This is a genomic window from Pseudoalteromonas sp. KS88, from assembly GCF_004766475.1.
Classification (GTDB): Bacteria; Pseudomonadota; Gammaproteobacteria; order Enterobacterales; family Alteromonadaceae; genus Pseudoalteromonas.
This window is the reverse complement of the sequence record NZ_PYHV01000032.1, coordinates 1-57671: the sequence shown is the minus strand read 5'-3', so window position 1 is coordinate 57671 and position 57671 is coordinate 1. Positions and strand designations below refer to the sequence as shown.

47 protein-coding genes and 1 pseudogene (1 of these 48 running past the window's edge) are annotated in these 57671 nt (G+C 40.2%); 16 read left to right on the top strand and 32 right to left on the bottom strand.

Annotation, left to right across the window (positions count from 1 at the left end; genetic code table 11):
- The 3 genes from eda to C7Y70_RS18880 all read left to right on the top strand — a co-directional run.
- Positions 1 to 70, top strand: partial view of a bifunctional 4-hydroxy-2-oxoglutarate aldolase/2-dehydro-3-deoxy-phosphogluconate aldolase gene (gene eda / locus C7Y70_RS18890; protein ID WP_099294301.1) — the end only. 551 nt of this gene lie to the left of the window's left edge; the window shows 70 of its 621 coding nt (coding positions 552–621); its start codon lies beyond the left edge, outside the window; its stop codon occupies positions 68 to 70.
- Positions 71 to 87: 17 nt separating this feature from the next.
- Positions 88 to 1092, top strand: coding sequence for a type I glyceraldehyde-3-phosphate dehydrogenase (gap, locus tag C7Y70_RS18885; protein WP_135476490.1), 1005 nt, complete (start codon positions 88 to 90; stop codon positions 1090 to 1092).
- Between the two features lie 457 nt (positions 1093 to 1549).
- On the top strand, positions 1550 to 3304 hold the full coding sequence (locus C7Y70_RS18880; protein WP_135476488.1) for a hypothetical protein: 1755 nt from the start codon (positions 1550 to 1552) through the stop codon (positions 3302 to 3304).
- Between the two features lie 243 nt (positions 3305 to 3547).
- Here the strand turns inward: C7Y70_RS18880 and C7Y70_RS18875 are convergent, their stop codons facing one another.
- The 4 genes from C7Y70_RS18875 to C7Y70_RS18860 form a co-directional block, all read right to left on the bottom strand.
- The gene (locus tag C7Y70_RS18875; RefSeq protein ID WP_135476486.1) at positions 3548 to 4819 is read right to left on the bottom strand and encodes a leucine-rich repeat-containing protein kinase family protein; all 1272 of its coding nucleotides are present in this window, start codon (positions 4817 to 4819) and stop codon (positions 3548 to 3550) included.
- Positions 4820 to 4908: 89 nt separating this feature from the next.
- Positions 4909 to 5622, bottom strand: coding sequence for a YebC/PmpR family DNA-binding transcriptional regulator (locus tag C7Y70_RS18870; RefSeq protein WP_135476484.1), 714 nt, complete (start codon positions 5620 to 5622; stop codon positions 4909 to 4911).
- 194 nt (positions 5623 to 5816) lie between these two features.
- Positions 5817 to 7889, bottom strand: coding sequence for a M13 family metallopeptidase (locus tag C7Y70_RS18865; RefSeq protein WP_135476482.1), 2073 nt, complete (start codon positions 7887 to 7889; stop codon positions 5817 to 5819).
- A 137-nt stretch (positions 7890 to 8026) separates the two neighbouring features.
- Positions 8027 to 9817 (bottom strand): ABC transporter ATP-binding protein/permease, encoded by a 1791-nt coding sequence (locus C7Y70_RS18860; RefSeq protein WP_210114679.1) that lies wholly within the window; start codon positions 9815 to 9817, stop codon positions 8027 to 8029.
- Positions 9818 to 10003: 186 nt separating this feature from the next.
- On the opposite strand from C7Y70_RS18860, the gene C7Y70_RS18855 reads away from it, so the two are divergent.
- The 4 genes from C7Y70_RS18855 (at position 10004) to secF (ending at position 14713) form a co-directional block, all read left to right on the top strand.
- Positions 10004 to 11053 carry an NAD(P)-dependent alcohol dehydrogenase gene (locus tag C7Y70_RS18855; protein WP_135476480.1) on the top strand — a complete coding sequence of 350 codons (1050 nt, stop codon included), beginning with the start codon at positions 10004 to 10006 and terminating at the stop codon, positions 11051 to 11053.
- 331 nt (positions 11054 to 11384) lie between these two features.
- A complete protein-coding gene (locus C7Y70_RS18850; RefSeq protein WP_135476478.1) occupies positions 11385 to 11870 on the top strand; it encodes a hypothetical protein in 486 nt (161 codons plus the stop codon).
- Positions 11871 to 11963: 93 nt separating this feature from the next.
- On the top strand, positions 11964 to 13799 hold the full coding sequence (gene secD / locus C7Y70_RS18845) for a protein translocase subunit SecD (RefSeq protein ID WP_135476476.1): 1836 nt from the start codon (positions 11964 to 11966) through the stop codon (positions 13797 to 13799).
- A complete protein-coding gene (gene secF, locus C7Y70_RS18840) occupies positions 13796 to 14713 on the top strand; it encodes a protein translocase subunit SecF (protein WP_135476474.1) in 918 nt (305 codons plus the stop codon). The genes secD and secF overlap by 4 nt, the downstream gene beginning before the upstream one ends.
- Before the next feature lie 66 nt (positions 14714 to 14779).
- On the opposite strand, the gene ttcA is transcribed toward secF, so the two are convergent.
- From ttcA to ccoN, 11 genes are all read right to left on the bottom strand, one after another.
- Positions 14780 to 15688 (bottom strand): tRNA 2-thiocytidine(32) synthetase TtcA, encoded by a 909-nt coding sequence (gene ttcA, locus C7Y70_RS18835; RefSeq protein WP_135476472.1) that lies wholly within the window; start codon positions 15686 to 15688, stop codon positions 14780 to 14782.
- A 95-nt stretch (positions 15689 to 15783) separates the two neighbouring features.
- Positions 15784 to 16710 (bottom strand): universal stress protein UspE, encoded by a 927-nt coding sequence (gene uspE, locus C7Y70_RS18830; protein ID WP_099294276.1) that lies wholly within the window; start codon positions 16708 to 16710, stop codon positions 15784 to 15786.
- Between the two features lie 91 nt (positions 16711 to 16801).
- The gene (locus tag C7Y70_RS18825; RefSeq protein ID WP_099294274.1) at positions 16802 to 17533 is read right to left on the bottom strand and encodes an FNR family transcription factor; all 732 of its coding nucleotides are present in this window, start codon (positions 17531 to 17533) and stop codon (positions 16802 to 16804) included.
- Positions 17534 to 17567: 34 nt separating this feature from the next.
- The gene (locus C7Y70_RS18820; RefSeq protein ID WP_135476470.1) at positions 17568 to 18239 is read right to left on the bottom strand and encodes a sulfite exporter TauE/SafE family protein; all 672 of its coding nucleotides are present in this window, start codon (positions 18237 to 18239) and stop codon (positions 17568 to 17570) included.
- Positions 18232 to 18399: a cbb3-type cytochrome oxidase assembly protein CcoS gene (gene ccoS, locus C7Y70_RS18815; RefSeq protein ID WP_058559001.1), complete on the bottom strand. Its 168-nt coding sequence runs from the start codon at positions 18397 to 18399 to the stop codon at positions 18232 to 18234. The genes C7Y70_RS18820 and ccoS overlap by 8 nt, the downstream gene beginning before the upstream one ends.
- The gene (locus tag C7Y70_RS18810) at positions 18396 to 20771 is read right to left on the bottom strand and encodes a heavy metal translocating P-type ATPase (protein ID WP_135476468.1); all 2376 of its coding nucleotides are present in this window, start codon (positions 20769 to 20771) and stop codon (positions 18396 to 18398) included. Before C7Y70_RS18810 ends, ccoS begins: the two co-directional genes overlap by 4 nt.
- A gap of 10 nt (positions 20772 to 20781) precedes the next feature.
- Positions 20782 to 21273 (bottom strand): FixH family protein, encoded by a 492-nt coding sequence (locus C7Y70_RS18805; RefSeq protein WP_099294268.1) that lies wholly within the window; start codon positions 21271 to 21273, stop codon positions 20782 to 20784.
- A gap of 148 nt (positions 21274 to 21421) precedes the next feature.
- The gene (ccoP, locus tag C7Y70_RS18800) at positions 21422 to 22387 is read right to left on the bottom strand and encodes a cytochrome-c oxidase, cbb3-type subunit III (RefSeq protein ID WP_099294266.1); all 966 of its coding nucleotides are present in this window, start codon (positions 22385 to 22387) and stop codon (positions 21422 to 21424) included.
- The gene (locus C7Y70_RS18795; RefSeq protein WP_087534511.1) at positions 22384 to 22569 is read right to left on the bottom strand and encodes a cbb3-type cytochrome c oxidase subunit 3; all 186 of its coding nucleotides are present in this window, start codon (positions 22567 to 22569) and stop codon (positions 22384 to 22386) included. The genes ccoP and C7Y70_RS18795 overlap by 4 nt, the downstream gene beginning before the upstream one ends.
- Positions 22570 to 22575: 6 nt before the next feature.
- Positions 22576 to 23250: a cytochrome-c oxidase, cbb3-type subunit II gene (gene ccoO, locus C7Y70_RS18790; RefSeq protein WP_099294264.1), complete on the bottom strand. Its 675-nt coding sequence runs from the start codon at positions 23248 to 23250 to the stop codon at positions 22576 to 22578.
- Positions 23251 to 23262: 12 nt separating this feature from the next.
- Entirely contained in the window at positions 23263 to 24696 is a 1434-nt protein-coding gene (gene ccoN, locus C7Y70_RS18785) for a cytochrome-c oxidase, cbb3-type subunit I (protein ID WP_099294262.1), read from the bottom strand.
- Between the two features lie 341 nt (positions 24697 to 25037).
- Between ccoN and C7Y70_RS18780 the strand changes: the two genes are divergently transcribed.
- From C7Y70_RS18780 to C7Y70_RS18770, 3 genes are all read left to right on the top strand, one after another.
- A complete protein-coding gene (locus tag C7Y70_RS18780) occupies positions 25038 to 25460 on the top strand; it encodes a hypothetical protein (protein ID WP_135476466.1) in 423 nt (140 codons plus the stop codon).
- Between the two features lie 678 nt (positions 25461 to 26138).
- The gene (locus C7Y70_RS18775; protein ID WP_135476464.1) at positions 26139 to 28859 is read left to right on the top strand and encodes a TonB-dependent receptor; all 2721 of its coding nucleotides are present in this window, start codon (positions 26139 to 26141) and stop codon (positions 28857 to 28859) included.
- 112 nt (positions 28860 to 28971) lie between these two features.
- Positions 28972 to 30327 carry a hypothetical protein gene (locus C7Y70_RS18770; RefSeq protein WP_099294256.1) on the top strand — a complete coding sequence of 452 codons (1356 nt, stop codon included), beginning with the start codon at positions 28972 to 28974 and terminating at the stop codon, positions 30325 to 30327.
- An 80-nt stretch (positions 30328 to 30407) separates the two neighbouring features.
- Here the strand turns inward: C7Y70_RS18770 and C7Y70_RS18765 are convergent, their stop codons facing one another.
- The 8 genes from C7Y70_RS18765 to C7Y70_RS18730 all read right to left on the bottom strand — a co-directional run bounded on the left by C7Y70_RS18765 (position 30408) and on the right by C7Y70_RS18730 (position 42168).
- Complete coding sequence (locus C7Y70_RS18765; protein ID WP_099294254.1) at positions 30408 to 30659, bottom strand: DUF3862 domain-containing protein; 252 nt, start codon at positions 30657 to 30659, stop codon at positions 30408 to 30410.
- 13 nt (positions 30660 to 30672) lie between these two features.
- On the bottom strand, positions 30673 to 31509 hold the full coding sequence (locus tag C7Y70_RS18760) for a peptidoglycan binding protein CsiV (protein ID WP_099294240.1): 837 nt from the start codon (positions 31507 to 31509) through the stop codon (positions 30673 to 30675).
- Positions 31509 to 34982, bottom strand: coding sequence for a transcription-repair coupling factor (gene mfd / locus C7Y70_RS18755; protein ID WP_135476462.1), 3474 nt, complete (start codon positions 34980 to 34982; stop codon positions 31509 to 31511). The genes C7Y70_RS18760 and mfd overlap by 1 nt, the downstream gene beginning before the upstream one ends.
- 43 nt (positions 34983 to 35025) lie before the next feature.
- On the bottom strand, positions 35026 to 35919 hold the full coding sequence (locus tag C7Y70_RS18750) for a carbon-nitrogen hydrolase (protein WP_099294236.1): 894 nt from the start codon (positions 35917 to 35919) through the stop codon (positions 35026 to 35028).
- The gene (locus C7Y70_RS18745) at positions 35919 to 36971 is read right to left on the bottom strand and encodes an agmatine deiminase family protein (RefSeq protein WP_135476461.1); all 1053 of its coding nucleotides are present in this window, start codon (positions 36969 to 36971) and stop codon (positions 35919 to 35921) included. The genes C7Y70_RS18750 and C7Y70_RS18745 overlap by 1 nt, the downstream gene beginning before the upstream one ends.
- Before the next feature lie 70 nt (positions 36972 to 37041).
- Positions 37042 to 37659, bottom strand: a complete 618-nt coding sequence (locus C7Y70_RS18740) for a PilZ domain-containing protein (protein ID WP_135476501.1) — start codon at positions 37657 to 37659, stop codon at positions 37042 to 37044.
- A gap of 121 nt (positions 37660 to 37780) precedes the next feature.
- Positions 37781 to 40954 (bottom strand): multidrug efflux RND transporter permease subunit, encoded by a 3174-nt coding sequence (locus tag C7Y70_RS18735; protein WP_135476459.1) that lies wholly within the window; start codon positions 40952 to 40954, stop codon positions 37781 to 37783.
- 14 nt (positions 40955 to 40968) lie between these two features.
- Positions 40969 to 42168, bottom strand: coding sequence for an efflux RND transporter periplasmic adaptor subunit (locus C7Y70_RS18730; protein ID WP_135476457.1), 1200 nt, complete (start codon positions 42166 to 42168; stop codon positions 40969 to 40971).
- A gap of 153 nt (positions 42169 to 42321) precedes the next feature.
- Between C7Y70_RS18730 and C7Y70_RS18725 the strand changes: the two genes are divergently transcribed.
- Positions 42322 to 42987 carry a TetR/AcrR family transcriptional regulator gene (locus C7Y70_RS18725; RefSeq protein WP_343255096.1) on the top strand — a complete coding sequence of 222 codons (666 nt, stop codon included), beginning with the start codon at positions 42322 to 42324 and terminating at the stop codon, positions 42985 to 42987.
- A gap of 46 nt (positions 42988 to 43033) precedes the next feature.
- On the opposite strand, the gene C7Y70_RS18720 is transcribed toward C7Y70_RS18725, so the two are convergent.
- Positions 43034 to 43798 (bottom strand): haloacid dehalogenase type II, encoded by a 765-nt coding sequence (locus tag C7Y70_RS18720; RefSeq protein WP_135476456.1) that lies wholly within the window; start codon positions 43796 to 43798, stop codon positions 43034 to 43036.
- 160 nt (positions 43799 to 43958) lie between these two features.
- On the opposite strand from C7Y70_RS18720, the gene C7Y70_RS18715 reads away from it, so the two are divergent.
- From C7Y70_RS18715 to C7Y70_RS18700, 4 genes are all read left to right on the top strand, one after another.
- Positions 43959 to 44849 (top strand): LysR family transcriptional regulator, encoded by an 891-nt coding sequence (locus C7Y70_RS18715; protein WP_135476455.1) that lies wholly within the window; start codon positions 43959 to 43961, stop codon positions 44847 to 44849.
- Between the two features lie 116 nt (positions 44850 to 44965).
- Positions 44966 to 45520 carry an RNA polymerase sigma factor gene (locus C7Y70_RS18710; protein WP_099294222.1) on the top strand — a complete coding sequence of 185 codons (555 nt, stop codon included), beginning with the start codon at positions 44966 to 44968 and terminating at the stop codon, positions 45518 to 45520.
- The gene (locus tag C7Y70_RS18705; protein WP_135476454.1) at positions 45517 to 46584 is read left to right on the top strand and encodes a FecR domain-containing protein; all 1068 of its coding nucleotides are present in this window, start codon (positions 45517 to 45519) and stop codon (positions 46582 to 46584) included. Before C7Y70_RS18710 ends, C7Y70_RS18705 begins: the two co-directional genes overlap by 4 nt.
- Before the next feature lie 230 nt (positions 46585 to 46814).
- The gene (locus C7Y70_RS18700) at positions 46815 to 49634 is read left to right on the top strand and encodes a TonB-dependent receptor (protein WP_245321604.1); all 2820 of its coding nucleotides are present in this window, start codon (positions 46815 to 46817) and stop codon (positions 49632 to 49634) included.
- Positions 49635 to 49692: 58 nt separating this feature from the next.
- Here C7Y70_RS18700 and C7Y70_RS18695 read toward each other — a convergent pair whose 3' ends face one another.
- The 7 genes from C7Y70_RS18695 to C7Y70_RS18665 all read right to left on the bottom strand — a co-directional run bounded on the left by C7Y70_RS18695 (position 49693) and on the right by C7Y70_RS18665 (position 55995).
- A complete protein-coding gene (locus C7Y70_RS18695) occupies positions 49693 to 50088 on the bottom strand; it encodes a biopolymer transporter ExbD (protein ID WP_099294216.1) in 396 nt (131 codons plus the stop codon).
- Between the two features lie 214 nt (positions 50089 to 50302).
- Complete coding sequence (locus C7Y70_RS18690) at positions 50303 to 50749, bottom strand: PA2169 family four-helix-bundle protein (RefSeq protein ID WP_099294214.1); 447 nt, start codon at positions 50747 to 50749, stop codon at positions 50303 to 50305.
- A 171-nt stretch (positions 50750 to 50920) separates the two neighbouring features.
- Positions 50921 to 51859 (bottom strand): LysR family transcriptional regulator, encoded by a 939-nt coding sequence (locus C7Y70_RS18685; protein ID WP_099294212.1) that lies wholly within the window; start codon positions 51857 to 51859, stop codon positions 50921 to 50923.
- 15 nt (positions 51860 to 51874) lie between these two features.
- Positions 51875 to 53599, bottom strand: coding sequence for a bifunctional isocitrate dehydrogenase kinase/phosphatase (gene aceK / locus C7Y70_RS18680; protein WP_135476451.1), 1725 nt, complete (start codon positions 53597 to 53599; stop codon positions 51875 to 51877).
- An 85-nt stretch (positions 53600 to 53684) separates the two neighbouring features.
- On the bottom strand, positions 53685 to 54173 hold the full coding sequence (locus C7Y70_RS18675) for a DUF4124 domain-containing protein (protein ID WP_135476449.1): 489 nt from the start codon (positions 54171 to 54173) through the stop codon (positions 53685 to 53687).
- 98 nt (positions 54174 to 54271) lie between these two features.
- On the bottom strand, positions 54272 to 55777 hold the full coding sequence (locus tag C7Y70_RS18670; RefSeq protein WP_135476447.1) for a DUF3413 domain-containing protein: 1506 nt from the start codon (positions 55775 to 55777) through the stop codon (positions 54272 to 54274).
- 5 nt (positions 55778 to 55782) lie between these two features.
- The gene (locus tag C7Y70_RS18665) at positions 55783 to 55995 is read right to left on the bottom strand and encodes a DUF1414 domain-containing protein (RefSeq protein ID WP_099294204.1); all 213 of its coding nucleotides are present in this window, start codon (positions 55993 to 55995) and stop codon (positions 55783 to 55785) included.
- A gap of 62 nt (positions 55996 to 56057) precedes the next feature.
- Here C7Y70_RS18665 and yejK point away from each other — a divergent pair, with 62 nt between their 5' ends.
- The gene (gene yejK / locus C7Y70_RS18660) at positions 56058 to 57071 is read left to right on the top strand and encodes a nucleoid-associated protein YejK (protein WP_099294202.1); all 1014 of its coding nucleotides are present in this window, start codon (positions 56058 to 56060) and stop codon (positions 57069 to 57071) included.
- 176 nt (positions 57072 to 57247) lie between these two features.
- On the opposite strand, the pseudogene C7Y70_RS20550 reads toward yejK, so the two are convergent.
- Positions 57248 to 57671, bottom strand: a pseudogene (locus C7Y70_RS20550) (ribonuclease E); the annotation flags it as partial.

Below are 57671 nucleotides of genomic sequence, written 5' to 3'. Positions count from 1 at the left end.
AAAATTGATTGAAAATAAAGACTGGCAAGCCATTGAAACGCTTGCTCGCCAAGCAAGTGAAGTTAAATAATTAAAGGGGAATTTGAAATGATTAATGTAGCAATTAATGGCTATGGCCGTATCGGTCGCAACGTATTACGCGCACTTTATGAATCTGCACAAAATAACGAGATTAAAATTGTTGCAATTAACGATTTAGCACCGGCTAACGTTAACGCACATTTAACTCAATTTGACTCAGTGCATGGTCAATTTTCTCAAAAAGTAACACTTGCTGATAACACCATGTTGATTGGCGACGATGTTATTACCCTTACCCAAGAGCGCGATCCTGCTAACTTGCCTTGGAAAGAGCTTAATGTTGATATCGTATTAGAGTGTACTGGTTTTTTCACTAAGCGTGATGATGCCGCTAAGCACATTACTGCTGGCGCGAAAAAAGTAATTGTTTCTGCGCCTGGCACTGATTTAGATGCAACAGTAGTTCATGGTGTGAACAGCGATGTAATTAATGCAGATAGCAATATCATTTCAAATGCATCATGTACTACAAACTGTTTAGCACCAATTGCAAAAGCAATTAATGACACTGTAGGCATTGAACAAGGCAGCATGACAACTATCCATGCTTATACAAATGATCAAAACTTATCAGATGTATATCACCCTGATTTATACCGTGCACGTAGTGCAACGCAGTCTATGATCCCAACTAAAACGGGTGCAGCAAAAGCTGTAGGCTTAGTGTTACCTGAACTTGCAGGTAAGCTGGATGGTATGTCAGTACGTGTACCAACGATTAATGTATCGTTAGTTGATTTTACCTTTATCACTAAACGTGACACTACGGCTGCTGAAATCAATGAAGTGATGAAAGCCGCTGCAGAAGGTTCAATGAAAGAAATTTTAGAGTACAACGAGCTTCCGCTTGTTTCTATTGACTTTAATCACAATCCAGCGTCTTCAATTTTTGATTCAACACAAACCAAAGCTGAAGGTAAATTAGTTAAAGTGATGGCTTGGTATGATAATGAGTGGGGTTTCTCAAACCGCATGTTAGACCAAGTTAAAGCACTGGGTCAGTACTTATAAAAGTACCCGTAAAAGTTTAGCTTTATCCACCAAAGCCGCGATTTTCGCGGCTTTTTTCGTTTCATTGATTGGCCACAGAACCCTCAATACTGTGCATCTCACGATTGTCCCAATCCGCAATAATACTCAATCATTTTTAGGTATTAAACCTGACGCTAACGGCGTTAAAAATATTTTATTTAGAATAACTAAATGACGATATTTTTGCCTTGTTTTCGACAAGGTTTTCTTACCTCAAATAGATCTCTTAATTAAGCGAATTGGTATTAGATATTTTGGCTCAATGGGTTGATTGCTAATTCATCATTTTAACAATATTTTGTTTGCGTTTTGGGTTCAAATGATACATCTTAATGGTGCGAGTGATAATACGAATCGATTTAGATAAAACCTTAAAATAGCTGGGTTAAGTAAATCTATCACTTACATTAATAAATCAAATGAAAAGGATTTTATTGTGCAAATAAAGTTATTATTGGCAAGCTTATCTGCTTTCGCTATCAGTGGCTGTGGTGGCTCTTCGAGCGAGAGTAATGAACCTGCAGCGCCCATAAGTGCAGAACAAACATACACACTTAAGGTAATGCCTAGTGACTCTGTTGCCGGGCTTGAATTGTCATGGATGAATAATACGGCAACCCTAGTGGCAGGTAATGAACTTGATTTTACCGCCAAAGGAACATCATTTGTGCAGCCTGTGGTATCGAATATTCCTGATACGATGAATTGTGATTCAACATTAAGTAATACCACGTCTCTTGATTATACGTTATCAATTGAATGCGCTGCAGCAGCGGTGACTTTTGAATTAACAACACCGTACATATACCCCATTATTATTCGTTATGCACAGAGCGAACTCATCGTCGATAAGCGTACTGTTTCAACGGATGCCAGTATGGCAGGTGAAGTTGAAATAATGCAACTGGGAGGGCCTCAAATATGCGATGTTGAAAAGTTGTCAAATGTTAAATATGAGATTGCTTGCCACCCTTACATTACGGTTTCTGAAAATGAAAAAGTTTATTTACATTTTGGTGGGCAAGATAAACAGCTTTTGTTTGATAACCCAAATAAAGAACGGCTTTTAGCGTCTGAAAACATGTGGTTTGAAGAAAAAGTATGGTTTATTACTCAAAGTGATGCATCGGGCTTTAGACTGCAGTCAGTTTCATTTGATAATGGTCAGCTTGGCGATAGAGTAGTTTATGATATTACGCCTTCAAGTATCGCGCGCTCGGGTGATACTTTATTCGCTTTATCATCTTCCCCTATTGGTTTATATCGTTGGAAAAGTGGGGCATGGCAAATGGTGTCTAACCTGCTTGAAGAAACCAGCCTACAAAGTGGGTTTGTTACTAATAATAGCAACCTTTATCTTGCGGCTGAGGATAACGATGATCCAGCCTCTAAATCTTATATACAAATTATAAATGGCCAGGTGCGTGGCAAAAAAGCGATTAGTAATCAGATTAGCCAATTCAGCCATGCCCCATTATTTGATTATGATGATGTAACATTTAGTATCGGCTTTGGCCGTGATGATCAATTGATCATAAATGTGATGGACTCACTCTCAAGTGCGCGTGATGATGCAATATTCTCATTGGTGAACGTGAAAAATGCGACGATCTGGCAAAATAAAAACAACCAATTTTTATTTACTAATAATGACAGTGGCGTTGAGCAGTTTGAGTTTTCTCGTAATGACGTTCCAAGCACGATTGCCTTTGATATAAATCCACTCACTCAACTTTTACCTGATTGGATAGGGGGAGATCTAGATACACTGCTCGCAGGAGATTTTGTTGATACCGAGTCTGCTGAACATGGAGTGCTTAAATATTTAAGACATGGTGACAGTGAATTTTTTGAAGCTCAATTACAAACACGTTTAAATACGACTTACCCTATACGTGTTTATAATGAAACATGGCGAGAAGTGTCACGCTTTGCAAACAGTAACACAACAAAAATCACCCCCATTGTAAGTGAACAAGGGTTTATATTGGTTTACGTCGGTGCGACAGCGTCACCACAATCGCAAGGTCAATTGTGGGCTTTATCCGCTGGGCACGCGCTGTTAATAAAAGAGCAGGTGCTATGGGGGCAATACCTTAGCAAAAACTATCATTTTGAAGCTATATCACAGAGCCACCTGGTCGTTTTTAGTAAAGAAGAAAACGAAGCGTTCACGGTTGCCATTGATTAGCTCAAGGCGCATATCGTAAATTATCACGATAAATTTGAATAGCATTAAACACGGTTTATATACTGTAAACCGTGTTTAAACTTATACCAATCCGCAATAATACTTAATCATTTTGCGGGGCTAAACGTGTCGCTATCTGCGTTATAAAATTCTCATTTAGAACAACTAAATAACAAATTTTTTCCTAGCTATCAACACGTTTATCTATCCTCAAAGTAGATCACTTAATTAAGCGAATTGGTATTAAAGGGATTCAATAAGGGTCTGGAGCGATGGTCTTAAAGAGAAGTTCTCTGTCATACACTGTTGAGCTAATATATTTAAATGTTCGGTCTCTTCATTTTTGTTACATACACTGAGTAAATCATCAATTAAGCAGCCAATTGCGCGAACTTCAATGTATTGCATTTGTTGACGCTGGTAGTCTGTTAATGATGTCAGATCTGTTGCAGCGCCAAAATCACCAAATAAAACATTCGCCTCTTTATCTACCATAATATTATGAGCGTAAATGTCACCATGGCTTACATTATTAGCATGTAAATGAGCTACGGTTTTGGTCATTTGTTTAACGATAGACTTTATTGCAGTAATGCTAAATTGTGTATTCTGTGCGAAGGTATCGCGTGTGCAAGTATCCAACGTTGGGGGAAGGCCTAAGTTTTGATATTCTGCGCCAATAAGCTCCATGACAAGACCTAACTGTTCAGGGTTATCAATATACGCGAGCACTTTTATTAGGTTACTGTGTTGACCTGTTTGCAGACAACAATTAACTTCATCAAGTGGGTAACCATCACTGGTAATTGCGCCTTTAAATAACTTTACCGCCACATTTTTCTGCTGCCATTTTGCAAGGTGAATCATACCAGAAGCACCTTCTCCTATCTGGCTAATAAGCTCAAATTCATCAATGTTGATTTTTTTTAATGGTGCATTTTGTAAACATTGTGATTTATTAAAATCGTTTCCTGCAAATGCGACCCAAGTAAGCTTGGGCAATTCAAAAAGCCAATCATCTATGTGTGTCAGCTTGTTTGCAGATAAACGTATAAGCTCGAGTGCTTGGCAGTTCTTCATGCTTTGAGGCAGAGTCGTTAACTCATTACCCGCAAGCGCTAATTTACGCAGCTCTCTTAGTTCACCAAATGACTCTGGTAATTGCTCAATATGATTATCGGTTAAAATGAGCCATTGGATTGCGGCGGGTAAACTATTCTCAGCAAATTCGCTAATTTGATTGCCTTTAAATGCCACCATAATAAGGGCAGGGCACTGTGCTAATACTGGCGGAATATGCTTGAATTGATTAAACGACAGGAAGACGCGTTTAAGCTTTCTTAACGTTGCAAAGTTATCGGGTAAATTGTTCAAATTATTATTGGATAAGTCGAGCACTTCAAGTGTGTCGTGCAGAGTAAGAATCTCTTCTGGGAATGTGTCTAACTGTTCGACTAATTGTAAGCGTTTAGCCCCGATTAACTGGCCACTGCGAAGCTGTTCAAGGGTATGCAAAATGAAATTCCGTTTTAGTTTGTTAATATGGTAGTAAAAATAAAAAGGCCAAACTAAGTTGGCCTATTTTGAAGTCTTAATAAATATAATTAAAACTGTGCGTTATGGTATACGTTTTGTACATCATCACAATCTTCAAGCATGGCTAAAAAGCGCTCCATGATTTCTACATCTTCACCTTCAATAGGGGCTTCTACTTGTGGTACAAAGGCAATTAAGTCTTCGTCAAATTCACTAATACCCATTTCTTCAAGGGCAGTGCGTGTATTGTTATATTCAGTGTGAGGGGCAAACACAGTTACTTTGCCATCTTCTACTTCAACGTCAGTAACATCTACATCAGCCATCATAAGCGCTTCAAGTACAGCTTCGTCATCATCGCCATCAAATACGAAAATCGCAAGGTGATCGAATAAATGAGACACTGAATTTTGTGCGCCAATTTTAGCGTTTGCTTTGGTAAAACAGACACGTACATCGGCAAAGGTCCGTTTGTTGTTGTCAGTTAAACAATCAACAATAATCATGCAGTTACCTGGTCCATAGCCTTCGTAACGGGTTGCAGCGTAATCTTCACCGCCACCACCTTTTGCTTTGTCGATAGCACGTTCGATAACGTGGGCAGGTACTTGGTCTTTTTTGGCGCGTTCTATTAATCGGCGCAGTGCAAGGTTGCCGTCTGGATCAACGCCACCATTTTTAGCGCAGATATATATTTCTTTACCGTACTTTGAGTAAACTTTTGTTTTAGCACCCGCAGTTTTAGCCATTGAATCTTTTTTGTTTTGGTAAGCTCTTCCCATCTGCGTTTCGCCTTCATGTTTTTAAAAGTATAAATTTTGTAGTGCTGTATTCTAAAGGTTAATTTCGGGTAGGGCTAGTATGTATTCGTTGATTGAATTGGGGGCTTTAATAATCATAGGGTTGAATGCAGTAATATGTAAGCAAAAAATAACCCGCAATTGCGGGTTATCAGTCTTATATTTAGGTATATTGCTTACCAAATACGAACACGTTCTTCTTCAGGTAAATAAAGCTCATCACCTGGTTTTACATCAAACGCTTTGTACCATGCGTCGTGGTTACGTGGTGCTTGCGCTCTAAAGCGACCTGGAGCATGTGTACCGCCGCGAAGCTGGTTAAGCATGCTTTGTTCAGTACGTTTTTCTTTCCATACTTGTGCCCATGCTAGGAAGAAGCGTTGATCGCCAGTTACACCATCAATAACGGGGGCTTCTTTACCATTTAAGCTTAATTTGTATGCATGATAAGCCATAGCCAGTCCACCTACGTCACCAATGTTTTCACCTAGGCTATTACGGCCATTAACAAAGTTACCAGGGATTGGTTCGTATTTACTATATTGCGCTGCAAGTTGGTCGGCTTTAGCATCAAACGCTGCACGATCGGCATCGGTCCACCAATTACGTTGTACACCGTTTGCATCAGATTTTGAGCCTTGGTCATCAAAGCCATGACCCATTTCGTGACCAATTACCGCGCCAATACCGCCGTAGTTAACAGCAGGATCTGCATTTGGATCAAAAAATGGTGGTTGTAAAATCGCGGCTGGAAATACAATTTCGTTAAATGAGCTGTTGTAGTATGCGTTAACACGTTGTGGCGTCATGCCCCAGCGGTTACGGTCAGTTTTTTCAAGTTCTTTTGCTACACTGTCAGCTCTGAAAAATTCACGGGTATTTTTAATATTACCCATTAAGTCAGTTTTACTGATTGTTAAACCATCAAATGATTGCCATACATCAGGGTAACCAATTTTTGGTACGAATGCGGCTAGCTTAGCATGTGCATTTACTTTAGTTTCTTCGCCCATCCAATCTAAATTATCAATACGCTCGCCAAGTGCTGTACGCAGGTTTTCGACTAATTCAGACATTTGCTGTTTAGACGACTCTGGGAAGTAGCGTGCAACGTATACTTTACCAATTGCAAACCCTAACGAGTTAGTGCTCGACATTTGGCTAATAGCGCGCTTCCAACGTGGACGAGGCTCTTGTTGACCACTGAGTTCTTTACCGTAAAAGGCAAAGTTAGTATTGAATACTTCCTCAGATAATAATGACGCGTTACCACTTAGAGCGTGATACGTTAAATAGTCTTTCCATACCGCTAGGTCTTCTTGATTGATTAATTCAATCATGGCTTTAATCGGCTCAGGCTGTGACACATTAAGTTGTGGTACTTTGTATCCTGTTTGTGCAAAGTACAAATCCCAGTTAAAGTCTGGGTAGGCAGAGTTTAGGTCTTCGCGCTTGATTTGATTTAATGTAAGGTCGCGATTTCGACGTTTTTCACGTGGCCAATGACCTTGTGCAATTTTTGTCTCAAGTGCGAGGATTGCTTCTGCGCGTTGTGTGCTGTTGTCAACGCCTGCTAGTGTTAGCATTTCACTGATATGTGCTACATACGCAGCGCGTGTTTTTTCAAATCGCTCTGAATCTTCAAGGTAATAAGAACGATCCGGTAAACCTAGACCGCCAGCGCCTAAAGACATTTCATATTTATTAGGGTCAAGACGGTTGAACCACATGCCACCGCCAATCGGTGAATTGACACCAGATAACCATGACTGACCAAACAGTTTAGTTAAATCGTCAGTTGATGACACTGCGCTAATATCATTGAGTAAAGGCTTAATAGGGGCTAGGCCTAGTTTATTAAGCGTTTCGGTATCCATGTAGGCGTTGTAAAAATCGGCAATTAGCTGCTCTTCTGCGTTTAAATCATCACGTGCAGCAATTTCTTCAATAATAGCTTTAACACGCTCTTCACTACGCTCAGCCAAACCTGAAAATGCGCCATAGCGAGTTTTATCTGCTGGCATTTCATAGTTGTCATACCATGTACCACTGGCATACATAAAAAAGTCATCGCCAGGTTTAACGGCTTCATTACGTGCGGATAAATCAACACCAAATGAACCTAATTCTGCTTTTTGTGTACTTGCTACTGATTCAGTTGTTGTATCTTGTGTTTCGGTTTGCTCAGGCTTTGAACAACCAGTTAAAAATGTGGCAGCGAGTGTTGCTGCGATAAGCGTTTTTTTCATTTTATTGCCTTGAATATTATTTTTATCGGTATTTATCTGTTCTATCTTTAATTGTTATAGAGAACGTTGAGCTAAACAAACATTTTGAGGTGAATAACCTAATCGCTCGATAGAATTAGGTTAACATCAATTTACGTTTATGTGGACTCTGTTTGTTGTAATTGCCACATGCGTGAATATTCGCCCCCTAAATTCAACAATGTTTGGTGAGTACCTTGTTCTACTAATTGGCCATCTTTAAGCACAATAATTTTGTCAGCATCTGTAATAGTCGATAACCTGTGAGCAATGACTAAACTGGTGTGATTACTTGCCACTTCTCGCATTGCATTAAGTATTGCTTGCTCTGAATGAGAGTCTAGAGCCGAGGTCGCTTCGTCAAAAATTAAAATTGGTGATTGCTTTAAGATTGCCCGTGCGATTGCTATACGCTGTTTTTCACCACCTGAAACTTTTAACCCTCGCTCCCCAACAAGTGTTTGGTCACCTTTATCAAGGCTTTTAATAAAACCCTCTAGGTGTGCAAGCCTGATCGCGGTATCAATTTCGTCATCAGTGGCTGTTGGGCGTCCATACGCTATATTTTCACGAATACTCGAATTAAAAAGAACAGTGTCTTGCGGTACGATGGCAATAGCTTGGCGTAAACTTTCTAAGGTTATGTTGTTTATGGGTTGGTCATCAATTTTAATACTGCCACTTTGTATATCATAAAAACGATAAAGTAAGCGTGCGAGGGTGCTTTTACCGGCACCACTAGAGCCAACAACCGCGACTTTACTATTTGCTGAAATGTTAAAGCTTAAGTTATTAATGATGCTGCGATTTTTGTCATAGCCAAAAGAAACATTCTCAAATGAGATATCACCCTTTATTAAATTTAATGGTTTTGCGTCGGCTACGTCTTCTATTTTTGCTTTGCGTGTGAGTAATCCGAGCATATTTTCAAGATCTGTCAAAGCGCGGCGAATCTCGCGATACACAAAGCCCAAAAAGTTAAGCGGTAAGAATAGCTGAATCATGTATGCATTAATCATAACCAGCTCACCAATAGTAAGCTCACCTGTTACAACATCTGCGGCACCAAGCCACATAAGGGCTGTAATGGCGGCCGCAATGATCAATGCTTGACCTGAGTTTAAAGCAAGCAGAGATAATCGATTTTTCAGCCTCGCTTGTTCCCAGCTCGCTAAAAACGTATCGTAACTTTTAGCTTCATATTCTTCATTGTTAAAATATTTAACGGTTTCATAATTTAATAAACTATCAATTGCACGGCTATTACTGTTGTTATCGGCCTGATTCGCTTCACGAATAAAACGGTTGCGCCATTGAGTAACAATGACGGTGAATGCAATGTAACTTATGACGGCAATGAGGGTAACAAGTGCAAACCAAGGTGAAAAAACGGTGGCGAATATGACTGCAACAATCACTATTTCAAAAAGGGTTGGCACAATATTAAACATTAAAAACCGCATCAAAAAGCTGAGTCCGCGTGTGCCGCGCTCAATATCACGACTGATGCCACCGGTTTGTCTATCTAAATGAAAGCTTAGCTCCAGCGCGTGTAGATGCTTAAATACCTTTAAGCCAATATGGCGCATTGCATGCTCGGTTACTCGGCCAAATAGTGCATCACGAACTTCGCCAAAAAAGACGCCAGCAAAACGCAGTCCTCCATACAATAATAATAATGCAACAGGGACTATGAGTAGGGTTTGTAAGTTTCCGTCAACCGCATCAATGATTTCTTTGAGTGCCCAAGGCATTAGCAAAGTAGCGCCTTTGGCTGCGATAAGGGCTAAAAGCGCCAATACAACACGGCCCTTGAATGCCATAAGGTAGGGCCACAAGGTTTTAATACTTTGACTTAAATTCATGGCATCGTGATGTTTTATTGTTTCTTGTCTACTGGCACCGCGCATACTATTCCTGCTTTGACTTTAATTAAGATATTAAGGGTGTATTAAACTTTTTGGTGTAGCCTAGAGTATATACTTAAATGGTTATGACCATGCTTATTAATTCACAGCCAGGGCATTATACTACAATTTAACGTAACGCTTTGGTCTATAGAGTAAAACTTAGTTTATACAAAGAAAGGACAGCACATGAAAACTATTGGATATGCGGCACATGAAGCCAACACACCACTAAAACCTTATCACTTTGAAAGACGTGAGTTACGTGATGAAGATGTAGCAATTGAGATTCTTTATTGCGGTGTTTGCCATTCGGATCTTCATACAGTGAATAATGATTGGGGTGGCACGCGCTATCCAATATTACCCGGGCATGAAATTGTTGGGCGTGTCACTGAAATTGGTGACACAGTGAGTCAATATAAAGTTGGGGACACTGTAGCTGTTGGCTGTATGGTGGATAGTTGCTTAGAATGCGATCAATGCCACAAAGGAGAGGAACAGTTTTGTCGTGAAGGCATGGTTGGTACCTACTCAGGAAAAGATCGAGTCACTGGCGAAGAAACAAAAGGCGGCTATGCAAAGCATATCGTGGTGCGTGAAGAGTTTGTTTTAAGTGTACCTGAGTCATTAGATAAGGCAGCATGTGCGCCAATTTTATGTGCAGGCATTACAACCTATTCTCCACTTCGTACGTTTAATGTCGGCCCAGGTAGCAGAGTCGGGGTGATTGGTCTGGGTGGTTTAGGCCATATGGCGATTAAAATTGCAGCCGCAATGGGGGCACACGTTACGGCGATAAGCCGATCAGCCGATAAAAAAGACCAAGCACTCGAGTATGGCGCTAAAGACCTGCTTGTTTCTAAAGATGAAAAAGCAATGCAAGCGTATAACAATCAATTTGATGTAATCATCAATACGATTCCAGTAAAACACGACTTTACACCTTACCTTCCTTTATTAGACATTGATGGAACTCAGGTATTGGTAGGTCAGGTTGGTGAAATGGCTGAGTCTAATTCTGTGCCGTTATTATTAGGTCGTCGTCGCGTGGCGGGTTCATTAATCGGAGGAATTGCCCAAACGCAGGAAATCCTTGATTTTTGTGCTCTACATAATATTTTACCAAAAGTTGAAATGATTAAAATGGATGAGATTAATAACGCCTTTGAACGTTTGAAGGAAGGTGATTTATCTCATCGCTTTGTGATTGATATGTCATCTCTGGAAGTGGCTTAACGCTATTCTAAATCACTAAGTATGATCCATTATTTTAACTTTAGCCGCAGTTAATACTGCGGTTATATACCCAAACCACCCCAAGATACGAGTTTCAGTTGGAATTAAAAGTGATTTAGGTAAGGCATTGATTGCAAAAAATAGTGGTTCTATTGTTAAAATCAATAACGCAGTATAAGTCACTTTAAATCACCCCCTTTACATTGAGCCCCTGTGAAATGCTGAGTTCTGCATCTTGAGATGGCTTGGGTATAATTCAATATTCATCAAAGTATTGAAAATATAAAATTAACCTCCATATATGCCTATACTCTGATTAATAGAAAGCAATATGACTCACTTACGCTTTATTTTAAATACATTACTGCTTGTTGTTGCACTGTTAAGTGCGCAGGTTGCAAGTGGCGTGAGCGTAAACAAAACGGATTCAATTGCCTCTCTTTTGAGTATTAAATTAGAGCACAGCCAATTTATAGATAAAGCGCGAAGTGTTAATTTATCTGCTTTAACAACTGCCCCCTTAAAATATGATAAACATATTGATGAACAACCGAAGCAATCGGATTTTGAGTCTGTACAATTTCGTTTAGCTTTAAGTAACTCATCTTTATTTTTACATCAGGTCCAAGTCGAGCCTAACTACACCCCTATATTTGAGTTTTTTACACCAAGCTTGGCTCGTGAACTCTATTTAAAGCCTTTAGCGCCACCCATTACCCGCCCGTGGTATACCGCTTATGACGGTAAGAAAAATCGTTTAAGTGGTTGGAAAGACGCAAACCTCCTCTACCGAGCAGTCACTACCTACCATAGTTAATTTTTCCATTAATTTATTCCATTTCGAAAACTAAAAATTAATGTGCCTATATGGCATGAAGCCAGCGTACTTCGCTGGCTAAAGGAAACAATTATGTTAAAAAAACCAGTAAAAAAATCGCTTTTGCAGCGTTTCAAACTCAGTTATATGGCAATGTGTATCGCTTTGCTCTTACTTGCAGTGAGTGCTGCTCCCAATTTATACCCTACAACTTCTTGGTTGCATATTCAGGTGATAAATAATCAAACGATAGCGCACCCAATTACAACAAAAAGCCTTATTGAATACCTCAACCAACATAAGTTTGAGGTTGCTCAAGCAATTGAGCAAACGACAAGTGATGGCTTTGAACTTGAGCTTTTACTTGATAGCCCCGCTAAGAGTGCCAATGCACAACAATTACTTAAACATCAATTTACTCATCTAAGCAGTAAAATTGTTAGTCACCAAACCAGCCCACAGTGGTTACAAAGTTTAGGACTCGCACCAATAAAGTTGGGGTTAGATCTCAATGGTGGCGTACTGTTTGTGTTAGATGTTGACCTTGGCAAAGCTGAACAAGAGCAGATTGATAATGCATTTGAACAAACGAAAAAGCTGATCCGTGAGAATAAAGCGCGAGGTATGCGAGTACAAAAGAGCAGCGTAGGTTTTGAGCTTCACTCTCAAGATAAAGCGAATGCGTTAGCAATAGAAAAAGAAGTACTTAGCCATTTTGAATATTTACAAGCTGTTAGCCACAATCAAGGTCGTTTTATATCGGTATCGTTTAGCTTTAGTGAGCAAGGCTCAAATGAATTTGCACAGGGTGTAATGAGTCAAACATTGACCACGCTACGAGGCAGAATTGAGGAGTTGGGTATCACTGAGGCAGTTACGCAGCGCCAAGGAAAGCAACGGATCCGTATTGAGCTACCTGGAGTGCAAGATCCTAGCGAGGCAAAACGGATTATTGGCGCCACAGCGTCACTAGAGTTTTACCAGATCAAAGAAGTGGGAGGTAAAACATTTAATTTGCAAGATGGTGGCAAAATTAACTTAGATCCAGTGGCTATATTTTCAGGTGAGCACATCAATAATGCTCAATCTGGACGTGATGAGTGGGGTAAACCCCTTGTTCAATTAAGCCTAGATAGCCAAGGTGGCGAAGCAATGTCTGCGTTTTCTAAACGTAACATTGGGAAGCCTATGGCAACGGTATATTCTGAATACTATATAAATGAACAAGGTGAAACGGTTAAAAAAAGTGAAGTAATAAATGTAGCAAATATCCTTGGACATTTGAGTAGTCGCTTTAGTATTACCAATATGCAAAGCGCTCAAGCGGCGCAAGATTTAGCGCTATTACTACGTGCTGGCTCGTTGACTGCACCGGTCACTATTGTTCAAGAGCAAACGATAGGCCCAAGTTTAGGGGCTGATAACATATATAATGGCTTAGCTGCTTTAATGCTAGGTATGGGCGTGACACTGCTGTTTATGGCGTTGTGGTACCGACAATTAGGCATCATTGCCAATATTGCTTTATTACTAAACTTGACAGCATTGGTGGGTTTAATGTCGTTATTACCCGGTGTTGTCCTGACTCTTCCTGGTATTGCTGGGCTTGTCTTAACCATTGGTATGGCTGTTGATACAAATGTGATTATTTTTGAGCGAATAAAAGAGGAGCGGCTGAAGGGGCGGGCACCTTATCAGGCAATCGAGCAGGGTTATAATCAAGCATTTAGCACTATTTTTGATGCCAACATAACAACCATGATAACAGCCATTATTTTGTACAGCATAGGGTATGGGCCTATTAAAGGTTTTGCGATCACATTGGCGTTAGGTCTTATTACCAGTGTGTTTACTGGTGTATTTGTGGCAAAAGCTTTAAGCCAAACGCTCTATTTGAAACTGGCTAACAAACAAGGAGCCAATGTATGATTTTTCGTGATTATTTGTTAAAAAATGGGACACATATCCGTTATGTTGGGCTAATAATTTCAGTCTTATTTGTTTTGTTATCAGGTTTTAGTGTGGTGAATAAGGGGCTTAATATTGGCTTTGACTTTACTGGTGGGTATTTAACTGAGTTTACGACCACAGTTGCAGTGAGTGATAAGCAGATGCAGCAAAAAATAGCAGTAACAGGAACAAAAAACTATGTGTTAACGGCACAATCTGCGCAACACTTCCAAATAAAAGAAAGTGACGAGCAATCAGTGTGGTTACAAGTACTTAAGCAAGATCCCACGTTAGGTCTTGAGGTTATTTCGTCATCTTATTTAGGTAGCCAAGTAGGTGATGAGTTACTTGAACAGGGCGTTTTAGCCTTATTTACAGCGATGGTAGCGGTGATGCTTTATCTCGCTGTTCGTTTTGAGTGGCGCTTGGCAATTGGCGCGGTAGGTGCTCTATTTCACGATATAATAATTGTGCTGGGAATATTTTCATGGCTGCAGCTGGAATTTAATCTAACAGTATTGGCAAGCTTGCTCGCTATTATTGGCTATTCCCTTAATGACTCGATAATAGTTGGTGATAGAGTGCGTGAACTATTACGGCACGAGAACGCGGTGCAGCTAACAGTAAATAATGTTATTAATAATGCCATTAGCAGCACGTTAACGCGTACTTTAATTACCTCAGGCACGACTTTGGCCACTGTAGGTAGTGTTTGGCTTTTTGCCGGTGCGCCTTTGCAGGGGTTTTCAATCGCATTATTTGCAGGAATTGTTTTCGGTACTTTATCGTCAATCTGTATTGCGGTTACATTACCGCAGTTGTTGGGGCTAAGTGCAGAAAACTATAAAATAAAGTTAGATGAAAAAAGCCAAGCACTAATGGATATGCCATAAAACATCACGTTTAAGCTAAACAAAATGCCGCTAGAAAAGCGGCATTATTTAAACTTTCAACTTAAACTAACTTAAGTTGATGGTAACAACGTCAGCAGTCTCTTGTTCAGCAGCAGTTGCTGGTTGCTTTGGTATATCGGGTTTATCAAGTGCGATATCACCGCCATCAATGACTTCCCCCGTTTTTAACTGCTTAAAATCAAAAAACTCATTATCAGCCAAGTGAGAAGGCACCACGTTTTGCATGGCTGTAAAGATACTTTCAATGCGCCCTGGGTGTTCTTCATTCCACTTTGCAAGCATTGCTTTAGTGTGCTTACGTTGAAGGTTCTCTTGCGAGCCACACAAATTACATGGAATGATAGGGTAAGCTTGATGAATAGCGTATTGTTCAATATCTGCTTCTTTACAGTATGCCAATGGACGAATAACCATGTGTTCGCCATTATCACTCATCAGTTTGGCTGGCATGCTTTTGAGTTTACCACCGTAAAACATGTTTAAGAACAGGGTTTCTATCATATCATCGCGGTGGTGCCCAAGCGCAATTTTAGTTGCCCCAAGCTCGTTTGCTGTGCGATATAAAATGCCCCGACGCAATCGTGAACAAAGAGAGCAGGTTGTTTTACCTTCTGGAATGATATCAGTAACGATACTGTAGGTATCTTCTTCAACAATCTTGTATTCTACGTCTTGTGTATCTAGGTACTCAGGCAATACATGTTCTGGGAATCCAGGTTGTTTTTGATCTAGGTTGACAACAAAAAGGTCAAACTTGATAGGCGCAACACGCTGTAAATGTTTTAGCATTTCTAGAAGGGTATAGCTGTCTTTGCCCCCGGATAAGCAGACCATGATGCGATCACCTTCTTCAATCATATTGAAGTCCATCACTGCTTGACCAGTTTGGCGACGTAAGCGCTTTTGTAACTTATTGAAGTTAAATTGAGCTTTGGCTTGAACAGAATGCGACATTACGGCCCCTTGAGATACTATGCGTAAAAATAAGGGGCGTATTATATGTTATATGCTCAAGGGGAGCTATAGCAAAATTTACAAAGCAACACTAATTAATTTTTTACTAATGGGCTGACATAACCATCGGGTTTGAGTGCGAGCACATCACAGTTTAGGCTATCAATAACATGCTCTGCGGTGTTTCCTACTAACGCTGCGCTTAAACCAGTTCGACCCACTGTACCAATAACCACTAGCTCACTGTTTAAACGTGCCGCTACATCAGGAATGACGTCTTCGGGTAAGCCTTCTTCAATTGCACAATCTTGATGTGCTATTTGGTGTTTGCTTGCAAGTTCATGGGTGGATTCAACATGGTGCTTTTTCACCGATTCGTTGTAAACACTTGGATTAAACTCTGGTATTTCAATTGCTATATTTACTGGTGTTGCTGGATAGGCATTTACTAAACTTAGTTTTGCATTGGCAAGCTCACATAGAAATTGTGCATCTTTGATTATGCGATTATTTAGAGCGAGGTGTTGCTCGTTTTCACTGACTGAGTTCACAGCAGCAAGAATGTTTCCACGCTCTGGCCATGCGTGCTCTTTAACTAGCAATACGGGCGCTGGGCACTTACGAATTAAATGCCAGTCAGTTGGTGTGAAAATAACGGATTTGAGCGTGTCGTGCTGATGGGTGCCTTTTACAACCAAGTCAAAATTTTGCTCAATGACGGCATCTATAATTGCTTCGTAGGTACGATTGTGCCAGACGACTTGGCTTTTTATGTCAACCTCAGGATACTGCGCGAGGATATCATCGAGCCAAGCTTGGCGATCTTTTACAACTGCATTTCTCATTGCTTCACGTTCATCACTTGAAAGCATTGTGGTCATTTCATATGAAAAATCATAAATGCTCATAAAAGCAGTGATGCTTGCCCCCGATTTTTTTGCTAAATCGATTGAACGCGAGAGGCTATGTTGAGAATCAACAGTGGGGTCAATAACGGCAAGAATTTGTTGGATAGTATTCATGAGCTGCTCCTTTAACTACTTTTTATACAGTGTAACGTATAATTTGTGGAGTTAAAGGAGCAGCTGAGTAAGTTTTGTTTTAGATCAAGATTTATTTTGCGGAAATAGCAGCGGCATCGCGTAAACCATCATTATCAAGAATAGTTATAAACTTACCTTCAACTTTTATGAGAGCTGCTTTTTGGAATCGGCTCAATAAGCGACTAATCGTTTCTACTGTTAGTCCTAAATAATTGCCTATTTCGCCTCGTGTCATGGTAAATCTAAACTCTTTACGAGAAAAACCACGCTCACCAAATCGTTCAGATAAATTGTAGATAAAACTTGCTAAGCGTTCTTCTGCTGATTTTTTATTTAAAAGTAACAGCATTTCCTGATCATAATTAATTTCATTACTCATCAAACGCATTATTTGCTGGCGCAGTTTAGGTAACTTACCAGAGAGTTCATCTAACGTATCAAAAGGAATTTCACATACCATAGATGTTTCAAGCGCTTGAGAAAAACTCTGATGTTGCATTTTATTGATTGCATCAAAACCTACTAGGTCTCCGGCAAGGTGAAAGCCTGTTATTTGCTCATCTCCTTGCTCTGACAAGGTGTAAGATTTAAACGATCCTGAGCGAACAGCAAAAATAGCATTTAAAGGCGCACCTGACTCAAATAAAAAATCACCTTTATGTAAAGGTTTTTTGCGCTCAATGATTTCGTCAAGCTTATCCATTTCTTGGCCGTTGAGGGTAAAAGGCAAGCATAACTGGCTGATACTGCAGTCGTTACAGCTAATTGTACAATTGCTTTTTGCTTTGTTAGAAAAATCCATCAGTTAAATCCATTACAGTGCTTTTTTAGTTAGACTAATGCACTAATTTATCAGTTGCAATAATAAGTAAGTATATACCGTACCAAATAAGAATGCTGCCCATAGCGATTCTGGCCCATGGGTGGTTAAGTATTTTATGTATAAACTGGGCACCCATTCCCATGCTCAACATGGCAGGAAATGTCCCAAATGCAAAAAATAACATAACAAAGGCGCCTTCTAAAGCAGTTTGGCTTGTCATGGCCCATGTTAATGCTGAATAGACTAAACCACAAGGTAGCCATCCCCATAAAGCGCCATAGGCGAGTGCTTTTGGCAGCGAATTAACGGGCATAAGGTAGCGATTCAGTTTAACTAAATGTTGCCATACCAATGTTTTTCCAAGCGATTCAAGCCACTGTAAACTGGCTCCCAAACGCATAATATAGAGGCCAACCAGTAGCATAAATACGCCACTTAAAATGGCTAAAGTGAGCGAAAAAAAGTGGTTTTGGCTGGCAAAGTGACTACTTATGCCTGCCACCAATGCACCTGCGAGCATATAACTGCTAGCACGGCCCAAGTTGTAAGCAATAGTATAAGAAATAGGGCGGCGCTTATCTGTTGCCAATTGTAATGAACTTGCTATGCCTCCACACATTGCAATACAGTGGCCACTGCCGATCAGCCCCATAATAAATGCGCTAATGTAAAGAGGGTCAATCATTGCTTTTATTATGTTGCTCTTTATCGTCTTCAAACAAAATGCTATGGCCTTGTTTGTTTAAATCGGAGAACTGTTCTCCACGTACTGCCCAAAAGAATACGCCAATGGCGATAATGACAAACAAAATTGCAATCGGGATCAAAATATAAATTATGCTCATAGCTTTAATAACCTCAATGAATTACTGATCACAATAATTGAACTTGCAGACATCCCTATCACAGCCATCCAAGGAGCTACGAGCCCCAATGCTGCTAGTGGAAGAATAGAGCCGTTATAGATTAACGAAATCGCTAGATTCTGTTTAATTATACGACGTGTTTTTTTAGAAACAGTCATCAAATGTGAAATTGCAGACAAGTCGCTGTTTAGTAATACCACATCAGCCGTGTTTTTAGAAATATCAGCACCTGTTTCCATAGCAATAGATAAATGAGCGCTGTTGAACACTGGGCTATCGTTTACACCATCGCCCACCATCGCTACAACATCACCTTGGGCTGACCATTTTTCTACTTCACTTTGTTTGTCTTGTGGTAGACAGCCAGACTTGTAACTATCTAGGTTAAGTTTCTCAGCTATTTTCTTTCCTGCACTCGATGCATCACCCGTTAACATATGACAGGTTAAGTTTTGCTGATGCAAAGAAGCGATTAAACCTTTTGCATTAGACTTAATTTCGTCAATTAAGTAAAAATGGGCCACTGGTTGATGGTCGACATAAAAGGTGGCTTGAGCATTGCTTTTTTGTGTGTTGAACCAACCACTTTTACCGATGGCATAATGGTGCTGCTCATCTTCACCTGTGATGCCTTCACCGGGAACAATCGTAATATTAGTTAAATGGCGTAAGGCCGGAGTAAATTCATTGAAAGCTGATGCAATAGGGTGTTCAGAGTAGCTCTCTAATTGTGCCGCAAGCGATAGAATGTGCTCTTTTTGATATTGGCTATCAATAATGTCGATTTTTTCGAAGCTAAAACGCCCTTGTGTTAGCGTGCCTGTTTTATCAAACGCAATACGCGTTAGTTGTGGTAATGTTTCAAGCACATGGGATTGTTTTATGAGTACACCTTTACGTGTGAGTGTGGCAACAGCACACGTTAAAGCGGTAGGGATCGCTAGACTTAATGCACACGGACAGGTAGCAACAAGTACAGCAATGGTGATCCAAAAAGCATGTTCAGGGTCGATTTGATACCACCCAATAGCAGTTAAAGAAGCAAAAACTAACAAGCAGGCAACGAACCATTGCGCTACTTTGTCGGTTACTTCAACTAGTTTAGGCCTTGTAGCCAGTGCACTATGCTGTAGTTTTATTATTTGGTTTAAGAGTGTATTTTGGCCTAATTTATTAATGCGTATTTCAATCACGCCATCGTGATTAACGGTGCCTGCGAATACTTGGTGTTCAATATATTTATTAACAGGTAAGTGTTCACCTGTCATCATTGATTCGTCTACCGTTGTAGTACCTGCACACACAATTCCATCAGCAGGAATTGTTTCACCGGCTTTAACCAAGACACGGTCATCTAATTTTAGTTTTTTTGCTGCAATGATATGTTCTTTCCCGTGCTCATCAAGGGTGCGGGCAGTTAGCGGCAGAAGCTTTTGAAGATTAGCAGTGAACTCACTCGCTTTAAGGCGCGCCCTAAACTCTAAGTATTTTCCTAACAGCAGCAAAAATGTAAACATACAAATGGATTCAAAGTACACCTCGCCAACTTCCATTACTGTGGCATAACTACTTGCGGCATACGCACCAAAAATGGCTAAAGAAACAGGTAGATCCATGTTTAACTGTTTGGCTTTTAGCCCATTAATAGCATTTGTTAAAAATGGCAATGCACTGTATAAAATCACGGGAGACGCTAATACAAGGCTTATCCATCGAAAGTACTGTTCAAAATCATCTTCCATCCCAGAAAACATGCCGAAATACATGGCAAATGCAAACATCATTACTTGCATCGTCATTAAACCAGCAACACCAAGACGGCGAATATATGCTTTTGCCACGAGTTGTTTTTGACTTGCTTCGAGATCAGCTTGAAATGGGTAGGCTTTGTAGCCTATTTCAAGCAGGGACTTGATGATTTCGCTCAGTGGTAGGGCATCTTTGTGCCATTGTATCATGGCGCGATTTGTCGATGTATTCACATCAACTCGTTTCACGGCAGGCATATTGAGTAATTGCTTTTCAATTAGCCACGCACAGGCCGCGCACGTAATACCTTCAACGGTTAAAAGAACTTCGCTTACGTCATTGCTCTGCGAAATAAATTCTTCCTGAATATCTGGATTATCATAACTGGTAATAAATGCGAGCTGTTCAGGTACTAGTTGCTCAACTTTCCCTGCTCGAACTGTCCTAAATTTATAATAATCAGTCATACCTTGCGCAACAATTGTTTCAGCAACTGTTTGACATCCAATACAACACATAGGCTGAGCGCTACCGTCAATCTCGACGGTCGCACTAAACCCAGAGGGAACACTTTCAAGACAGTGAAAGCAATTATTAGCCATGATGATACAACTACTTATATTCAGGATTAATCGCGATACTTTGCTGGTTAGGCAAGGTAATGTTTTCTTTTAGCTTCCAACTTGCATCTGTTGGTTCAATAAATACGGTATAAGTCCCTTCACTATAAGGCTCAACTATCGCAGTAAATTCACCATTAGCATTAGGTGTTAAATGAACATTAAAATCATGCTCTCCAATAGTACGGTGGTAAAAAGAGACTTTTAAAGAGTGAATATTACTGGTGTCGCCTTTAGTGAACTTAAAGCTGATTTTGTCATGTTCAGCAGTTAGATTACCGTGTAAGTAAAGCGCTTTAGCTTTGTCAAACTTGCTTAGCTCTAAATTAATTGCTTTCCCTTTTTTATAGTAATCGTCAACAACCATGTCAGGTCCATTTCCGATAGCAGTGATAAACAACGATATACAACCAATAATGGCAACAAGAGGGAAAAAAATTAAAAACCAAGGCCAGAAATTTTTATACCAAGGAGTAGGGCTCATAAATACACTTCATTAGTTTGTGATGGGGACATTTTATAGGATTTGTTTTAAAAAGACTAAAAAAAAGCCTCCGAATGGAGGCTTTTTTGATCTCAATTAATGTATTGAAATAAAAGATGAAAGTTACAACATTTTATTAACGTTGTGATTATTTATCTTGCGATAAACTGTAAACATACGCTGTTAATAAGTGTACTTTTTCTTCACCTAAAATATCCTTCCATGCTGGCATAACACCTGCGCGGCCATTAAGCAGTGTTTCTTCAACAGCACGTTGAGAACCACCGTACAACCAAATATTGTCGGTTAAGTTAGGTGCACCAAACGGTAGGTTATGAGCAACAGACCCTTTACCATCAGCACCGTGACACGCCGCACACATTGCAAACTTGGCAGCACCCGCTTCAGCATCTTTTTGATTAACTGTACGACCAGATAAACTTAAAACGTGAGCGGTCATTTCTTTAACGCCTTGTTCACCCAAAGCTGCACCCCATGGTGGCATTGCTGCAACGCGACCGTATAGAAGTGTTTCTTTGATTTTGTCAGGCGTGCCGCCGTATAACCAATCGTTATCAGTTAGGTTAGGGAAGCCCATACCACCACGTGCATCTGAGCCGTGACATTGTGAACAGTTTTGTGCGTATAAACGCTGACCAATTTCTAGGGCTTTTTCGTCTGCGACAAGAGTTTCTATATCTTGTTTTGCAAAGCCTTCAAAGATAGGACCAAAACGCTCATCAGCTGCTTTATACTCTTGGTCAAGTTTTACATACTCACCATTAGCATGTGCTTCTTCAATTGCCTTTTTAGACTCAGCTAAAGAAGTAACACCTTGGTTCGAACTTGTCCATTTAGCTAAGCCTTCCCAGTTACCTAAACCTGGGTATGCTGCTAAATAATAGACTGACCATGCAAATGTTGCGAAAAACATGTAAGTCCACCACTTAGGTAGTGGATTGTTTAGCTCTTCAATGCCATCAAATTCATGCCCACAGCTTTCACCTTCCTTAACACCAGCGTAGTTTGTTAAGTTCCACACTAATAAGCCAAAGATGATAAGTAAGCATGCTAGGGTTAATACAATAACCCAAATACTCCAAAAGCTAGTCATTTCTCAGACCCCTTTTCCTCGTTAGAGAGTGTTTTGTTGTGTTTGCTCTCATCTTCAAAAATAGCATTTGCAGCGTCTTTAAAACGCGTTTTGCTACGTTTGCTGTATGCCCACACAACAATCACAATAAACAATACTAAAATTACCAGAGTTAATATGCCTCTGTATGTTCCGTAATCCATAATCAATTACTTCAAATGCGTGCCAAGCTGTTGCAGGTAGGCGATAAGGGCTTGCATTTCTGTCGCACCTTTACCGTCATTCATTGCATCAACTTTAGCAATATCAGCGATTAGTTCTTCATCACTACCGTAACCTAAACCAGGGTGAGCTGGGTTTTGTGGGTTGATAGCGAATGTATCACGGAAAATCTTTAGCTTTTTCAGAGTCAGGCTAGTATCAACGTGATTCTCAGCTAACCAAGGGTATCCTGGCATATTTGATTCAGGTACTACATCACGAGGATTAACTAAGTGAGCATAGTGCCAATCATCTGAATAACGTTTACCTACACGAGCTAAGTCTGGACCAGTACGCTTAGAACCCCATTGGAATGGGTGATCCCATACTGATTCACCTGCAACAGAATAGTGACCATAACGCTCAACTTCGTCACGGAATGGGCGAATCATTTGCGAGTGACAGTTGTAACAACCTTCACGAACGTAAATATCACGGCCTTCCATTTCAAGTGCGTTTAGTGGACGTAACCCATCAACAGGTTTCGTTGTATCGTCTTGGAACATTAGCGGAGTGATCTCAACCAATGCACCAAAACTGATAGCAAAAACAGTCAAGATAGCCATCAGGCCAATATTCTTTTCAACTATTTCATGTTTGTTTTGTGAATTATTATTGCTCATCATCTCGCTCCGTTATGCTAACTGTGCTTGCGCGTCTAATTTCAACGAATCATTTTTCGCTGTAATTGTACGGTAAACGTTATAAGCCATAACCAACATACCCGCTACGATGAATACACCGCCTAGGAAGCGCATAACATAGAAAGGATAAGATGCTTGTAGTGACTGAACAAAGCTGTACATCAATGTACCGTCAGAGTTAACTGCGCGCCACATTAGACCTTGCATTACACCTGAAATCCACATTGCTACGATGTAAAGTACAACACCCACGGTATGTAACCAGAAATGCGTATTTACAAGTTTCACACTGTACATACGACCTTGTGAGAACAATGCAGGAATAAGGTGATAAATAGCACCAATTGAAATCATAGCAACCCAACCGAGTGCACCAGAGTGAACGTGACCTACAGTCCAATCAGTGTAGTGAGATAATGCATTTACAGATTTAATTGCCATCATCGGTCCTTCAAAGGTAGACATACCGTAGAAAGAAAGTGAAACAACTAAGAAACGAAGTACAGGGTCAGTTCTAAGCTTATGCCATGCACCAGACAGGGTCATGATACCGTTGATCATACCACCCCAAGAAGGCACGAATAAGATAATAGACATCACCATACCTAAACTTTGCGTCCAATCTGGAAGTGCAGTGTAGTGTAAGTGGTGAGGACCAGCCCAAATATATAAAGAAACAAGCGCCCAAAAGTGAACAACTGATAAACGGTAAGAATAAACCGGACGACCCGCTTGTTTTGGTACAAAGTAATACATCATACCAAGGAAACCAGCAGTCAATAAGAAGCCTACAGCGTTGTGACCGTACCACCATTGAACCATTGCATCTACAGCGCCTGCATAGATTGAGTATGATTTAGTGAGTGATACTGGAACAGCCATACTGTTTACGATGTGCAATACTGCAACAGTAATAATGAAGCCGGCATAGAACCAGTTTGCAACATAGATATGTGATACTTTACGCTTCGCGATAGTTCCCATAAATACGACAGCGTAGGTTACCCATACAACCGCAATTAATATGTCGATTGGCCATTCAAGCTCTGCATATTCTTTAGAGCTAGTAATACCTAAAGGTAATGTGATAGCTGCAAGGACAATAACTAATTGCCAACCCCAAAAGGTAAAGGCGGCTAATTTGTCTGAAAGAAGGCGCGTTTGACAAGTACGTTGCACAACATAGTAAGATGTTGCGAAAAGTGCACTGGTACCAAATGCGAAAATAACTGCGTTCGTATGTAACGGACGAAGTCGAGAGTATGTTAACCATGGTGTATCAAAGTTAAGTGCTGGCCAAGCTAATTGGGCAGCAATCAGAACCCCAATACCCATGCCAACGATGCCCCAAATCACTGTCATAATAGCGAATTGGCGTACAACTTTATAGTTGTACTCAGTTTGTGATGCTACTGTTTGGCTCATTTTCTGGCTTCCGCTGCAATATATGCGTTTAGAAATGAATTACCCACTTTAAAAAAGTGGGGCCTACTATTACTCCACAAGTGTGTTACCTAAAACCTTCAATGCGTTGACTGCTTCAGAAAACAAACTCGAGAAACCCTTATTTTTGCGGGGGAAATGATAAAATTTTTGGCCTAAAAAAGATAGGTCAATTGCATAAAATTATGACATCAATCAATTTTTATCATGTTGTTGATTATTTTTTGACATACTTTTTAATCTTATGAGGGTAATTACCCTTCAGTTGTTGTCTTTTACCGATGTGCTTATTAGTATCTCTTGTCTATACAATAGGAGTTACGATGCAATTTAAAAAAAGATCACTGCTTTTAATTTCAGTTATTAGCCTGACTGCATGCAAGCCTCAAGAGACAAGTATAGAAGAGCAGGCAACAGTCGCAAGTTGCCTTTCAAATGAACCATGCATTTATGATCAACAAATAAAAGTGTGGTTATCAGAGTCGACAGTCTCGCCAGAAACGCCTTTTGATATAAACTTATCATTACCTGAAGGCTTGCAAGTTAAACGTGCCAAGCTTGAAGGTGTGACTATGTATATGGGATATATTCCTGTTTTTTTCGAATCAGTAGCAGGTAAATTTCGTGCGACTACTATGGTAGGCGTTTGTTCTGAAAAAAATATGGAATGGAAACTATCCATAGAGTTAAAAGATCAGCAAGGTAATAACTCCCAAATTTCTTATAATTTCATCGTCAAACAGTAGGGTCCGCCTAGGAGCGCTTTACTCTTTGTTGCCTACATGGATGGTGGTAAGGGGCGTGAGCGAGATGCGGTAGCTTTGCTCGATTTTAACTTAGCCCACTAGGTTACAAATCTCGCGCCGCGATTAAATCGCGCTTAGTTTGAACGAATTTTAATCCGCAAAGGTTAACAGACCCTAATCATTTATTGTTCCACCTCTTTATCTTCTGCGTACATTATTTAATTTAGCTATAAATTTAGTCTATTTTTAACCACTTACTCCACTGCGATGCTTATTTACTCACTGATTCTGCATAATTATGGTTAGTAATTAACAGTGAGTTTTACGGTTTCTATAAAACTGTGTGATCAAGATGTGAATTTTTCTAATTCAGGTATTTATAACCATTGATTACATTCGATTACAAACTCTGCTCATTTGATTTCATTCGTTTTTTTACTGTGGTTTGAATTACATATCTAATTGAAATTAAGTTGTTTTATCGTGTTAACAATGAAACATCAATTAACTTATGTACCCTTTAAAGGTCGGTGAAAATCAAGGTGTCTAAATTCTGCTCCCACATTCAGTTTTCGTTCAGTTAACTCAGCCTAAGTTGCCCCCGGCTGACTCGTCATTCTAACAATATCGAGCGGTATTACCTGATAAGGGTACTTTTTCCAACAAGTAGGGTTTAACATGAAAAAATCAATTCTTGGTTTAGCTGTTGTTTCAGCAATTCCTATGTTCTCAACAAGTGTTATTGCTGCAGACGAAGCAGCTCAGTCAATTGAAAAAATCCAAGTAACGGGTTCTCGCATTAAGCGTTCTGATATGGAAAACGCTAGCCCAGTTACACTTATTGGCGCTGATGATATCAAAGCAATGGGCGCTACGAGCATCGACAGCGTGCTTCAAAAAATGACTGCCACTGGCGGTGCGATGACTAACCCTGGCGTTAATAATGGTTCAGGTGGTAATGCACGAATCGACCTACGTGGTCTTGGTGCTAACCGTACATTAGTACTTGTAAATGGTCGTCGTATGATTGCATCAGGTACAGGTGCAGCATCAACTGTTGACTTGAATACAATCCCAGTTTCAATGATTAAATCGGTTGAAGTATTAAAAGATGGCGCGTCTGCTGTTTATGGTACTGATGCTGTTGCAGGTGTTGTGAACATCATCTTAAAAGATGATTTCGAAGGCTTGGACATGAATGTGAACTCTGCAATCACTGGTGAAGGTGATGCAACAGAAACGTCATTTGATTTCACAGTAGGTACTAGCTTCGACAAAGGTAATATCGTTGTTGGTATGCAATATACTGATCGTGGTGAAGCGTCTCAAGCTGACCGTGATTTCTCTAAGTGCCCAATTGCTGAAGGTGCGAACGGTTTAAACTGTAATGGCGGCTCTGTGTATTCAGAGGGTGGCCACATTTGGCAAGACAGTACAACAAAAGCGCTTGACGATGATGGTAAAGAAGTTAGCGTTGGTTTAGCACAAGGTGATAATGGTTTAAGTGGTTTAGGCGGCTTACACCCATTTACAGATGCTGACCGTTTTAACTTTGCACCTTCAAGCTACCTATATACGCCGATGGAGCGTTTAAACCTAACGGGTTTAGCTACATACGAAATCAGCGATGAAACGCGCGTGTTTACTGAATTTACTTATACTAAACGTTGGTCGCAACAGCAAATGGCGCCACAACCAGTGTGGTTCGGCTTTAAGTATGACAAGTCAATGGGCGATTCATTACTTGATCAAACTTACACAAGTAAAGTTGATGCAGACGGTGATGGTTATGCTGATAAAGATGCCGATGGTAAATACCTAACGCAAACTGCAAATTATAAATACGGCGATGATATTTTCTATGGCCGTCGCATGTCAGACACTGGCGCGCGTTATTTCGAACAATCAGTTGATACTGTTCGTGCTGTAATCGGTGCTGATGGTTATGCTGGCGATTATTTCTGGGATGTGTCTGCAAACTTTGGCCGTAACGATTCTGTCGACAAGTTAAGCAACCTTCACAATATGGGTGCTATTGGTGATAGCATCATGTACACAAACGATGAAAATGATGTAGTAGGAACATTTAATCCACTAGATCAAGCTGCATGGACAAGCGAAGACTTCCGTCGCAATGTTTACACCGAAGTTAACAATGGCGGCAGCCAGCTATTTATTTTAGCAGCGTCAGTATCGGGCGAAATGTTTGAACTACCTGCGGGCTATGCAGCATTTGCAGCAGGTATTGAGCGCCGTCAAGAAAAAGCGTGGTTTACGCCGGATTCATTGACAGCACAAGGTCTTGCAAATGACCCTATGGTTGAGCCAACAGCGGGTGGCTTTGATGTAAATGAAGCATATGTAGAGTTTGCTTTACCATTATTAGCTGATGCACCACTTGCACAAAACGTTGAATTAAGCGCTGCAATTCGTGCCTTTGATTACAGCACTTTTGGTTCAGACGAAACGTGGAAATTAGGCCTTACGTGGAAAGTAAACGACGAGTTAATGTTACGTAGTGTTGTTTCAACAGCATTCCGTGCACCGACAGTATCTGAGTTATATTCTGGTAATTCACCTTCTTTCGAACAAGTAGAGTTCCCAGGTGCACAGGACCAAGCAGAAGTGACAGTAGGTGGTAATAACCAATTAACGCCAGAAGAAGCGGATACTTTAACTGCTGGTATCGTATACGAGCCGCAGTGGTTTGAAGGCTTCAGCATGACGCTTGATTACTACGATATCGAAATCGAAAATGCGATTGCAACCGTTGATAATCAATACATTGTTGATCAGTGTTTAGTTGCCGCAAGTAATAAAGATTCTGCACTATGTAAATCAAGTAATGTAAAACTTGATTCAACAGGTCGTATTACTTTTAATAATCAATTACAAAATATTGGTTCAGAGAAAACTTCAGGTGTTGATTTAAACCTTAGCTACTCATTTGAAGCTGCAGGTCTTAACTGGAAGGCTGGTTTAGACACAACGTATCTTGACGAATATGTAGTTGAAGTAACTGGCGACCCAGTTGATTACGCAGGTGTTATCACATCTGGTACAGGTGGTTATGCTGAGTTTAAATCTAACCTAACAATTAATGTTGCTGGTGATAACTGGGATGCTCAGTATCAAGCGCGTTACATTGCAGGTATGGACAGCTACTCATGTATTGGTAAAGAAGATTCGTGCTACGCACCGACTACACCAACTGTGATTTATCATGATGTGAGTGGATCATACTTAGTTAATGATACAGTTTCATTAACAGCGGGTATTAACAACTTGTTTGATAAGCAACCGCCTTACTACACAGGTAATAACGATTCAAACACTGACCCGTACACATACGATGTACTTGGTCGTCGTTTCTTTGCTGGCGTGAATGTTAAATTCTAATCAGTAAAACCGTTTGACTCTGAAAAGGCCCAGTTTACTGGGTCTTTTTTATTGAACTAAATAAAATGTGACAGTAAACTAATGTATATAAATAATTCATTAGGAGAATTGATTGTTAAAACAGGATGAAAATTTATCCTTTATTATAGAACCCGAGCTAAGCCCGCGCTCAGAACAACGTATTGACTTGTATTTTTCTATTCCCAACGAAATGGGTATTAACCCGCAAACCCTCAGTGAAGAAGCGTATTTCAACAACCATTTTAAGTCTCATTTAGCTTATAACGCTAAAAATATTCACCTGCCTTTAGTACGAAGCCGCTTTGTGAGTAAAAATAAAGGTGAGCAACAAGATTACCGTCAAAACCTCAACCTTTATTGCTATCAAGTTAGGCTTGCGATAGATACCGATGTGAAAGATGCACTTAAAATAACAGACAAAGATGCTTTTTATATTCGCGCGACTGAATTAGCTGAGCAGAGTAAAGGGCTATTAAAAAAACTGCGCCGTTATACACCCGATAATGAAAAACTGGTGTCATTTTATACCAATGCAGATAATTATTTGAGCTGGCAAATTGAACAATCATTTTTAAAGTTACTCGACGAAGGTCCTAGAAGTAGTGATCATGCTAAAGAGCGCAGTGACTTATTGAACTTTTGCAAAGCAGAGCAAGCATACAGGCAAGAACATCAATATAACTCTGAATCTACCTTACAAGACGCCAACAGAATCACAAACAAGATGCGTTTATTGCAGCGACTTATTGAACACGGGGTTGTACTTAATCGTCATACACGACATTTAAATAGCTATTTAAAGCGACTTGTAAAAGGCTCTGTTACAGCCGTGATCATGGCGTTTGTAATGGTTGTAGTTTTAAATGCGCGAAGTAACTTTACTGAAATAACAGCGACCTTAGTGATTATTCTTGGCGCGATCTACGGTATGCGTGAAATTTTCAAAGAGGATATAACGCGTGTGATCTGGCGAACCATTGTAAAAGGCCGGCCAAAGTGGCGCTTTCAGTTTAGAAACAGTGTCACAAAAGATAAAATTGCTACGCAGTATATATGGCTTGAATATACGCGGTTTAAACGTATTCCACAGGGTGTTCGTAATATCTTTTCAAAACGTAGGCAACAAAATAGATTGGCCGCGCAGTGGTTTCATTTTGCTAGTGAGACGCGTGTTGGTGCAAAAGAGTTTTTGCCAGGCTACGATACGTTGCAGCAAACACTGCGTTTTAGCCTTGCACCATTTACGCGTTATTTGAAAAAAGGCGAAGGAAAGCTTTATCATTTAGATAGTAGTAAAATTTCAAAACAAAGTGTTGAACGCCGTTACCAGTTAAATGTAGTCGTGGTGTATCAAAGCCAAGAGCAAACTACACATCAACGCTATAAAATAACCTTAAATCGCAGTAAAATCGTAAATATAGAACTCATTTCAAGTAAAAAAGAATAACGTTCATCATGAAAATATATGGTAGAAATCAAACTACCATATATTTTTATTCAGCTTTAATAAACCAGTGCTGATTCGGGTTATTTTTCTAAGCCTGTTTTGCTATATAACGATACCTTGTCAGAGACTAACGTGATTTCGATATTTTTTGTTTCATCTCCCCAAACACAATTCGTGTGAAGTGTTTTTTCTACGCAGTTATCTGCACTTCCTAAAATAGCTTCAACTTGTGTTTTGTCCATGCCGATAGAGATCTTTTCGTAGTTCTCAAGGCTCACTTTTGAGCAAGCTGCTAGCGATAAAGTTGCTGCAATGATTAGTATTTTTTTCATGGTAACGTTCCTTCTAATGTTTAAATTTTCTTATTTGTACAATCATACCCATTTTCGGGTGGTCAAAATAATGAACTTCACCACTGATCACGCGTTTGAACTGTGCAAAACGTGCGCTTTGAAGCTCGCCATTTTCTAGCTTTTCACTAAAATCAAATTCAGTATTAATATACAGATAGTGGCGTAAATAAATATTAAAAAACCCTTCTAATTGCCACTTTTCTGGTGTGTCTTGCGCTACGGGCATAAGTGACTGAGATGAAGGGTTAATAGCGCTGATAAAGCTATCATTAAAACGAGTGTCAGCAGCTATTGGTTTTGTTTGAAGGTGTTTGCCACCATACAGTTTAATGCTTTGTGAACGAGATTTCCTTACACCTTTAAATCGCCACCCTGTGTGTAAGATAGGTTTAAGCCCCTTACGAACAAGTTCACGCTGTTGATCTACAAACTGTAATTGCTCAGGGCTGAGCAGGTAAGTATTTAGCATATCATCTTTTGTCTCTGCATTGGGGGTCAAAGGCAAAGTGTCGTAACTGTTAACGTAATCAATCGTATCATCACATAAATTAGAGCGTCTGGCCCCAATAACAGAGTCAGTTAAAGATGTGGAGTTAAAGCGCGTATCGCCATCAATACATTCTGTTTTAGCTTGCGCAACGTACCAAGGTGTCAGTAAGTCAACGGGATTTTTTGCCTTGATGGGCTGTTTTTTTAAGCTAAAGTCTTCTTGTAGAAATGGGGCAGGCCGCTGCTCAAAAATCAGCACCTCCACTTCAAACCATCGCTCTGCGAACGCTGTGCTGCTAAATATACAACATAAAATTAATAATGATTTTTTAAACAACATTAATGGCTAACCTTTTTAGAGAAATCTGCAATCATTGCAGTGACCATTTTTAAGCGTTCACGGGCATTTGCCTCGCTGATCGCAAAGCGCAGTTTATTTGCGCCATCCATTTTGTACACATGGGGTGCACTTTGTATCAAACCAATTATGAAGCTTGGGTTAACCTTTGTATCTTGGGTAAACTCAAAGTAACCACCTTTGGGGTTGGCTTCAATCTTTTTAATACCTAATTCACTGGCTTTTTGTTTAAGTTGCTGCAAGCTAAATAGGTTTTTAGTGGCATCAGGCAGTAAACCAAAGCGGTCAATTAACTCGACTTGAAGTTCATCCATGTCATCTACAGTAGCACAGCTTGCAATACGTTTGTAAATACCTAAGCGGGCGTTTACATCATGAATATAATCATCAGGTAATAATGCGGCGAGTTTTAAATCGACCTCGCTTTGCTGTTGTAATAAGTTATCAAGCGTCGGCTCTTTACCTTCGCGCAGTGATTGCACGGCTTGCTCAAGCATTTCCATGTATAAATTAAAGCCAATGGTTTGCATTTGTCCGGATTGATCATCACCGAGTAATTCACCCGCACCACGTATTTCTAAATCGTGTGTCGCTAATGCAAATCCAGCACCTAAATCCTCTAGCGATTCGATGGCTTCTAAGCGTTTTACAGCATCTTTAGATAATGACTTAGGGTGACCTGTTAATAAATAAGCGTACGCTTGGTGGTGGCTGCGACCCACACGACCACGCAGCTGATGAAGCTGGGCAAGGCCTAACTTATCTGCTCGGTCCATGATGATGGTATTAGCGGTTGGTATATCAATACCGGTCTCGATGATGGTGGTACAGACTAATACGTTGTATTTTTGATGGTAAAACTCACTCATTAACTGTTCGAGTTCACGCTCGCGCATTTGACCGTGGGCTGATGCAACGCTGGCTTCAGGCACCCACTCACTGATCTCTTGAGCCACGCGGTCAATGGTTTCTACATTATTGTGCAAAAAGTAGACTTGGCCGCCACGTTTTATTTCACGTAATACAGATTCGCGAATAAGCTCTGCATCGCGCTGACGAACAAAGGTTTTTACTGCAAGGCGTTTAGCTGGTGGAGTGGCGATAATTGATAAGTCACGCATGCCACTCATTGCCATATTTAATGTACGTGGGATAGGCGTTGCGGTAAGCGTTAAAATATCAACATCGGCGCGCAATGATTTTATTTTTTCTTTTTGGCGTACACCAAAGCGGTGTTCTTCATCTACAATGAGTAGGCCTAAATCTCTAAAATTAATATCTTGTTGTATTAATTTGTGCGTACCAATGACAATATCGAGTTTACCTTCGGCCATCTTTTCAAGGGTGTCTTTTTGCTCTTTAGGCGAATTGAAGCGTGAAAGCACACCGACTTCAATAGGGAAATCAGCAAAACGATCTTTGAAGTTTTCAAAGTGTTGTTGGGCAAGTAGGGTAGTGGGCACTAATACAGCTACTTGTTTGTTGTCGTTTACGGCAATGAACGCGGCGCGCATAGCGACTTCTGTTTTACCAAAGCCCACATCACCACACACGAGTCTATCCATGGCGTGTTTGCTTTGCATATCACCAAGCACAGCTTCTATGGCATTGCGTTGGTCGTCGGTTTCTTCGAATGGGAAACCATCACTAAATGCGCGGTATGCACTGCCATCGAGAGCAAAAGCGTTGCCTGGTTTTGCTTGGCGCTGGGCATAAATATCAAGCAGCTCTGCAGCGACATCACGAACTTTTTCAGCGGCACGTTTTTTTGCTTTTTCCCAAGCATCTGAGCCTAGTTTATGCAGCGGCGCGCTGGCTTCTTCGCCACCAGAATAACGGCTTAACATATGTAGGGCAGATACCGGCACATAAAGCTTCGCTTCACCGGCATAGGTTATGGTTACAAACTCAGTGACGAGTCCTGCAGCATCAATAGTTTGTAGACCTTGGTAACGGCCAACACCGTGATCTAAATGCACAATAGGTTGGCCTACTTTAAGCTCAGCTAAGTTTCGGATCAGCGCATCTTGGCTTGCTTCGTATTTATGCTTTCGGCGACGGCGCTGGGATACTTTAATTCCCAGTAACTCTTGTTCGGTGATAATGCTAAGCGCGGGCTTTGCACTTAATAGTACACTTTGCTCAAGCGGGCTAACGATTAAACCGACATCGCTCTTGCTAGCAGTAAAGTCATCAAACGAATCAAACTCTTTGAGTTTTAAGCCACTGGGCTTTAGTAATGCAAGCAAAGATTCACGTCGCCCGTCAGACTCTACCGAGATCAGCACGCGGCCTTTTTGTTTTTTTTGTGCCGCTATATATTCAATAAATGCTTGATACGGTTCATGTTGTTTATGATCAATTCGAACGGCTGGTAGTTCGCCTATTGCTAAGTTTTTATTCCCTGCTTTGGTGGGTAATTTAGCTTGGCTTAAGCGTATACGGGCAAAGTTACCTAAGTTTGAAAACAGTTCATTGAGCGGTTGATAAAGCTCAGTTGGTTCGAGAAGGGGTCTAAGCGGATCGACTCGGCGGTTTTCATAGCGAACATTTACATCATGCCAAAATTGATCGGCAGCATGCTCTAAATCACCATATTGCATAACCGTTGTGGTATCAGGTAGGTATTCAAATATGGTTGCAAGCTGCTCAAAAAACAGCGGCATATAATACTCAATACCCGCAGGCCAGTTTCCTTTAGTGACTTGCATATACACAGAGTCTTGCTCTGCGCTGGCGCCAAACTTTTCGCGGTAGTTTATTCTAAAGCGTTCAATGTCACTTTCATTGGTTGGAAACTCATGGGCAGGGAGTAACTCTATTTTATCTACTTTCTCGTCAGAACGTTGAGTTTCAACATCAAATAGGCGAATAGAATCGAGCTCGTCGTCAAAAAAATCTAACCTAAATGGATGTGGGCTACCCATAGGGTATAAGTCAACAATTGAGCCACGAATAGCGTATTCACCATGCTCCATAACTTGCTGAACATGTAAATAACCCGCTTGCTCTAGGTTATTACGCAAGCTGTGGGTATCTAATGTATCGCCTACTTTAAAGTTAAGTGTAGAGCCATAAATAAACGAGGCCGGGGCCGTGCGCAGCATTAACGTAGATACAGGTACAATTAATACGCTTTGTTGCTCTTTTTTTAGTGTATTTAGGGTCGCTAATCGTGACGAAATTATATCTTGGTGCGGCGAAAAGTGATCATATGGCAGGGTTTCCCAATCAGGAAATACCATTACCGGGTGATTAGGTAATAAATAATCAAGTTCTGTCTCTAAGCGCAGCGCACTGGGTGTATCAGGAGTGACAATTAGCACTAAGCTGTCTTGTTGTTTTACCCCTTGTGCAATAGCGATACTTAAACCACTACCGGTGAGTTGCCCCCATTGAATTTTATCTTTTTGAGATTTTACCCAAGGCAAGGCTGCCCATTGCGCAAACGCCATTTATTACTCCTTAAATGCGCCTCAACTGAGGCGCTAATTTATTCTAATCGCGGTAAATTTTAGTGAGGTCTTGATAGTGATCAATTCGGCGATCACGTAAATAAGGCCATATACGTCTTACGTTCTCTGAACGTTTTTGATCAAGTTCCACCACTAAAATTTGCTCGTCAGTATTATTTGCTTCGCTGAGCATTTCACCTTGAGGGCCTGCTATAAATGAATTGCCCCAAAATTGAATACCGTCACTTTGCTCGCTTGGGTCAGTTTCATGGCCTACGCGGTTGGCACTTATAACGGGCACGCCATTTGCGACAGCGTGAGCACGTTGCGAAATAACCCATGCATCTTTTTGTCGTGTTTTTTCGTCGTTATCGTCACGTGGGTCCCAACCAATTGCGGTTGGGTAAATTAGTAACTCAGCACCCGCCATCGCCATCAAGCGGGCAGCTTCGGGGAACCACTGATCCCAGCACACTAATACCCCTAATTTACCTACTGAGGTTTGGATAGGCTCAAAGCCTAAATCACCTGGGGTAAAGTAAAACTTTTCATAAAACCCAGGATCATCAGGAATATGCATTTTGCGATATTTACCTGCAATCGAGCCGTCTTTTTCTAGCACAATTGCGGTATTGTGATAAAGACCTGTGGCGCGTTTTTCAAATAATGAAGCGACTATGACGATGTTTAGCTCATTTGCTAATTTACCCAATGCGTCACTACTTGGCCCTGGGATAGTTTCAGCTAAATCAAAAACATCAACATCTTCGGTTTGGCAAAAGTAGAGGCTGCGGTGTAGTTCTTGAAGTACCACAAGTTGAGCACCTTGGTTGGCAGCGTTACGTATAGCTGCAATTGATTTTGCCATGTTTTGCTCGGCGTTATCAGTATTGCTTTGCTGCACTAAGGCAACCGTTAATTTATTTGACGACGTCATTATGGTGCTCCAACTAAAAATCCGCGAGGTAACTGCATGGTAATGCAATGTAAGCTGCCAAACTGATGAATAATAGGCAAACAATTTACCCCAATAATTGAGTGCTCAGGGTAGGCACGCTGAATTTGTGCAAGTGCTTTAGTATCGTTTTCATCATTGTAAGTGGGTACTAATACGGCATCATTGATAATTAAATAGTTTGCGTAGGTTGCTGGCAGCCTATCGCCATCGTTGTTATACACCGCTTTTGGCCAAGGTAAATCAATCAAGGTATAAGGGTGACCTGTTGGCGTTTGAAAATCTTTCAACTGTATTTGCATCTTATCAAGCGCGTCAAAATGCTCATCTGTTGTGTCATCACACTTTACATAAACTAGGGTATTGTTAGGTGCAAAGCGTACAAGGGTATCAATATGGCTGTCAGTATCATCACCGGCTAAATAACCATGGTCAACCCATAAAAACGAACTTGCCCCTAATTGCAGCTGCAATTGTGCTTCAATCTGTGGTTTTGTCAGGGTTGGGTTACGGTTTGGATTAAGTAAACACTCGCGGGTGGTAAGCAGTACACCATGCTCGTTTATTTCAACGCCGCCGCCTTCTAATACTAAATCAATTTTTTGGTATTGATTTGCAGGAGCAGCAAGCTGGTTAACAAGTACTTTGTTAATTTGATTATCAAGGGTGCTTTCAAACTTGTTACCCCAGCCATTGAAGGTGTAATCAAGAATAGCTAATTGGCTTGCATCCTGTGTGTTTGCACAGGTCAATGGGCCATGGTCGCGTGCCCAAGTGTCATTACAAGGGGTGAGCACAAAGTGCACCCGAGCAATATCAATCTCATTACTGGTTAATAGTTGGCTTATATGTGTTTGCAATGCATTGTTATGTGCAACTATAACAACCTGTTGTCGCTTGCATATATGTTTGCAAAGGGATATGTAAACAGGCTCTACAGCGCTTAAATTATCACGCCAATCAGTATCTTGGTGAGGCCAAGTAAGCATCACAGCATCTTGCTCAGCCCATTCGGGTAAAAGTCTAAAGTTCATGAAGTTAATAAACAAATTAAGGTGCGTCTAGTTTAGCATTTCAAGCACAGATGTCAGCTTTTATAAGTGATTAGTCAGGCTTGTTTTCGTGTTCATTACTTGGTTTGTCTGATTGCAGTTGTTGTCGTTTTTTCAGCTGTCTAGTTTGAGCGTGTAAACTAGCTCTTACGACAAGTTCTTGGTCTGAATCACGAATTGCTATAAAAAGCAGCGTATACTGGTAATGTTCATCATCTAGCTTATCAATAGCAACCACTTCAGTGTAACAATAAACCGCAGAGGCTTCGTGTTGCAAAAATAGTTTTGTTCTAAACGCTTGGCCTAATGAATAGACTTGGCTTGATGTTAACTTTACACCACCTCCACCATAACTATCACAGTAAAGGGCATTATCTTCAGGTTGCTCTGAAGCTAAAATATGGCTCATGATCAAGTCTATTTTACGTGACTGAGCTTGCAAAAATACGGCGAGTTCTTGTGCTATATCGCCTAAATTACGTAAAGGTCTTAAAGAGCTTTGCTCAAGTTCACTCACTTCGTTAGCGAGTTTGAATAACGGAGGAATATCAGCTTCTAGCTGAGCAGGGCTTTGTGGCACATTGTGTTTATCAATGGCAAAAAGATTGACTCTATTACTCTCAGCAATTTGAAAGTACTGCTCAAACTCAGTTAACTTTTCATTATTCATCATTAGACTCCACAGCGCGCATTTACTAATAGTAGCGCTGCCACGCGTAAATTACTAGTGATGAAATTTTAATAAAAAAGGGCAAACCTATGTTTGCCCTTAATTTTTTATATTCTAGAGGTTATAAATTACCCTCTATCGTATCCACATTTTCACGTTTGTGATGCTCAGAAATTTCATTTGCTAATTCATTACGAGAGCGTTTTTCACTGAGTTTACGTTCAGTAAGCCAATAGAAAAACAAGGGCACAAAGAATACGGCTAAGAATGTTGCAGCCATCATGCCACCCATAACACCGGTGCCAACGCTGTGACGCGCACCTGCACCTGCACCCGAGCTTAGCACTAACGGCACAACGCCTAATATGAATGCCAGCGAAGTCATAATGATGGGCCTGAATCTTAATCGGGCTGCCTCAAGTGCGGCAGCGCTTGCGCTCCAGCCTTGCTGATGTTTCATTAAGGCATATTCAACGATCAATATGGCATTTTTACTCGCAAGACCAAGTAAAGTAACTAAACCGATTTGGAAATAGACATCGTTTGTCATACCTACTAACCAAATAGACACAAGTGCACCAAAGGTACCAAATGGTAGCGCCAGCATTACAGATAAAGGTAATGACCAGCGTTCATAAAGCGCTGCAAGAATCAAAAACACCATAATCACGGCGAGCCCAAGTGCGAGACCGGTTGTGCCTGAGCTGCGCTTTTCTTGATATGCCGAACCTGTCCAGTCGTATGTCATGTCTGGCGGAAGCACAGCTTTTGCAATACGCTCAACTTCGGCAATAGCTTGTCCAGAGCTGTAGCCTGGAGCTGCATTACCCAGTAACTTAACCGCAGAAAGGTTGTTATAACGGTTTAAGCTTTCAGGGCCGCGGCTAAATTCTATATTAGTAAACGCAGACATGGGGACCATAGTACCTTGGCTGTTTTTTACATAAGTGCGGCCGATGTCGTCAGGTTTCATTCTAAATTCAGCTTCAGCAGACATAAGTACTTGCCATGCTCGTCCAAATTTATTGAAGTCATTAACGTAGTAGGTGCCTAATGTACCGGCAAGGGCTGTGAAAGCATCGTCAATTTCAATGCCCATGGCACGGGCTTGTTCACGGTCAACATCCACTTTTAGTTGTGGCGCATTAGGGCGCCAAAGTGTCTGTAAACCACTTAGAATAGGGCTCTTCTGTGCTTCAGCCATCATTAATCCCATGGCTTGTTGCAGTTTTTCGGGGCCACCAGCGCCTTTGTTTTGAATATAAAACTCAAAACCACCGGTGTTTCCTAAGCCAAAAATAGCAGGTGGGTTAAAAGCCAGTACTAATGCTTCATTAATATGAGCTGTTTTCATAAATAACTCATTCACTAAGCTTTTAGTATCTATTTTACGCTCATCCCAGTGCTTTTGCGTTACAAACAAGGTTGCAGCGCTATTTTTATATCCACCACCAATAAAATCAAAACCAGTAAAAGCCACCACATTTTCATTAGCAGGATTAGACTGCACAGCTGCAATAACTTGCTCTACCACTTCCTCTGTGCGTTCTAGAGAAGAACCATCAGGTAAGAAAATAGCCGAAATATAATAACCTTGGTCCTCATCTGGGACGAGTGAACTTGGCGTATTTTTCCACAAACCAATGGTGATAGATACCATGCCTATCATAAGCACAAGTCCAAGCGCGCCGCGACGAACCATAAAGCCAACAGTGCCAACATACTTACTGGTTATTTGAGTAAAGACTCGGTTAAACCATAAAAAGAAGCGAGCTGTTTGTTTATGTTCTTGTTTTAAAATAAGCACACAAAGAGCAGGGGTCATTGTTAGTGCTACAACACCAGATAAACTCACCGCAATTGAAATGGTGATTGCAAATTGACGGAACAGTTCACCTGTTAGGCCACCTAAAAATGCAATGGGGACAAATACTGAGCAAAGCACCAATACGATGGCAACAACTGGGCCTGATACTTCCTTCATCGCTTTAATGGCTGCTTCATGAGCACTTACATGCTCTTCATGCATGATACGTTCAACGTTTTCGAGCACAACTATCGCATCATCGACAACAATACCAATAGATAACACCATACCAAACAGTGTCAACGAGTTAATTGAGTAGCCCAGCATGTACATGCCAGCAAACGTGCCTAGTAAAGATACGGGCACAGCCAAGGTAGGAATAAGCGTTGCGCGCCAATTTTGTAAAAATAAATACACCACTAAAAATACAAGTATCATGGCCTCAATGAGTGTGATGACAACTTCGCGAATAGAAACTTCAACAAAGCGAGTGGTATCGTATGAATTTAAGTGTGCCAGTCCGGTTGGAAATTGTTGCTTAATTTCAGCAAGTACACCGTTTACTTCGGCGGCTACATCCAATGCATTTGCACCAGGTTGTAAAAATATGCCCAGTAGCACAGCCTCTTTACCATTGATTGTGCCACTAAAATTATAATCTTTAGAGCCAAGTTCGATGCGAGCTATGTCTTTTAAACGCAAACTACTGCCATCTATGTTTGAGCGAATAATAATTTCTTCAAACTGCTCAGGCTCTGATAAACGACCTTGTGCTGTTACGCTGTAAACAAGCTCTTGTGCGGACTGAGAAGTTGGTGTAGCGCCAATTTTACCTGCTGCATACTGAGAGTTTTGGCTACGAATTGCAGCAGCGACTTCTTCAACTGTTACACCTAATTGGCTCATCACATCTGGACGCAGCCAGATACGCATGGCGTAATCCTTGGCACCAAATATTTGTACGCTGGTGGTGCCAGGAATACGTTTGATTCGATCAAGTATATTTAATGTAACGTAATTAGACGTCCATAGGCTATCACGGCTGCCGTCGGGTGAATAAAAAGCATGAACTTGCAGAAAGCTTGAGGAGCCTTTTTGCACAACAACACCTTGGCGACGAGTTTCTTCAGGTAAACGTGCTTCAACCTGCTTTACTCGGTTATTCACATTGACCGCGGCTTGATCGATATCAGTCCCTATTTCAAATGTGATCTCAATGGTTGTGGCACCCGAGCTGGTTGAAGTAGATGCCATATACATCATGCCTTCAACACCAGTAATTGCATTTTCAATCGGTGCAGCCACAGTTTGTTCAAGTACCTCAGCTGAAGCGCCAGGGTAAGCAGCTGTAACTTGTACAACTGGAGGCGCTATTTCAGGATATTGGGCAATAGGTAAACTGCGCATTGCCGCAAGACCCGCTAAAACGATAACGATAGATATAACAAACGCAAAAATGGGTCTGTCTATAAAATAACGAGAAAACATACGACTCCCTGTACTTATTCAGCGTTATCGCTGTGAGATGTGTTATTAACTGCAACGGGCATGCCTGGGAAGAAAATTTTCGCCATGCCGTCAATGATTACTTCGTCACCTTCATTAAGTCCTGATTTTATTAACCAAAAGTTTTTGTTGTTTTGGCTTTCAGGTTTTTGGATCCACTCACCCACTTCAACGGGAGCAGGGCGAGCAACCGTGTTGCCTTGCTCATTTTTGGCTGCAAGGTAGACAAACTTACCGGTTCCATTATCAAGTACGGCTCGTTGTGGAATGACAAAAGCATTTTTGCGTACAGCGCCTTGTAACGTAACCCGAACAAATTGGCCCGGACGTAATTTAAAATCAGGGTTGGGTATGATGGCTTGCAATTCGCTCGTGCCAGTATTTGGATTTATACGTACATCAGAGAAGTTCACTTCACCAGTTTGTTCATAACGCGAGCCATCTTGTAATGTTATGCTGGTTTGCCAGTGACCATCTTTAGGCAATGTAAGGGAGCCTTTTTCAACATCTTGGCGCATTTTTAATTGTTCGCGTTCAGAGATGCCAAAACGTAACCGAATGGGATCAAGTTGAGTAATTTGAGTTAATAGCAAATCGGGTCCTGCAACATATGTCCCCTCTGAGACAAATTCTCGTCCCATAATGCCTGCAACTGGGGCTTTTACTTGGGCGTATTCGAGGTTCAATTTCGCTTCTTTTAAAGCTACTTTAGCTGCAGCTAGGTTAGTTTTAGCAATATCTTGTGCAGAACTCGCGTTATCAAAGTCACGTTGTGATACTGATTTGTCAGCACGAAGTTTACCTAGGCGCTTAACATCTCGCTGTGCTTGAATAAGCGAAACATTAGCACCATCAAACGCAGCTTGAGCACTTTCTACCGCTAATTGATAAGGTTCTAAGTTAATGGTAAACAAAGATTGATCTTTTTTTACGGTTTGCCCTTCGTCAAAATTACGTGACTCTAAGATCCCCGTTACACGGGCCCTTACTTCAACTTCTTTCGACCCAGAAAGTGTGGCCGGTAGTTCTATTGTAAAAGGGGCATCTTCAGTTGTTGCCTTAATTGTTGATACAGCAGCCGAAGGCATAGCTTCTTGTTGCTGTGTATTCGGGGCTTCACTACACCCTTGAATTAAGAATGAAGCAGTAGTGATTAAAAATAATGACAACTTCGATGGTACGAAAGACTGACGCATGGTTACTCCACAGATCCAATTGTATAAGTATAAAGTTAAAGCAAGTTTGAGTTAATTGAGTATGGCTTAAAGTGAGATATTACCCAATAGTAATGATTGATATTTAAACTCAGTAAACGCAAGTGTATACCCAAATTTAAAATAGGTATACACTTGCGTTTACTTTTTTCACTATTCCGTATGAAATGGTTGAAGCAAATTAGCATGTTCAATATTGGGGGCGATATGGAATCAGGTAATAGTAAACAAAATGATGTGCTCTGCGCAGCAATTCAAGAGTTTGCACAATACGGCTTATTAGGTACTACAATGGAAGCGATTGCTAAGAGTGCGAACGTTTCTAAACGCACTTTATATAAACATTACCCTAATAAGAATGCTTTGTTCGATGATGTTGTGGCACTCTTATTGGAGCGGTTTTCGCAATTACACAAGTATCCATATCAACCAAATGTAAGTGTTGATAAGCAATTAAAAGAATTGGCGCGCGTGTGCCTGTCGCTCGGGGGGGACGAGAATTATTTAACATTATCACGAATTGTTATTATCGAATCTATGCGTGATAAAGTGCAAGCCGCGCGATTAGAAGAACAATTTTTAGACTGTGAAAAAGGCTTACTAACGTGGTTTGAACAGGCTCACCAAGCGGGGATATTGAATGACATTCCAGCAGATATTGCAGCTTCAATTTTCTATGGCGGTTTAAAAGATTTAGGCTATTGGGAGCAGGTAATTATGTGGCGTCCAGCACTTGATGAAACTCGGTTAGAACAATTAATTGATGTTATGTCGAGATTTTTTATCAGAGGTATTAAATAAGGGTGAACCTGTAATAAAGTTCAACCCTTGATTTGTCACTTTATAGTTACTTGAGCTGGCTTACTAGCTGCGTTAAATTTTCCACATTGTAATCAGGTTCTTGTGCAAGCGGGTAAAGTGCTTTACCTGGTCGAGCTATAAATGCTGTTTGTAAACCGGCTTCTTTTGCACCAGCAACATCCCAGCCATGTGCAGCAACCATTAAAGCATCCTCGGCTTTTATATTTAGCTGCTTGAGTGCCCACTCATAAGCACGTAGGTCTGGTTTATATATTTTTATATCTTCTATACTGTACCTAGCTTCAAAGTAATCAGTGAGTCCAGCACTTTCAAATTGGGCCTTTACGCCTTCGTTTGATGAGTTAGTCAGACTGACCAATTTATAGCCTTGATCTTTTAGTGCTTGCAAACTTGTTTTAACATCAGCATGAGCAGGTAAGCTTAGTAGTGGCGTAACAATAGCGTTTTTGGCTTGCTCAGCATTCATTTTAATATCATTGTTTTGTGCAACCATAAGTAATGATGCAACACCAATTTTACCAAAGTCTTGGTAATCACCAATCGCGGTACTGACCAATGAGTGATGTAACATTGTTGAAAACCAAAGTGGCAATAAATCATCTCGCCCGCCAAGGGCTTTACCAATTGAGCCACGCATAGAATCTAAGTCGAGCAATGTTTCATTTACATCAAAAATAATTACTTTTGGCTTATGCTGTTTAAGATCGGCTGCCATCACATTTCCTCCGATTAAGTGGCCTAACATTACTAATGATAAGCTTAGTTTGGTTAAGTTTTTAAAAATAGTCATAACGCTTAACGCCCTTTACAAAAATTGAAGTTCAGAGACTATTAGTTAATTAAAGCCTCAATTTACGGTGAGAGGCCAGTATAGTGTTTGAATTAATTAAATAAAGAGCGCAAAATTGAAAGCTACATTCGAAAATATCAAATTAAGATAAAGTGGGCATATGTACAGCGTAAGTGATCTTGAAACATTTATTGCAATAGTTGAAAACAAAGGCGTGCTGGCAGCTGCCAGTGCGCAAGGACTTTCTGCTGCCACGGTTAGTCATAGGCTTGCAAAACTTGAACGTGAACTAGCAACAGTATTAGTTTTTAGAGATAGTCGGCGTATTAGATTATCGCCCGCAGGTGAAATATTTTATCGCAAAGTAGGTAGTATACTTGAGGCATTGCATGATGCTGAATACAGCATTGGCGCACGAGGTTCGTCAGTAAGTGGCTTATTAAGAGTAACAATGCCGCCTTGGGTGTTCTCAAAATTCGTTATGCCTAAATTGATTGAGTTTGAGCAGCAATACCCAGAGTTACAATTAGACTTTTCTATTTCTGACAATTTTGTCAATGTGGTAGATGAAGCACAGGATATTGCAATTAGAGTTGGTAAATTAACTGACTCAGCTTTACTGTCGCGTAAAATAGTGAATAACCAACGGATTTTGTGTGTCGCCCCCAGTTATATTGAAAAGTACGGGATGCCAACTTCTTTTGAACAACTCCAAACCCATTTTTGGGTATGTTTACCTTGGCAAAGACAACTTAAATTAATAGACGATAATGCAAGGGTCATTAATTTTAATGCTAAAACGCGTTTTACGATATCTAATTCCGATAATATGACGCAAGCAGCCATTGCGGGGCATGGGATTGCGATCAAGTCTAAACTAGCTATCAAAGATGAATTGCAAATGGGTCTACTAGTAGAGGTATTACCGGGGATCTTGGCTGATGATGACTCACCCGTTTGGTTTTTAAGGCCACAAAATAGTTTGACCACACGCAAAACAGAGGTTTTTTATGACTTTATGAGATCATTATTTGATGTCCCAGAGATATAAACAGATATGATGAAGAAAACGTAAGCAAAAATAACGATAATTTAACAATTTGCCTTGTAATTAGCGCTAAAACTCGTAGTCTTAGCATAACTATAATTATAAAAGGCCTGTTAAGGATGACACAGAGCAAAGTAACCAATACATTTGTTGAACTGTCAGCACAAATAAGGCGGTTTGTTTCACGCATTGTATTACCTGATGATGTCGAAGATATTGTCCAAGAGACCTTTGTTAAAAGTTATGAAGCCGACTTAAAACAAGATATTAAATATACGCATAGTTATATGCTAAAAACAGCGAAAAATTTGGCGCTAAATCACGTTGCAAAGTGGGACAATAAACACAGCGACTCTCTAGATGCATCAGATGACTATCAACAAAATTTAAAATCGATGCAGCTTGAAGATGAAGTCACATCAAAAGAGCGGTTTTTACTTTTTTGCCGTGCGACAGAACAACTTAGTCAACCTGTTAGAAAATGTTTTATACTAAAAAAAGTATACGGTATGAGTCAGAAAGAAATCGCTGCACAAATGTGCTTAAGTGAAAGTACCGTTGAAAAGCATATTGCCAAAGGTTTATTAAAATCTATGCAGTATATGCAGCAGCAAGAGCATGATTCGAATACTGTAGAGCCAGATGTGGCCGCTACCAGGAGGGTGGGGAAATGAGTAATGTACATCAATTTTCGTCAAAAGAGTTGATACAATCCCAAGCAAGTCGCTGGATCAGTGCGATGGATCGTGGTTTGTCTGATAATGAAAAAGAGCAATTCAATAAATGGGTTAAACAAAGCAAAGCACATCAGGATGCTGTTTTTGACTTAGCAAAGCTGTGGGATGAATTAAGTGTTTTAAACGAATTAAGTGCATTGTTTCCAAACAAACAGGTTCCTTCTAAATCTACTTTTGCAACTGCACATTATGCAATGGCAGCCAGTGTTATTGCCGTTTTATTGATAGCTACATTTATGTTTGCTGGCCTTAATTACTATTCTGAATCATCTCAAGATCAGGCTAAATATAGTAAAATTTATCGTACAAAAGTTGGTGAACAAGCAACCTATGTTTTACCAGATAGCACCATAGTTCAGCTCAACACCAATAGTTTGTTAGAGGTTGCCTACACTCAAGGGCGCAGACAATTAATTTTAAGCCGAGGCGAAGGGCGCTTTAATGTAGCAAAAGATGCATCAAGGCCTTTTTCTGTCATGGCAGGAGATAAATCGTTTACTGCGCTTGGCACCATTTTTAACGTACAACGTAATGCAGCGTCAGATTTAGAACTGGTTGTCACTGAAGGCAAAGTGATGATCACTGATCCCACAGTTGAAGTAAATGCAAAAGACTTTATAGAGTTACAAACTGCAAGTAATGAAACACAACAGGTTAAAAATATTAAGGCGAGTATTGTTATTTCTGGCGAAAAAGCACTTATAAAAGAAAGCATTACTAAACCAATTAAACAATTATCCATAGATGATGTGCAGCGAGATTTAGCATGGCAACAAGGTATGCTTATCTTTAATGGTGAGCCACTAAGTGAAGCATTACAAGAGGTTAGTCGTTACACTGCCACGCGGTTTGAATTAAAGGATCCTGCTTTAGCGTCGCTCAAAGTAGCCGGTGTATTTAAAGCTGGAGACATATTAGGCTTATTAGATAGCCTTCAAGCAAATCTAGCGATAGAACATGAGCGATTAGGTGAGCATATTGTTAGCCTAACACAAGGCTAATATCGTTCTGCAAGCTGCTGAAACTCTGACTTAAAGCATGAAAAGTAACAATGCTGATAAATAAAAGTAAAAAAATAATAAAGAAAAAATCAAATTTTTGTAGGGGATTATTCGTTCTCAACTGTTTGTATAAGTTGCGTAGTAACCAAACGTATCCATTTTGTGGGTTTATAGCATTAGCACCTTTAGTATGTAGCCTGAATGTGCATGCCAATGCTGTTGAATCACACATGGTGCAATTTGATATTAAAGCGCAACGAGCAGACCTAGCACTGATTGAATTTGCTAAGCAAACTGAACAAACTGTGGTTTTTTCATTTGAATTAGCAAAGCAATATCAAGCTCAATCAGTGTTTGGTTATTACACCCAGTTGGATGCACTTAATACGATGTTGCAAAATACTGAACTCGATGCGGTTGTTGATCAAAATGGTTTACTGAGCGTAAAACTCAATCAAATCAATAGGAATGATAACAACATGAAAAAGCTTTCAGGGGTCAGTGCTGCCGTATTACCACTTTTAATGGCGACCAATAGCCAAGGTGTTAATGCACAAGAACAAGCTGCACAAGAAAAAATCGAAAAAATTGCTATTGTAGGTAGCCGTGTCGCGGGTCGTTCAGTTGAAGATTTACCTGTTCCTGTTGATATTTTAAGTGCAGAAGCACTAGAGAATACAGGTCAAACGGAAGTTGGCAGGATGCTGCAAGCCATTGCACCTTCATTTAACTTTTCAAGTTCATCAATCAGTGACGGCACAGATGCACTGCGACCTGCAACACTCCGTGGTTTAGGCCCAGATCAGACGTTGGTGCTTATCAATGGTAAGCGTCGCCACCAAGCGAGTATTATTCATATCAATACATCTGTAGGGCGTGGTACTGCCGGAACTGACATGAATGCTATTCCTGCTGCATCAATTAAACGCATTGAGGTATTACGTGACGGTGCAGCTGCACAGTATGGTTCTGATGCCATTGCAGGTGTAATCAACATAGTATTGAAAGATGCTGAAGAGGGCGGAAAAGCAGCAATTAATTACGGTCAATACTCAGAAGGTGATGGCGAAACCGTAAACATTGATTTCAATAAAGGCTTTGCGTTAGGTGATGAAGGTTATTTAAACACCACGCTTAATTACCGCGATCGTGCGCCAACTAACCGAGCCGGTCTTCATGGTTCTTGCCAGTTCTATGGCTGTACAGAGCTTGATGATGGTACTTTACTGGCTTCAGATCCTCGTGAACTCACCGCACCGCGTGATACTTTTAGAATTGGTGATGCTGACTCACAACAGTTTGCTTTAACCGTAAATACAGGCTACGAATTAGCGGGTGGCGAGCTATATGGTTTTATTACTTATTCAACGCGTGATAATGAATCGGCCGCGTTTTTCCGTCACAATGCTAATGCTGGTGGTAATCCCGTCTTGCAAGATGGTGATGCAGTAATTCCAATGGGTTTTTTACCCAAAATAAATACTACGATAGACGACATTTCATATAACTTTGGTTTTAAGAAAGAGTTCGATAACGATTCAAGCCTCGATTTTTCATACACCTATGGTGAAAACAGCATAGATTACACGACCAGTGATACAATAAACGGCTCGTATGCAAATTTATTACGTTATGAGCAAGGATTAAGTGTCGAAGATATACGAGCGACTATCCCACGTGAAGCTTACGCTTATGGCATGGAGCTTTCCTTACAAACGTTAAACTTGGATTACACGAAAGATTTTGATGATTATTCATTAGCCATGGGCGCAGAGTTGCGCACTGATGAATACAGAATACTTGAAGGCAGTGAATACGCATACCGAGATTACGACACTAATAATGGTGTTAATATTTATGATGGTTTGAGTGGTGGTGTCGGTAGTGAAAATGCATCGGGTGGAACACAAGGTTTTGGCGGTTCTTCTCCTGACTCATCAGTTGATGAATCTCGCGATGTTATTTCATTCTATGTAGACGCAGAAACTTATGTAATTGATGATGTGATTATTTCTGGGGCGCTACGTTACGATAACTATAAAGGTTTTGGTGACACGGTAAACTTTAAACTTGCCGGTAACTGGGCTGTTACTGATGATGTTTCATTACGTGGCGCGGTTAGCACGGGCTTTAGAGCACCTTCTATGCAGCAGCTGTACTTTAATAATATCAGTACGCAATTTGTTGTGGGCCCTAATGGTGACCTAATTGCAGAGGAAGTGGGTACATTTAGAAATGACAGTACCCTTGCTCAAAGCATCGGAATTCCAAAACTTAAAGAAGAAAAGTCAGAAAACCTTAGCCTAGGTATTGTTTATAACGTAACAGATAATGTTAATGTCACCATCGATTACTACTCGATTGATATCGATGATCGTATCGTGATCAGTAATCGGTTAGGTAAAGGCTTGTCATCAACGCTTGATGCTGCTTTAGTTAGCTCAGGAGCGGGAGCAGGTCAGTTTTTCTTAAATGGTGCTGATACTGAAACACAGGGCGTAGACTTTGTTGCAACTTGGAACACAGAAGGCCTTGGTGGCACGCTTGATTTTACGTTAGCAGCTAACTTTACCGAAACAGATGTGGTTGATTTATTCACGCCAGCGGGAAGTGGTCTTGAAACTATCCCAGTAGAAGACGTATTTTCAGCGCAAGAAACATCTATTATTGAAGAGTGGCAACCGCAAGACAGGGTTAATTTAAGCGCACTTTACCGCATTGAAGATTTGACAGTGAACTTATCTCTGAACCGCTATGGTGAATACACAGTGCAAGATGGTGGCCGTCAAACTTATGGGGCTGAAGTTCTGACAGATGTAAAAATAAACTATTATGTAACTGATAATCTGTCGTTAAACATTGGTGCAAACAATTTGTTTGATGTCTACCCAGACAAAAATACTATTGGTAACTCACGATCTGGCACAATTGTAGACGCATCAGGTAATACAATTGTTAGTTCAACAGGTGTGTTTGAATACTCAAGACGTTCTGCACCATTTGGCTTTAACGGTGCTTATTACTATTTAGGCGCCGAATACCGTTTCTAAATAACTTCTCCTACGTTATTTAACTTTTGAAGGGCCGTAAGGCCCTTTTTTAGTAATTTTATTCCGAAACTAAGGCAATGGGGTAATTATCATATTCTTTTATATTATTCATCACACTCATCAATGTTTTATGCTTACTGGCCGAGTCGGCGTTGATCTGCACTGAGGTAATAGAATACTTCGCTGCAAACATAGCTAAATTAGTTGCAACACTTTCAAGGTCAATTTGTCTATTAGAAAAATAAATAGCATTGTTTTTATCAATGCTGAACTGGGCATTTTTAGTAGGTTTATCAATGCTTGGTTTATCTAAAGGCCTCAGTAACTCAATGCCTACTGGTTTAACAAATGATGTAGTTACAATAAAAAAAATTAATAGTATGAACACAATGTCGAGCATTGGTGTCATATCTACATCTGCATTATTTTGTTGTATTTCTTGTTTCTTTTTCATATTAGAACCTCATAAAAGTTTAAAAAGCTGCGGCGCCGCAGCGGTTTATTAGGTACCTAAATACAAGACTAGCAGAGGAAGAAAATTGCATGGTTAAATAAATATATTATTTTTATTAATTTTTTGGTTTTATTTGTTATGAAAATCAGAGGTATATAACTTAAAAACAAAAAAGCCCAGCAAGTAGGGCTGGGCTTTGACTTAACGAATTGTATTAATATTTTTGCTGCATGCGGCTCATTTCGGTATGGCAGCTTTGAATTGTGAGTAAAACTTTAGATAATGCAGCTTCACAATCGTGTGGTTGTGGTTTATTCATGGCCGCTTTAATTTCTTCCAACGTTTTATCTTCCACTTCTTCGAGTTCTTTTACATACGTTTCATCGTTGTCAGAACTAAATTTAGCAATTAATGATGTATACGCACGGCGTGCTTCTACAGCGAATGATGAGCCGTCTTCGCGTTCACCTTGCTGGTTAATAGCGTAAGGTTGTAAGCTTTCGACACTTACTTTACGAGCATCTATCATGCGTTGAAAAAGTGCACCAATAGCAGGATCTTCAACCTTATCTTGGGCTTTCTCGTAAAAGTCTATTCCGCTGTTCATTACTTGGATAATGTCAGTGATATGATTCGCTTCTTGTCCTTGATGGGTATTCATAATAACGACCTCTTTAAGTTTAATGAATTTCGCTAAGATTAAAGCAATGCGTGTACCAGATGTTTATTTTTATAAAATCATGAATTTAATGCAATTAAATTTCATCAAACGTTTTAAAGAATGCTGTTTCCAACATACCCAGAAAATTTTACAAGTTCATATGTAATTGTTTTACTTTAACTCCTGTGCAACTTCCGCCACTTTTTGTCTTAGCCAAATATGGCTAGCATCGCGATGAAGTAATGGACTCCATATCATATCTAGTTCAAAAGGAGGTATTGGAAACGGGGTTTCAAGGATTGTTAAACCAGGGTCATCTATATATATGTTAGCGGCCTTTGAAGGTAATGTGGCAACTAAGTTTTGTTCTTTAGCTAAGTGGATAGCTACATGATAGTTACGAGTAAATGTAGCGATATTTCTGTGTTTGCCAAAATGTGCAAGAGCCTCATCAACCCAACCTAATTTTTGCACATCTTTTGGATCCATGCCAACACCGACGCCAAAGCCGGTTTTACTAACCCAAATGTGGCGTGCTTTTAAATAGCTATCCAAACTAAAATTTTCAATAATTGGGTTGTCAGCTTTTACTAAGCAGCAAAAACTGTCTTTCCATATCCTTTTATGATGAAAAGACTGCGGTAAGTTTTCAAACCGGTTGATGGCCATATCAACTTTGCCATTTTCAACATCGTGAAAGGTTACATCACTAGGAGTGAGAATATCCAAAGTGGTATCGGGGGCTTCTTCATGTAACTTACTAAGTAATCTAGGAGCGAGCGTGCTTGCTGCATAGTCACTGGCCATTATTCTAAATACACGGTTACTTTGACTTGCTTCAAACTCTCTATTGGGGGCGAGGGTTTCCTCTAGAGTCATTAAAATTCCACGAATAACGGGTTGTAGCTCAATAGCTCGCTCTGTAGGTACCATACCATCACTGGTACGCACTAAAATAGGATCGTTGAATAAGTTACGTAAACGTTTAAGGCCGTTACTCATTGCAGGTTGAGTAATACTTAGCTGATTGGCTGCGCGCGTAACGTTACATTCACGTAAAAGAGTGTCTAAATACACGAGTAAATTTAAATCTATCTTGCTGATATTCATTGTGTGTCCTTGCGTTTACCAATGCTTGATAAAACGTTGAGTGCTCGGATAAGGATAAATATGGCTAACAACACCGTTCTTAATATTCTTCTGTGCTTGCTGCCAAAAATTTACGTCTAATAATTCCGGATGAGCCTGGGTAAAAATAGCTTTATAACGAGGGTTCGGCATCACAAAGGTACAAAGCTGCTCAGGAAATACATCTTGTGGCGCAACGGAGTAACTTTGCTCATTTGTTAAATAATCGTCATAACTCTTAGCCTTAGGTAAGGCTCTAAAATTCATATCACTTAAATATTGTACTTCATCATAGTCATAGAAAATGATTCGTTTATGGTTACTGACTCCGAAGTTTTTCAGCAGCATATCACCGGGGAAAATGTTAACTGCAATCATTTCTTTGAGCGCTTGGCCATATTCAGTAATAGCAGTGACAGCCTCATCTTCTGTGGCTGATTCTAAAAATAAGTTCAGCGGGGTCATGCGTCGCTCAATATATAAGTGCTTTATAATAACTAAATCATTATTGATAACCATTGATTCACCAATGGTACTTTTAAGCTGTGAGAGTAAGTTATCGTCAAATCGCGCTAAAGGAAATACGACGTTCGAATACTCTATGGTATCAGCCATACGCCCAACCCGATCATGACTTTTCACTAATTGGTAGCGTTTTAGAACAGTGTCTCTGCCAAATGGCTTACTTTCACCAAACTTGTCTTTAATTATTTTAAATACATAGCCAAATGAAGGGAGGGTAAACACCATCATTACCATGCCAGGCGTACCAGGGGCGATAATAAAGTTATCATCAGAGCGTTCTAAGTGGGTAAGAAACTCTCGGTAGAACTCAGTTTTGCCTTGTTTGTGAAAGCCTATCGCGTTGTATAATTCAGCCAACGTTTTATTTGGCATTAACTGATTTAAAAAGCGTACAAGTGCTGAGGGTGCATGGGTCTCCACCATAAAATAAGCCCGAGCAAAGCCAAAAATAACTCGCATCTGTGATGAATTTGTCAATAGTGCGTCTAAATAGAGGCCATGCTGTTTGTGATGTAAAACAGGAATGATAAATGGCTGTATTCCACTGCTTGATACAACCCGACCCACAATATAGGCCGCTTTATTACGATAAAATGGGGTTTGTAATATATCAAAGCGCATTTGCCATGCGCTGTGATGAGTATCAGGAGCTTGCTTATAAAATGCTTTTACGAGAAGCCGTATATCGCGCTCTAAATTTTCGAAATCTGCTCTAAAATCGAATTGGCTAATAATTTTTTTAATCGTAGGCTTTAGGCCATCAATTACCGGGAAGAAACTTCTGTATTCTGCTTCAATTGGCAAAGCGGGTGCATCCGCTAATGAGGTTTCTACAAATATGAAATTATTATTAAAATAACGACGGTGAAACAATCTACAAAACACAGAGTTATAAAACGTCTCAGCGAGTTCTGCTTGAGGGTGGAATTGTAAAAACTGCTGGTAATGTTGTTTGCTAGCAAGCCATAACGTTTCATCGAGTTGATCACTAAAAGCTAAATGGGCTTTCTTAAGTTGTATTATGGTTTCATTGACACGGTCATCGTAATGACTAATTCTTAAATGACTAATTTTGTGCATTTGCGGCCAATCTTGCTCAGCAAACGCTACAGGTGCTTGCGCTGTAATGTTTTGAAATAACTGATAGTGCTTTTTAAAGCCTTTTAGAATAAATTCGGCAATTGTGTGTGCGTGCATGTGGGAAATACTCCTAAAATACGGCCTTAGAGTTATTGCTCTATACTTGTTAAGAGTATGCTAAATAAAAGTAAAACCCAATAGGTTATTTATATCGTTTTAGCTTTTTTTCAAGTTTTTCAATCTGCTTCTCTACTTTTTTAACATCTCTTAAGTAACGCTTATTAATTGCCTTGAGTTTCTTTTTTATATCTTTAGTAATTCGTTTTGTTTCGCTGTCACTTAAAATACGTTTTAAACGCTGTTGCTGATTAAATTCAGCACGATCTCTGTCCCGAGAAAGTATATCAAGTGAATGTTGTTTACTGCGTATGGTTGAATTAAGGTTACGAACTATTTGTTGTCGTTCGAGCTGATTAAGTGTTTTTACATGATTGGAGTTGGGATCAGAAAAGGCAACGTTAGTTTGTTTAATTTTGTGCTCAGTGGCGTTTGATCCACATGGGAACTGACTAAATACAGTCCCTCTATCCGTAATACATTTATAATAGTTAGTTTTAGCAGCAATGCTTTGTGAAAAAACAAAAGCAAACGCGAGTAAGCTAAGAAGGTTAAAGCGGGTATTTATTTTCATAAGGGCTTCCTTGCACTATGACAGTATAATGAAATATAACTTACTGTAGCCAAATCACAAGTCTATAGGCTTATCATATTAGATTAACCTTAACTAAGCTAATCAGTGAATGCCTTTAATTTTTTGATGCTTTGCACTAAAAACGGTATGTCCAAGCCTTGCTCTATCGAAAAACCTTGGGCTGCAGAGACATTTTTATAGTTTCCGTCAGAATCAATTAAGGTGATACGATCTTTTTTGTAAGCTATCAGCACACCTTGTGAATAGGTGACGCCAATATCATCTTTTTTATCATATAAATTTACACCCAACATGCTCTGATGTGCGACTTTTGGACAACTCAAGTATTCGCCAACACTGGTGGCAATAATATCGCTAGGTTGAATTAACCCTTCTACCCGAGTAATTTTTTTATCACTACTGTAAAGCCGAGAAGTCGTTATGATTTCATTATTGTGGTTAGCAAGACTAAACGCATAAATGCGAGTGTCTTTAGCAAAACTCAGCGAGCTGGGGTCAGTAACTGTAGTATTGATAATACGTATAGCGTTTGTTGAATTGTTTTCTTCGTTAATATAATCAAATTCAGTAAACCCATTCACGCTCAAGCTACGCTGTTTGTTTGTCCAAGCAGGCATAATCTGCTCTTCAAATAATGCTGGTTTGTAATAGGCGGGTAGGCCATAAACTAAGCTAAATAGAGTATCTTGATGATTTACTGGTTGAAGAAACTGCTCAGTTTGAAAAAGCTCACCATGTTGCTTGGCAAAGGACTCTAATAAGTCATGTTCACTAAATACTAAAATAGCGATGTTTGCTTGTGTTTTTGATTCGCAACGGGGAAGTGGCTTTGATAAAGCGTACTTAATGTTTTGGTTAGTCAGTTTAACGTTATGAGCTTGCTTATAGGTTTCTATATCAAGCAAATCATTCTTAGCGAGCAAGCTTTTTGCTGTTGTTGGATACGACAACGGTAAAACGTTATCTTGCTTTGTAATATCAAACTTTAAGTTTGCGTCAGCCCATATATGAATGCTGTGGCTTAATGCAAAGCAAGTAACCAATACAGATGTTGCATAACGGCCAAATTTATATTGCTTTAATCGTGCTAGATGGTGCCAAGTATAATTACTCGCCAATAATTGGAAAGCGAGAATTAGCATTACGATGCCACCTGCAAGTAGGGTGGTTAGTGCGGGAGAACTGGTTAATCTGTGCCACAACAATGAAACAATTTCAGGCAATGCTGAGCTACTTAGGTGATAGCCCAAATTAAAATAAACATAAGCATCAAGCGTCAATAAAGATGCGCCAAAAGTCGCCAGTATTGCTGCCATGCCGCGAATATGCCGTGGGTAAGGAAAAATTAAACTAAGTGGAAATATCGTCAGCACAAACGCAATGAAGGTTATAAAGCTAGTATGGCTTAGCCATGTTACTAACATATATATATAGCCCATTGTGGTTGTTGGCGCAGAGTCAGCAAATAAGTAACTTAAGCTAATAAGTAATACTAACCCAATATTAGCAAAGGTAAACCAATGGCCCCAGCTTAATAATTGGCTTGCTTTAGACGAAAACTGATTGTGCTGCGATAAATTCATATATGTTATTTAACCGATTGCGCTAATGCTTTTGCAAAGTTATCCGCAACGGCTTGTCTTTTCCCTTTTGGCACATGCTCTTTTAATATATGCGTGATAGAATTTCCTAAACACATAAGACTTAAATCAACCGGCGCATTGTGCTCAGTTAACACATCAATGAGCTGATCGACGATTTGTTCTACTTCATCATTAGAATATTTTGATAAGATTGGCATCAGTTGGTTCAATAAAAGAGTTATATTCTCGTATTTTAACACCAGAGGCGTGAAAAACAAAGATGACAATAGATGTTAAAAAATTAGTCGTTCATTATGTAGACAAAAAAGACGACGATACACAAATTCATTTACGCAACGATGAAATGGCGGTTAATGAAAAAGTAGCTGTATTCATTGAACAATTACATCACGCATATAACGGCAAACCTGGAAAAGGCTTCTGCGCTTTTAGTGGCGACAAAAATAGTGTTGTTGCATCAGCAATGCAAAGCTATCGCAACGATGAGCTTGGCTTTTGGCACATGACTGAGCAAGCAACAACGGTATTAAAAGAAGAGTTAAATAAGTATGCGTTTAACGAAACAGGCTATTTAATCTTTTGTCATTATCAATATGTTGCTACTGATTATATGTTGATTGCCATGATCAACATTAAAGAGCACTACTCAATCACATCAGAGCTTGATTTAGCCTCATCACGTCATTTAGATATTTCTAGAATGCAGTTAGCGGCGCGAATTGATTTAACTGGTTGGGACACTCAAGCTGACGAGAATCGTTATATTTCTTTTATAAAAGGGCGTGCAGGGCGAAAAGTAGCAGACTTTTTCTTAGACTTTTTAGGATGTGAAGAAGGCATTGATCCAAAACAGCAAAGCCAAGCTATGCTTAACGCCGTTGAAGATTATTTATCTGAGCAGCAATTTGACAAGTCAGAGAAAGATGACTTACGTAAGCAAGTATTCGATTACTGCAATGACTGTGTAACCACAGGTGAAGATGCCAATGTCAGTGAATTATCGCAGGCACTTACAAAGGGCGATGACAACCCATTCGATAGTTTTTGCAAAGAGCAAAGTTACGACTTAGAAGAGTCATTCCCGGTAGATAAAAAAACCGTCACTAGCATGGTGAAATTCTCAGGTCTTGGTGGCGGCGTGAGTATCAGCTTTGAGCGTAAGCACTTAGGTGAGCGCGTAACCTACAATGAAGCCACTGATACCTTGGTTATTAAAGGGATACCACCAAACCTTAAAGATCAGCTACAACGTTTTATGGAAAGTGAAGACTAGAGCTGTCAGTTTTAGTTTTAAGCCTTAAGCGGTAAGTCTTAAGCAGATTTGAGTTAGTTGAAGCGAAGTGTAGACACTTCGCTTTTTTATGGTTAGTAATTAAAATGAGTATTAAAAAGCCGCGTTAATTTTCATTAACGCGGCTTTTGTTTTACTTGTGGCTAAAGCCAGAGTTGTTAGTCAACACTCATGGTTTTAGTCATTGCAGCGCTTGCGCGACCAGCTGGCTTGATAGAGCCTGCACGTAAGCCGCTATCAGGGATTGCTTCACGTTGGTCATGAGCCATCGCTTGTGGCGTATGAGTCACTTCGCTGTCTGCAACAGGTGTTGGCTGTGCCATTGGGGCACTTGCATGACCTGCTGCAATCACTGTTTTGATGTTTGCAGAAGCAGTTTGGGCAACGGGTGCAGCTTTGGCTTCAACTGGCGTTTCAACAGTAGATACTGGTGTTACTTCAGCTTCAACCGGTGCAACTTCAGTTTCAACCTGTACTTCTTCAGCTACAGTCGGTGCTTCTTCAGTCGCAGCAGGTGCTTCTTTAGTTGCAGCAGGTGCTTCTTCAGTTGCAGCAGGTGCTTCTTCAGTTGCAGCAGGTGCT

Excerpts from the sequence above, each read along its gene's own strand:
- C7Y70_RS18675 (WP_135476449.1), bottom strand. The coding sequence starts at position 54,173 with ATGAAAATAAATACCCGCTTTAACCTTCTTAGCTTACTCGCGTTTGCT.
- C7Y70_RS18780 (WP_135476466.1), top strand. The coding sequence starts at position 25,038 with ATGCAATTTAAAAAAAGATCACTGCTTTTAATTTCAGTTATTAGCCTG.
- C7Y70_RS18715 (WP_135476455.1), top strand. The coding sequence starts at position 43,959 with ATGTACAGCGTAAGTGATCTTGAAACATTTATTGCAATAGTTGAAAAC.
- C7Y70_RS18750 (WP_099294236.1), bottom strand. The coding sequence starts at position 35,919 with ATGACGTCGTCAAATAAATTAACGGTTGCCTTAGTGCAGCAAAGCAAT.
- C7Y70_RS18740 (WP_135476501.1), bottom strand. The coding sequence starts at position 37,659 with ATGAATAATGAAAAGTTAACTGAGTTTGAGCAGTACTTTCAAATTGCT.
- mfd (WP_135476462.1), bottom strand. The coding sequence starts at position 34,982 with ATGGCGTTTGCGCAATGGGCAGCCTTGCCTTGGGTAAAATCTCAAAAA.
- C7Y70_RS18870 (WP_135476484.1), bottom strand. The coding sequence starts at position 5,622 with ATGGGAAGAGCTTACCAAAACAAAAAAGATTCAATGGCTAAAACTGCG.
- C7Y70_RS18695 (WP_099294216.1), bottom strand. The coding sequence starts at position 50,088 with ATGAAAAAGAAACAAGAAATACAACAAAATAATGCAGATGTAGATATG.
- C7Y70_RS18700 (WP_245321604.1), top strand. The coding sequence starts at position 46,815 with ATGGTGCAATTTGATATTAAAGCGCAACGAGCAGACCTAGCACTGATT.
- C7Y70_RS18825 (WP_099294274.1), bottom strand. The coding sequence starts at position 17,533 with ATGGATTTTTCTAACAAAGCAAAAAGCAATTGTACAATTAGCTGTAAC.
- ccoP (WP_099294266.1), bottom strand. The coding sequence starts at position 22,387 with ATGACTAGCTTTTGGAGTATTTGGGTTATTGTATTAACCCTAGCATGC.
- C7Y70_RS18810 (WP_135476468.1), bottom strand. The coding sequence starts at position 20,771 with ATGGCTAATAATTGCTTTCACTGTCTTGAAAGTGTTCCCTCTGGGTTT.
- C7Y70_RS18795 (WP_087534511.1), bottom strand. The coding sequence starts at position 22,569 with ATGGATTACGGAACATACAGAGGCATATTAACTCTGGTAATTTTAGTA.
- yejK (WP_099294202.1), top strand. The coding sequence starts at position 56,058 with ATGACAATAGATGTTAAAAAATTAGTCGTTCATTATGTAGACAAAAAA.
- uspE (WP_099294276.1), bottom strand. The coding sequence starts at position 16,710 with ATGAATACTATCCAACAAATTCTTGCCGTTATTGACCCCACTGTTGAT.
- C7Y70_RS18760 (WP_099294240.1), bottom strand. The coding sequence starts at position 31,509 with ATGTTGTTTAAAAAATCATTATTAATTTTATGTTGTATATTTAGCAGC.
- aceK (WP_135476451.1), bottom strand. The coding sequence starts at position 53,599 with ATGCACGCACACACAATTGCCGAATTTATTCTAAAAGGCTTTAAAAAG.
- C7Y70_RS18665 (WP_099294204.1), bottom strand. The coding sequence starts at position 55,995 with ATGCCAATCTTATCAAAATATTCTAATGATGAAGTAGAACAAATCGTC.
- C7Y70_RS18705 (WP_135476454.1), top strand. The coding sequence starts at position 45,517 with ATGAGTAATGTACATCAATTTTCGTCAAAAGAGTTGATACAATCCCAA.
- ccoO (WP_099294264.1), bottom strand. The coding sequence starts at position 23,250 with ATGAGCAATAATAATTCACAAAACAAACATGAAATAGTTGAAAAGAAT.
- C7Y70_RS18765 (WP_099294254.1), bottom strand. The coding sequence starts at position 30,659 with ATGAAAAAAATACTAATCATTGCAGCAACTTTATCGCTAGCAGCTTGC.
- C7Y70_RS18745 (WP_135476461.1), bottom strand. The coding sequence starts at position 36,971 with ATGAACTTTAGACTTTTACCCGAATGGGCTGAGCAAGATGCTGTGATG.
- ccoN (WP_099294262.1), bottom strand. The coding sequence starts at position 24,696 with ATGAGCCAAACAGTAGCATCACAAACTGAGTACAACTATAAAGTTGTA.
- C7Y70_RS18865 (WP_135476482.1), bottom strand. The coding sequence starts at position 7,889 with ATGAAAAAAACGCTTATCGCAGCAACACTCGCTGCCACATTTTTAACT.
- ttcA (WP_135476472.1), bottom strand. The coding sequence starts at position 15,688 with ATGTCGCATTCTGTTCAAGCCAAAGCTCAATTTAACTTCAATAAGTTA.
- C7Y70_RS18850 (WP_135476478.1), top strand. The coding sequence starts at position 11,385 with ATGACTCACTTACGCTTTATTTTAAATACATTACTGCTTGTTGTTGCA.
- C7Y70_RS18720 (WP_135476456.1), bottom strand. The coding sequence starts at position 43,798 with ATGACTATTTTTAAAAACTTAACCAAACTAAGCTTATCATTAGTAATG.
- C7Y70_RS18690 (WP_099294214.1), bottom strand. The coding sequence starts at position 50,749 with ATGAATACCCATCAAGGACAAGAAGCGAATCATATCACTGACATTATC.
- secD (WP_135476476.1), top strand. The coding sequence starts at position 11,964 with ATGTTAAAAAAACCAGTAAAAAAATCGCTTTTGCAGCGTTTCAAACTC.
- C7Y70_RS18685 (WP_099294212.1), bottom strand. The coding sequence starts at position 51,859 with ATGAATATCAGCAAGATAGATTTAAATTTACTCGTGTATTTAGACACT.
- C7Y70_RS18710 (WP_099294222.1), top strand. The coding sequence starts at position 44,966 with ATGACACAGAGCAAAGTAACCAATACATTTGTTGAACTGTCAGCACAA.
- ccoS (WP_058559001.1), bottom strand. The coding sequence starts at position 18,399 with ATGAGCATAATTTATATTTTGATCCCGATTGCAATTTTGTTTGTCATT.
- C7Y70_RS18775 (WP_135476464.1), top strand. The coding sequence starts at position 26,139 with ATGAAAAAATCAATTCTTGGTTTAGCTGTTGTTTCAGCAATTCCTATG.
- C7Y70_RS18670 (WP_135476447.1), bottom strand. The coding sequence starts at position 55,777 with ATGAATTTATCGCAGCACAATCAGTTTTCGTCTAAAGCAAGCCAATTA.
- C7Y70_RS18805 (WP_099294268.1), bottom strand. The coding sequence starts at position 21,273 with ATGAGCCCTACTCCTTGGTATAAAAATTTCTGGCCTTGGTTTTTAATT.
- secF (WP_135476474.1), top strand. The coding sequence starts at position 13,796 with ATGATTTTTCGTGATTATTTGTTAAAAAATGGGACACATATCCGTTAT.
- gap (WP_135476490.1), top strand. The coding sequence starts at position 88 with ATGATTAATGTAGCAATTAATGGCTATGGCCGTATCGGTCGCAACGTA.
- C7Y70_RS18860 (WP_210114679.1), bottom strand. The coding sequence starts at position 9,817 with ATGCGCGGTGCCAGTAGACAAGAAACAATAAAACATCACGATGCCATG.
- C7Y70_RS18735 (WP_135476459.1), bottom strand. The coding sequence starts at position 40,954 with ATGTTTTCTCGTTATTTTATAGACAGACCCATTTTTGCGTTTGTTATA.
- C7Y70_RS18730 (WP_135476457.1), bottom strand. The coding sequence starts at position 42,168 with ATGCGTCAGTCTTTCGTACCATCGAAGTTGTCATTATTTTTAATCACT.
- C7Y70_RS18820 (WP_135476470.1), bottom strand. The coding sequence starts at position 18,239 with ATGATTGACCCTCTTTACATTAGCGCATTTATTATGGGGCTGATCGGC.
- C7Y70_RS18855 (WP_135476480.1), top strand. The coding sequence starts at position 10,004 with ATGAAAACTATTGGATATGCGGCACATGAAGCCAACACACCACTAAAA.